Source organism: Kitasatospora sp. NPDC034023 (assembly GCF_055575795.1).
Genome location: NZ_JBVIRY010000022.1, coordinates 113,417 through 158,973, shown reverse-complemented (window position 1 = coordinate 158,973; position 45,557 = coordinate 113,417). Strand labels below are relative to the sequence as shown.

The window sequence follows — 45,557 nt, the reverse complement described above, 5'->3', positions numbered from 1 at the left end:
CGGCAGACCACTCGCCAAAACCCGCATCTCACCCTTCGCAGCACTCCGCCCCGTTGGATGAGATCCAACGGGGCGGAGTTAACCAACAGCATCCGCTGAGCGGTCGGGGCTTTCTTCGGTGCGCCGGCCGCTCGGGCGAGCAGCTCTGCCAGGGGCTCAGGCCGTCAGCACGATCTTGCCGGTGACGGTGCCGGACTCCGCCAGCCGCAGGGCCTCGGCGGCGCTGGTGAGCGGCAGTCGGGCGGCGATGCGGGCGGTGACCTCGCCACGGCCCACGGCGGCGAGCACCTCGGTGAGGTCGTTCCGAAGCTGTGCCCGGAAGCGGTCCTTACCGAGCGCGCGGCCGGCCCAGATGTTGTAGAAGTACGCGTGCCGGCCGTTGGGCAGGGCGTTCCACAGTGCGGTACGGGCAAGGATCTTGAGGACCGGCCACTGCTTGGAACCGGTGTCGTCGCGGGTGGAGGCACTGCCGTACGCGACGAGGGTGCCGCCGGGCGCGAGCAGCTGCCAGGAATCGATCACGCTACGGCCGCCGACGTGGTCGAAGACGGCGTCCACCCCGCCGGGCGCCAGTTCCCGGACCAGCGCGGGGACGTCTCCCGCCCGGTAGTCGACGGGGACGACGCCCAAGTCCCGCAGCGCCTCGTGGTGCCGGGCGGAGGCCGTACCGATCACCCGCGCCCCGGCGGCGCGGGCGAGTTGGGCCAGCACGGACCCCACACCGCCGCTCGCGCCGTGGACCAGGACGGTCTGCCCGGCGCACACCCGGGCCTTGCGGTGCAGCATCTGCCAGGCGGTGATGCCGTTGACCACGACCGTCTCGGCCTGCGCCGCGGTGAGGCCCTCGGGGACGTCGACCGCGTCCGCGGCGTCGACGACCACGTGGCTGGCCCAGCCGCCGACCTTCACCAGCGCGGCTACCCGTCGCCCGGCCAGCGCCGGGTCGACGCCCGGCCCGGTCGACAGGACCCGGCCCACCAGGTCGTATCCGGGCACGAACGGGAACGGCGGCTGGTCGTAGTACCGGCCGCGGCGCATCTGCTGCTCGGCGAAGGAGACGCCGGTGGCCTCCATGGCGATCACGATCTGCCCCGGGCCGGGCTCCGGCACGGAGGCGTAGCGGATCTGCAGGCCCTCCGGGTCGACGATGCCCGGCAGAACGACCTCGACAAGGCGCTCGTTGGTCACGGCCGCCTCCTTTCGTAGAAGCTGTTGTGTTCGCTATAAGTTCTAACGCACATCCGGGGTGACAGTCAACAACAAACGTGAGACCTTCTAACGCAGACGCAGGCGCAGGCGGCGCGCGGGACGCGACATGCCAATGCCGGCCACACCCTGGCGGGCGCGGTCGGCATTGGCGGGTCGGGGCTGTCGGGCCGAGCCGGCTGCGGATCAGGCCGGTCAGGCTGCGGGTCCGGCCGGAGCGGCCGCCTCCACGACCGTCTCGACGAGTCCCGTTTCGAGCCGGAGCACATGGCCGGACACCGAGGCGAGGGTGTCGCCGGACAGCAGCGGGTGGCCGAGCAGTTTCGCGACGTCCTGGCGCACGGTCTCGGTCGGGTCGGTCACGGCCTTCGCCGCGAGGGCGTCGCCGTCGAGCCCGGTGCGGCCGGCGAAGGCGTGGCGGAAGGCGGGCTCGGACAGCTTGCCGGTCCCGCATTGCGTGTGATGGATGACGGCGACGTCCATCCGCACCCCCAGGCGCAGGGCGAGGTAGGCGATGTCCTCCGCGACCCGGTCGTCGACGCGGCCTCCCGCGTTGCGCAGCACGCCCGCATCCCCGGTCCTGAGGCCGAGGAATCCGGCCGGCTCGACCCTCGGGTCGACGCAGGTCAGCACGAGGAGAAGCCGGTCTGGCAGGCCCTCCCCGCTCGGCATTGCCAGCCTTGCGGGATCGACGGACGCGGCGAACTCGCGGTTCCGGTCGAGCAGTTCGGTGAACCGTGACATGGCCCCTCCATTTGTTGTATATGCAACACATACTGCGGGGGTACTCTACAGACCGGAGGTGTAGATGCAACAGGAGAGTGTGGCCGAGTCGCGTCGGCAGGCGACGCTGATGTCGGAGGAGTGCCTGGGCAGGCGGATCGCGCGCCTGCAGCGCCTGGTCGGTCGCCGGGTCGACGCGGAGTTGCGCCAGTTCGGGCTGACCCTTCCGCAAGTCGAGGTGCTCTCCGAGCTGGCGTCGGCCGGCGCCCCGGCACGCCCCTCGGAGATCGCGGGCTGGCTCGGCATCGAACGCTCGACCGTCAGCCGCAACCTCGACGGACTGGTGCAGCGCGGGTTCGTGGAGGTGGCCGCGACGTCGACGACGGGACGAACCACCCGGGTGACCGTCACCGAAGCCGGGTACCGGGTGCTCGCCGACGCCGAACCGGCCTGGCACCGCAGCCAGGCATGGATCATCGAAGCCATCGGCGCGGACGCCCGCGAGACCCTCGACCAGTGGCTCGCCGCACTGGACCCCGACCAGTCGCCACGGTGAGGCCGCGACACCCGGGGCGCGATCAGGAGATCTTCACGCAGAGCGGCTCGGCGGAGCCGTGCTCGACGGTCAGCGCCCGGTAGCCGGTGGCGCTGATGTCGACGGTGTAGACGCCGTCGACGAGGCAGCGGTCGCGGGGCAGGGCGCCGGCGTCAGTGCCGAAGCCGAAGCCGAAGCCGAGCAGGATCGGGCCGCGGGCATGCCAGGTCTGCGACTTGTCGAGGCGGTAGCCGACGACGGACCGGCCGCCCGACCCGGCCGCCCCCCATGCCCGGCTTCCGCCCCCAGTCGCCCCTGGCCGATGCGTTCCGCCCGGCCCGCGTCTTTCCAACCTCTTGACGAACTCATGACATTGACGGACCATCATGCTGGCGCGCGCCTCACCTCCTCCACCGTTCCGCCCCCACGGACCCCCACAGGAGGACAGTCATGCGACTGCCCCGCCGAGGGAAGCCCGCCGCGGCCACCGCCGTTCTGCTGGCCCTCGCCCTCGCCACCCCGATCACCGCCCAGGCCGCCTCCCCCTACCGCCTGTCGGCGCCCACATCCGCCGGTGCGGACACCGCTGCCGACACCGCCCGGCAGTACCGGCTCGACGGCCCCCGTACCGTCGCCGAACGCACCACCATCGCCGCCACCGGCGCCTCCGTCGACGCCGTCCTGCCCGACGCGGTGGTGGTCACCGCCACCCCCGCCGAGGCCGACCGGCTGCGCACGCTCGGGTGGTCCCCCACCGCGCTGCCCGGCCCCGACCACGGCACCGAGTCGGGCTCCGGCCCCGGCGGCGAGGGCCTGGACGAGAGCCTGGCCGGCCCGGTGTACGACTTCCCGCAGGCCGACTCCGGTTACCACAACTACGCCGAGGCCACCGCCGACATCGACGCCGTGGTCGCCGCGCACCCGGACATCATGAGCAAGCGCGTCATCGGCACCTCCTACGAGGGCCGGCCGATCGTCGCGGTGAAGATCAGCGACAACGTCGGCACCGACGAGGACGAGCCCGAGGTGCTGTTCACCGCCCACCAGCACGCCCGCGAGCACCTCACCGTCGAGATGGCCCTCTACCTGCTGCACGAGTTCGGCGACAAGTACGCCACCGACAGCCGCATCGCCAACGCCGTCAACAGCCGCGAGATCTGGGTGATCCCCGACCTCAACCCGGACGGCGGCGAGTACGACATCGCCACCGGCCGCTACCGCAGCTGGCGCAAGGACCGCCAGCCCAACCCCGCCAGCAAAAGCGTCGGCACCGACCTCAACCGCAACTGGAACTACAAGTGGGGCTGCTGCGGCGGCTCCTCCGGCTCCACCTCCAACGAGACCTACCGGGGCAGCGCCCCGGAGTCCGCCAAGGAGACCAAGGTGGTCGCCGACTTCGTCCGCAGCCGGGTCGTCGGCGGCAAGCAGCAGATCACCGCCGCCATCGACTTCCACACCTACAGCGAACTGGTGCTCTGGCCGTTCGGCTGGACCACCGCCGACACCGCCACCGGCATGACCGCCGACGAGTACAACACCTTCGCCACCCTCGGCCGCACCATGGCCGCCACCAACGGCTACACGCCCGAGCAGTCGAGCGACCTCTACATCACCGACGGCGCGATCGACGACTGGCTGTGGGGCGCCCAACGGGTCTTCGCCTACACCTTCGAGATGTACCCCGGCCCGAACGGCAGCAGCGGCTTCTACCCGCCCGACGAGGTGATCGGCCGCGAGACCAGCCGCAACCGCGAAGCGGTCCTGCGCCTGGTGGAAACGGCCGACTGCGTCTACCGCGCGATCGGCAAACAGCAGCAGTACTGCGGCATCCCCGCCTGACCGGTCGCATCGCCGGCCGTCGAACCGGGCTGCGAGAGCCGGTCGACGGCCGGTCGACGGCAGGTTGACGGTCGGTCGGCAGCGGGTCGACGGCCGGTGCCGGCCGGCCGTGCGGCGCGCTGCGCACCAGCCTTCGTCCAGCCCTTACCGGGCGGCGCGCAGCTTGAGGACGTAGGTCGCGGTGAGCGCCACCGCACGGTCTTCGTCCTGGGCCAGATCCCCGAGGGCGCGTGACGCCGTCGTCCCCGGGATGTCCGCGAGCGCCTGGGTCAGCCGTCGACGGGCGGGCGTTCCGGTGGTGCCGGGGGCGAGGCGGTCGACGAGTCCGGTGGCGATCCGGTCCGCCAACGCGGGATCACCCGCGGGGTCGCCGGCCAGCGCGCTCAGTGCGTCGGCCGCGTCGGCGTCGTTCCTCGCCTCGACGATCATGTCGATGAGCGTCGGGACCGCGTCGGCCACTCCGCGTGTCCCGAGTGCCAGGGCCGCGTACCCGCGGACGACGATGTCGGTGTTCGTGAGGGCGTCCCGCAGCAGGGCGGTCGCCTCGCCGTCCGGAATCTCGGCGATGGACCGGACGGCACGTTCCCGCACCTCGACCGCGGGTGAGCCGAGGCCCTTCGCCAGCGCTTCCAACGCGTCCTCGCCGGATTGCGCCAGAGCCCAGCGGAGGGCTCCGGCGACGTTCGGGTCCGACTCGCCGAGCACGGCCTCGGCCAGGGCTTCCACCGGTACGGAGACCTCCTCGGCGGCGGACAGGGCCGCGCGCTGGCGAGCGCCCGCGTTCTTCGACTCCAGCGCCTGGAGGAGCGAGACGATCTGGAGGACCTCCTCCCAGCCGGCGGGTTCCGCGGCACCGATCCGACGGAGCCGGGTGAGCAGCTCCGTCTCCGCCGCGATGCGGTCCAGCGTCCGGCGGATGAGGTCGTCGACGAGTTCCGAGGGCGCGAAGCCGGGGTCATCGAGCGCGCGCCCGACGTCGCTCAGCGACAGCCCCAGTGACCGCAGGCTCTCGATGTGGAAGATCCGCCGGATGTTCTCCTCGGAGTACTCCCGGTAGCCGGAGTCGGTGCGACCCGACGGCCGTACCAGGCCGAGCGATTCGTAGTGCCTGAGCATGCGGGCGCTGACCCCGGACCGCTGCGCGACGTCACCGATCAACACTGCCTACCGCCCGTCCTGGTCGCGCCCGCCGAGGGCGACGACGCGCTTCGCCTCCTCGATCGCGAACTCGAATCCGGCGTCCGGGTCGCGCGACAGGCGTTCCGTGGCGATCGCGTGTGCGCGCACGCGGGGGTCGGGGTCCGCCGTCGCGGCGCCCAGTGCCGGCGCCATCGCCTCCCCGAGCGCGATCAGCGCCCGGCTGAGGCTCAGCTGCGTCTCGCGTTCGCCGCGCCCGAGCTGCGTCGCCAACCCTACGGCCAACGCCTGCTCCGCACCGTCGGGCACGAGAACGACGGCGGCCCGCCAGGCACTGCGGGCCACCTCCTCGTCGGTGTCGGACAGCAGCGCCGGTGTGATCGCCGGCCACGCCCGCCGGTCCCCGATCTTGGACAGCGTGTGCAGTGCCTGGCTCCGCGCCTGCGCACGCTCCGAGCGGACTTCGTCGACAAGCGCCGGGACCGTCATCGATGCCGCGTGCCGGGTGAGTGCCCACGTGAGCATTTCGCGCACGGAGAACTCGGGCTCGATCGCGCACCGCTCGATGAGCTTGCCGACGAACGCCGGCTCCGGGTTCGTGCCCACGGCCAACGCCGCCTGCAGTCGGACCGACGAGTTGTCGCTCTCCAGTCCCCGGAGGGCTCGCGCCTCGTTCGCGTTCGCCTTCGCCTTCGTGTTCGCCTTCGCGCTCGTGTTCGTGCTCGGGTTCGTGCTCTCTGTCGACATGGTCATCAGCACCACCTCCTCGGCCACAGTGAAGGCCTTGTCACTGTGTCAAGGTCAAGCAGAGCCGGACCGAGGGCCGAGGGAGGCACGCCCTCGGCCCGAGGAAGGCGGGCCCTATCCCAGCCGCAGGTCCCCCGCTGCCACGACCTCCCCGAGACGCGGGAAGTCGAGTTCCACCGACGCCCGGTGTTCCTCCGCCGTGAGCGCGGTCATCGCGTCCTCGACGAACACCAGCTCGTACCCGTGGTCGGAGGCCGCGCGGGCGCTCGACTCCACCCCGAGGTTGGTGGCGATCCCGGCGAACACCAGGGTCTCCACGCCCCGTTCCCGGAGCAGTTCGTGCAGGCCGGTGCCCTGGAAGGCACCGAGGGTGCGCTTCACCACGACCTCGTCGGCCACCGCCTCGACCTCCGCGAGCAGTTCGCTCCCGGGCGGCTGCTCGGCGACGTTCGGCCGGTCGACCCGTACGGCGACGACCGGGGCGCCGGCGGCGCGGAAGGCCCGGGCGAGCTCCAGCGAGGTCGTCACCACCTCCGAACCGGCGTGCGGCGCGAGCGGGTTGGCGACGATCCGGCTCATCAGGTCGATCAGGACCAGGGCCGTGCTGCGGGGATCAAGGGTGGGCATGGCGCCAACCTAGCCCATCCCCCGGCCCGGCCGACTCCGCCGCCTCCCGGGCGATCTCCGCCCGGAACCCCTCGATCATCACGCGCAGCCCGTACTCGAAGTCGGCGTCGTGGTCCGTCATCCGCAGCACGTCGGCGGCCTCGCGTAGCAGCGGGAGTTCGCGCAGCGCGTCGTCCGGGAACGGCGGCCGATCGCGGTCTGCGGCGTCCTGCCGCCAGGCCTGTTCCTCGGTGACCCAGCCCATGATGTACCGGTCGACGGTCAGCAGCAGCCGCAGCGCCGTGCGCGGGCGCAGCCCAGCCCGGCTGAGGGCACGCAACTGGGCCTCGACGGCCGGGAGTTCGTCGTCGGCGGGCAGGGTGCCGGCGTGCACCCGGGCGCCGTCGCGGTAGGCGAGCAGGGCGTGGCGCTTGGCGCGGGCGTCGGCGGCGATCCACGCCGGCCAGTGTTCCGGGTCCGGTTCGCGGTCGGGCGGGAGGGCCTCGGCGAGCATGGCCTCGGCCATCAGGTCGAGCAGTTCCCGCTTGTTCTTGAAGTGCCAGTACAGGGCCGGCGACTGGACACCGAGTTCGCGGGCGAGCCGGCGGGTGGTCAGCCCTTCGATGCCCTCCTCGTTGAGCAGGCGCAGCGCGGTGCGCACCACGTCGTCGCGTTGCAGCGCCATCCGTTCGACCTCCCGGGTTTAATCGCTTGCCGGACTCACCTTATCGCCGATAAGTTCCCGAGCTGGAACTTATCGGCGATAAGGACCGCCATCACTGCCAGCTGCCCACCTGCCCACCTGCCAGCACCGCGACGACGCCGGCCACGAAGGGACCAACCCCGTATGACCTCCACCCCCGACCGCTTCCGGTCCCGGCTGCTCCCGAACACCGCGCCCTGGCGGTCTTCCCGGGACTTCCGTCTGATCTGGACCTCCGGCACGGTCACCCTGCTCGGCTCGGTCTTCACCATGACGGCGATCCCCCTGCAGCTCGCCGACCTCACCGGCTCGCCGTGGGCCGTGGGCGCGGTCGGGGCGGTCGAACTCGTGCCCGTCATCGTGTTCGGCCTGTACGGCGGTGTCCTCGCCGATCGCGCCGACCGCCGCACGGTGGCCCTGGTCACCGAGTTCGCGCTGGCCGCGCTCAGTGCCCTGCTGCTGGCCAACGCGCTGCTCGGCGCGCCCGCCGCCTGGCCGCTCTACGTGGCCGCCGGGGTGGCCGCCGCCCTGCAGGGCATCCAGCAGCCCTCGGTCGAGGCGATGATTCCGCGCCTGGTGCCACCCGATCACCTGGTGGCGGCCGGCTCCCTGCTCTCGCTGCGCTGGAGCGTCGGCGGGGTGGTGGGCCCGGCCGCCGCCGGGCTGCTGATCGCGACCGCCGGCGCCCCTGCGGCCTACCTGGTCGACCTCGGCACCTTCCTGCTCTCGCTCGCCCTGCTCGCCCGGGTTCGTCCCGTCCCATCCGAGCGGGACGCCGTGAAGCCGCAGCTGGGCGAGTTCGTCGACGGCGCCCGGTACGCCGCGCGGCGGCCTGACCTGATCGGCACCTATCTGGCCGACCTCGCGGCCACCGTCTTCGCCCTGCCCACCGCCCTGTTCCCGTTCCTGGCCGCGGAGCTGGACGCGACGTGGGCGCTCGGCCTGCTCTACTCGGCCGGAGCGGTGGGCAGCCTGATCGCCGCGGCGACCGGCGGCTGGACCGAGCGCGTACGCCGACACGGCCGACTGGTGGTGCTCTCCGCCGCCCTGGTCGGCGCGGCGACGGCCGCGGCCGCCTTCGCCCCGGGCCTGTGGGTCGTCCTGTTCTGCCTGGCCGTCGCCGGCGGGGCGCACTGGATCGGTGACACCTTCCGCAGTGCGATCTGGAACCAGTCCATTCCGGACGAACTCCGGGGCCGCGCCGCCGGGTTGGAGATGCTGATCGGCTCCGCCGGGCCGGCCCTGGGCGATCTGCGGGCCGGCGGCCTCGCCGCCCGGCAGGGCATCCGGGCCGCCCTGCGCACCGGCGGCCTACTCTGCTTCGGCAGCGCCGCCATCCTGCCCGCCGCGATCCCCGCGCTCTGGCGCTACGACCGGGGCGCCCACCCCACCGCGCCAACCACCGCGCCGGCCGCCCAACCAACCACCGCGCCAACCCTCCAACCGACCACCGGACCGGCGGCGGAGCCCACCCCATGAGGCACGCCCAGTGGCCCGGCCGGACGCGGGCACTTCAGACCTCCAGGCCGGGCGAGGGCCCTTCGGGATCACAGGGTGAGTGCCCGCGCCGAGGCCCGGATCGGCATCGGGAGTTCGGTCCGCCCCCGCAGGTAGCGGTCCACCGCCGCGGCCGCCGCCCGTCCCTCGGCGATCGCCCAGACGATCAGCGACTGTCCGCGTCCGGCGTCACCCGCGACGAAGACGCCCTCCGCTGCGGTGCCGAAGCCGTCGTCCCTGACCAGGGTGCCCTCGGACCCGGTGGCGAGGCCGAGTTGGGCGAAGAGCCGCTGGTCCGGCTCCGGCCCGGTGAAGCCCAGGGCGAGCAATGCGAGCTGCGCCGGCAGGCTCTGTTCGGTGCCGGCCCGCGGGCTGCGGTCGGCGGGCTCGGTCTCGGCGAGGCGGACGGCGGCGAGCCGGCCGTCCGGACCGGGTTCGAAGCCCACGGTGACCGCCGCGAACTTCCGGGGCCCGGCCGCCGTGGCGCCGGACTCCTCGTGCGAGGTGGTTTCGCGGTACACCTTGGGGTGGACCGGCCAGGGCTGCCCTGGCGCCCGGCGCTCCGGTGGGCGCGGGTTGATGTCCAGCTGGGTGACCGAGGCGGCGCGTTGGCGCAGTGCCGTGCCCAGGCAGTCGGCCGCGGTGTCCCCGCCGCCGACGATCACCACGTGGCGGCCTTCGGCGGAGACCGGCGAGTCCGGGCAATCGCCCTCGTCCACCCGGTTCGCCCAGGTCAGGTAGTCCATCGCCTGGTGCACCCCGGGCAGTTGGCGTCCGGGCACCGGCAGTTCCCGGCAGGCCGTCGCGCCCACGGCGACGACCAGCGCGTCGTACCCGGCCCGCAGTTCTTCGCCCGGCAGGTCGCGGCCGACCCACACGCCGGTGCGGAACGCGGTGCCTTCGGCCCGCAGTTGGTCGAGCCGCCGTTCCAGCCGGTGCTTCTCGAGCCGGAACGGCGGGATGCCGTACCGCAGCAGCCCGCCGGGGCGGTCGGCCCGCTCGTACACCGTGGTGGCGTGCCCGGCGCGGGTCAGCTGCTGGGCGGCGGCCAGCCCGGCCGGGCCCGACCCGATCACGGCGACCCGCCGCCCGCCGCCCCGCCCGTCCCCCCGCCTGTCACCCCATCCGCCGGTCTGTTCGGGCGGCAACGGTTCGTCCCAGCCTTCCTCCCAGGCCCGGTCGGCGATCGCCAGCTCCACGTTCTTGATGGTCACCGCGGCACCGTCGATCGCCAGCACGCAGGCGCTCTCGCAGGGCGCCGGGCAGAGCCTCCCGGTGAACTCCGGGAAGTTGTTCGTCGCCAGCAGCCGGGCCGCCGCCGCCCGCCAGTCGGCGGCCGCCACCAGCCGGTTCCAGTCCGGCACCAGGTTCCCGAGCGGGCAGGCGCTGTGGCAGAACGGCAGCCCGCAGTCCATGCAGCGCTCCGCCTGTCCGCTCACGATCGGCAGCAGCGCCCCCGGCCGGTACACCTCCCGCCGGTCGTCGAGCCGTTCCCGCGCGTCCCGCCGCGCCCGCTCCGCGCGCGGGGTGGTGAAGAAGGCCATCCGGTCTGCCATCGCGGCCTCCGGCAGGGCGTGCCGACACTGACCCGGCGGCCCACCCGGCGGCACACCACCGTGTGGCCACCGTACGCCCACGAAGCAGCAGGCGAAAGCGGTACCCGGAGATGCCCGCCAGGCCGTCTACCCGACCCGCCCGGAACGGTCGTGAGCACGCCAGGGAGAATCTTCGCCATGACCCACACCGTGCTGATCGCCGAGGACGACCGGGCCATCCGCGACTCGCTCACCCGCGCGCTGATGCTGGAGGGCTACCGGGTGCGGATCGCCGCGAACGGCACCCAGACCCTGGCAGTCCTCGCCGAACAGCGCCCGGACGTCCTGCTGCTCGACGTGATGATGCCCGAGCCGGACGGCCTGGAGGTCTGCCGCCGGCTGCGCGCCGCCGGCGACCGGACCCCGGTGCTGATGCTCACCGCCCGGGTCGAGGTCCCGGACCGGATCGCCGGCCTCGACGCCGGGGCCGACGACTACCTTGTCAAACCCTTCGACGTGGACGAGCTGTTCGCCCGCCTGCGCGCCCTGCTGCGCCGCAACCACACCGCCCCGGCCACCGAGGTCCTGACCGTCGCCGACCTGCGGATCGATCCGCCCGCCCGGCGGGCCTGGCGCGCCGGCGAGGAGCTGGAACTGTCCCGCACCGAGTTCGACCTGCTGGAGCTGCTGGCCCGGCACTGCGGGGCCGTCCTCGACCAGGCCACCCTGTACGAGCAGATCTGGGGCTACGACTTCGGTCCCGGTTCGAAGAACCTCGCCGTCTTCATCGGCTACCTGCGCCGCAAGCTCGACCGCTCCGGCCTGGCCCCGCTGATCCACACCGTCCGCGGCGTCGGCTACACGCTGCGCGAGCCGTGACCGGCCCGGCGCGCCGCCGCCCGCGCCTGCCGCGCCCGGGCCTGCGCACCACCCTCTCGCTCGCCTTCGCCGCGATCGCCGCCCTGGTGGCGGTCCTGATCGGCGCGCTCGGCTATCACGCCGCCGCCCGGCTGATCCGGGACGACGAGACCGCCGACTTCACGGCGGCCGTCCGGTCCGTCGACCGGCAAGTCGAACAGCAGGTCCTCTTCCCGGGCGACTTCGCCGGCCCCAGCGGCCTGAGCGACGACCTGCTGCGCCCGATCCGGGTGACCTCGCAGGCGCTCTCCCCCGACGCCCGGGTGCTCCCCGGCACGGCCCGGCTCGACCTGCCGTCGACCCCGGCCGACCGCGAACTCGCCCGGGCCGACGAGCCCGGCCGCACCGTGACCGGGCTGCGCCGACTGCACGGAGACACCCTCCGGGTGGGCGTGGTCTCGCTCGGCGGCCGTCGCGGCGCGGTCCAGATCATCCAGCAGGTCGGCCCCACCGAGCACCTGCTGTCCGCCCTGCGGATCCGGACCGCCTCCCTGGTGGCGGTCGTCGCGGTGCTCGCGGGCGGGGCCGGCTGGCTGCTCGCCCGGTGGATCTCCGGACGGCTGGTCCGGCTCACCGAAGCGGCCGAACTGGTCGCCACCAGCGGGCGGTTGGACGTCCCGGTGCCCGCCGCCGGGACGGACGAGGTGGGCCGGCTCGGCCGGGCCTTCGACCGGATGCTGGTCCGGCTCGCCACCGCCAAGGAGAACCAGCGCCGCCTCGTCCAGGACGCCGGGCACGAGCTGCGCACCCCGCTGACCAGTCTGCGCACCAACCTCGCCGTGCTCCCGGCCATGGACCGGCTGCCGCCCGCCGAGCGCGCCGCCCTGATGACCGATCTGACCGAGGAGGCACGGGAGTTGACCCAGCTGGTGGAGGAGCTGGTGGCACTCGCCGCGGATCGCAGGGCGGACGAGCAGCCGGCCGAGGTGGTCCTGGCCGAGGTGGTCCGCGGGGCGGCCGCCCAGGCCCGGCGGCGCAGCGACCGGGAGATCCTGGTGGACGCCGACGACACCGTGGTCACCGCCCGCCCGGACGCGCTGGCCCGGGCGGTGGGCAATCTGCTGGACAACGCCGCCAAGTTCGACCCGGCCGGCGCGGGCCCGATCGAGGTGGTGGTGCGCGGCCCACGGGTGGAGGTGCGCGACCGCGGCCCGGGCATCGACGTGGCCGACCTCGACCGGGTCTTCGACCGCTTCTACCGGGCCACCGCAGCCCGTAGCCTGCCCGGTTCGGGGCTGGGCCTGGCGATCGTGGACGAGGTGGCCCGCTCGCACGGCGGCACGGCCTTCGCGACCAACCGGGCGGGCGGCGGCGCGGTGATCGGCTTCACGCTCGGCAGGTGACGCCTGACGGCTCGAGGCTGACCACTGACAGCATCCGGCTGACGGCACGAACGGGCCCGGTGTGACCGGGCCGGCACGAACGGGCCCGGTGCCAACGGGCCCGGTGTGACCGGGCCCGCCGTGGAGTTCACCCTCAGACGGCGGCCAGCAGCCCCCGCCCGAGCCAGTCGGCGTTGTCCTTCACACCCGGCAGGACGAAGAAGTACCCGCCGCCGGTCGGCGAGATGTAGTCCACCAGCGGCTCCCCGATGAGCCGGGTCTGGGTGGCCTCGAACTGCCGCACCACGTCCTGCTGGTAGCAGCAGAACGCCAGGCCCATGTCCAGGTTGCCCGCCTTGTCTATGCCCCGGTCGTAGTTGTAGCCGCGGCGCAGGATGCGGGAGTCGTCGGTGTCGGCGGTGCGCGGGTTGGCGAGGCGGATGTGCGCGTCGAGGGGGATCGCCTTGCCGTCCGGGTCCTTGGCGTAGTCCGGCGCGTCGGTCTCCTGGTGGCCGTCGAGCGGCGCGCCGGTGTCGCGGCGGCGGCCGAACATCTTCTCCTGCTCGGTCAGGGTGACGCGGTCCCAGAACTCGATCAGCATCCGGATGATCCGGATCACCTGGTAGCTGCCGCCGACGGCCCAGGCCGGCTCGCCCGTCCCGCCGTTCACCCAGATCAGCCGGTCCATCTCCCGGGACGAGCCGGTGTCCGGGTTGACGATGCCGTCCTTGAAGCCGAGCAGGTTGCGCTGGGCGCCGTCCGGGCGGGACTGGTTCTGGAAGCCGTCGATCCGCCAGAGGATCTGCAGCGCGCCGCGGGTGTGCCGGGTGAGGTCGCGCAGCGCGTGCAGCACGGTGTCCTGGCGGTCGGCGCAGATCTGCAGCGAGAGGTCGCCGTGCAGTTCGGCGGCCTGCAGGTTGTCGTTGGGGAAGGTCTTCATCGGCGTCAGCTTGAGCGGCTTGGCCTTGGCCAGCCCGTAGCGGTCGTCGAAGAGCGAGGCGCCGACGCCGACCGTGACGGTCAGGTTGTCGGTGGGGACGGTCGGGCCGAGGATGCCGCTGTCCGAGGGCGGCGCGCCGACGCCGAGGTCGGGCGGGGTGCCGCCGGCGGTGAGGAAGCGGATCCGCTCGGTCAGGGTCTTGAGGAGGTCTTCGAGGCCCTTGCGGTCCTGGGCGATCACCTGGCACGACACGAAGGCCGCGTAGCCGGGGGCCGGGGTGGTGATCCCGGCCTGGTGGTCGCCGTGGAACGGGACCGCCCCGCTCTTGGCCTGCCGGCCGTCCCCGGCGGCGGCCGGGCCGGCGCCGAGGGTGAGGGCGCCGCCGCCGAGCACGGCCGCTCCGGCACCCGCGCCGAGCGCGGCCCGGACGAAGCTGCGCCGGGCCGGACCGGCCGGACAGCCGCTCTCCGCCGCGGCCACGGCGGCGGCCCGGGCGGCCTCCTGGGCGGCGGCGTGCGGGAACGGGCAGGAGCCGGCGGCTGCGGTGTGGTCGGTCATCAGGCGGCCTTCCGGATCTCGAGCAGGGCGGGGATGGGGGCGAGGTCTTCGAGCAGCTGGCCGGTGGCGCCGTTGAGCCGGCGGCGGGCGTCGGCGGACAGCCGGTCGACCGGGGTCCAGCCCTCGGGCGCGTGGGCGGCGGCGACGAGGTCGCCGACCCGCTTCATCCCGGCGTTCACCCGCACCAGCAGCTGCGGGTCGCGCTCGTCGAGCAGCGGCTGGAGCAGGGTCAGCAGCTCCTGGGTGCCGGCCAGGTTGGCCTGGGCGGTGGCCAGGTTGGTGCCGCTGCCCATGTCGGTGTCGCCGGTCAGCTCGAACTGGAGGGTGTTCTCCAGGATCTCGTGGGCGCGCAGCGGCAGGTCGGCCGGGTCGAAGTCCTGCGTCGGGAAGTCGTGGGCCAGCTTGGCGACGTTCTGCGCCAGCTCGTCCGCGACGGGCGTCAGGTCGGCGGCGGACTGGCCGTGCCACAGGCCGTACTCCAGGCGCAGGAAGCCGGTGAAGCCCTGGTCCTGGTACTTGTCGGCGAGGCCGTCCGGGCGCCCGTCGATCTTGCCGTCGAGGTCGGCGAAGGTGCCGTAGGCGGCGCCGAGCGAGGCGTACTGCAGGTGCGCAGTGAGCCAGTCGGCCTTGGCGGTGGCGAGGTCGCCGGAGTGCACGTCGGCTTGGAGCTTCTGGGACTGCGTCATGAGGGTCGCGAGGCCCTGGTCGACGTAGTCCTTGTAGCTGTCGAGCGGACCCTTGAGGTCGTCCTCGGAGACCGGCTTGACGGCCTTGACCTCGCTGCCGCCGGTGAGGTGCACGGCGGCGGAGGTGACGGCGTTTCCGCCGGTGGGCACGCAGCGCCAGGCGTAGTCGCCCGAGCCGATGGTGGCGGTCAGGGCCCGGGTGGTGCCGGGGGCCAGGCCCTCGACCTCGCCGTAGACCGCGCCGGTGCCCGGGTTGACCAGGTACACCTCGGAGACCTTGTCGCCGGTGTTGTGCATCTGGAACACCTGCTGGCCGGGCTGCGGGGTGCCGAAGCCCTTGCCGCAGTCGTGCTCGGAGACGGTGACGGTGGCGGAGCTGTCCTGCTTGCCGTCGCTGACCGCGACGACGGCGCCGGCCACCACGACCGGGACGGCGACCAGCGCGACCGGCAGCACCCAGCGCGGACGCCCGGGGCGCACCGGTCCGGCCTTCTGCTCGGCGGGCGCGGCCTTCTCGGCCGCAGCCGGCCCGGAACCCGCGGCGGGAGTCGCGGCCGACGCACCCGCGCCGCCCCGGACGTCCTCGATGAAACTCGTCATCACGATGCCCAGGTACGCGACGTAGCCGACGACCTGCAGGACCGTCATGGTGACGGTCAGGTTGAGCGTGCCCTGGACGAGCGTGGCGTACCAGGACGAGGCGTCCAGGTGCCCGCTCAGGTCGAAGGCGTACGTGCTTCCGCCGCCGACCAGGCCGGACTCCTGCAGGTCGCGCAGGCCGTAGCCGAGCACGCCCGCCGCGACGACGATCAGCCCGGCGCCGGTGATGGTGAAGAACCGGGTGAGGTTCATCTTCAGCGCCCGCCGGTACAGGCCCCAGCACAGCCCGGTGGAGAGCACCAGGCCGACGGCCGCGCCGAGCAGCGGGCCGGTGGACTCCCCGGCGGTGCGCACGTTGGTCCACAGGAAGAGCGAGGTCTCCAGGCCTTCGCGGGCGACCGCGAGGAAGCTGGTGAGGACCAGCGCGCCGGCGCCCATCGCCAGCGAGGCCTGGACCTTCTCCTTCAGCTCGGCGGAGAGGGTGCGGGCCGAGCGGCGCATCCAGAACACCATCGCGGTGACGAAGCCGACCGCGATCAGGCTGAGCACCCCGCCGAACGCCTCCTGGGCGTGACCGGAGAGGGTGGCGGAGGTGAAGGTCAGCACCGCGCCGAAGCTGAGACTGAGCGCGATGGCCGCCGCGACGCCGCTCCACACCTGGGGCAGTCGGGCCTTCTGGCCCGCCCGGACCATCGTGGCGACCAGGATCGACACGACCAGTCCGGCTTCCAGGCCTTCGCGCAACCCGATCAGGAAGCTGGGAAACGCCTCATCCCACATGCAGCGGGCTCCTCCCCCGGGCCACCCCGGGCCGTCACCTGTTCTCGCCCCGCCGCGGTGGCGGTGGAGCGGCACAGCCGAACGCCCCGGACGTCGTGGTCCAGGGCGCTTCGGCTTAGCTTAGGCAAACCTTAGAGCCGCGCTGGTCAACTGCACCCCCGCTTCAGGTAAGGGTTCGGTATGGAACCCCCCGCGCGTTCCCCAAACCGGCACGTCGCTGCGGTCGGCGGGAGAAGGGCAGTCGGCGGGAGACGGACGGCCGGCGGAAGGCGCGCGCCGCCGCTCGGCCCGTCACCCCCACCACTGCTCGGGTACCGGCTCCGGCTCGGCCGGGACCGTCACCGGTTCGGCGGTGCGCACCAGCAGGTCGCCCGCCTCCGTCTCGGCGACCAGGTAGCCGCACTCGCGCAGCACGAGCGCGGCCGCGCCGCTCAGCGCCGCGCGCGCCTCCCGGGTGAGCGGCCCGTCCGGCTCCGCGTCCGGCGTCCAGCCGACCACCACGCCCTCGGGGTGGTGGCCGATCCACAGCGGTGAGGGGCCCGGCGCGGTGTCGAACCCGGCGCGGGTCAGGGCTTCGGTGACGTCCTCGAAGAGTTCACGGTGATCCACCATTGGCGCAGCGTAGGCCGTGGACCGCGCGAGCCCCGGGCGCGGCGCGCGCCGAATCGGTTCAGCGGCACCCGACCGCAGCATCGGCACCCGTTGGGCCGACCGGCGGCCAGCCGATCGGGCGTCAGGGACCCCCGTCCGGCCCGACACGAGCGGCCGGACGGGCCGATGGACGTGCACAGTCGGCCCCCTGCCGACAGCATGTCAGAGTAAGCGCTCCATCACCCTGAGCAACGGGTCCAGCGGACCACCCCGGTCCGCGCGCCGGTCCGACCGGCGGGCCCGTATCGAGAGGTCCCATGATCACAACACTTCGCCGGCCGGCGTTCCCGCCGACGGGGATCCAGCACGGCACGCCGAGGACGCCGGGGAGCCCGTCGTGAGAACCGACCAGCAGTCGCAGCCGGGACCGGTGACCACCACGCGCGCCAAGCCCGCGAACAAGGCCGAGGCTCTCGCCGACTGGACCGACGGCCGGCTCGGCATCTACTCCCTGGCCAAGGCCAATCTGCGCAAGATCTTCCCGGACCACTGGTCCTTCATGCTGGGCGAGATCGCGCTCTACACCTTCGTCATCATCATCCTGACCGGCGTCTGGCTGACCCTGTTCTTCAAGCCGAGCATGGGCGAGGTCGTCTACGAGGGCTCGTACGTGCCGCTCAAGGGCGTCCCGATGTCCGAGGCCTACGCCTCGACAATCGACATCAGCTTCGAGGTCCGGGGCGGCCTGCTGATGCGGCAGATCCACCACTGGGCGGCGATCGTCTTCGTCGCCTCGATGCTGACGCACATGATGCGCGTCTTCTTCACCGGCGCCTTCCGCAAGCCGCGCGAGGTCAACTGGGTCTTCGGCGCGCTGCTGCTGTTCCTCGGCATGTTCGACGGCTTCATGGGCTACTCGCTGCCGGACGACCTGCTCTCCGGCACCGGCATCCGGTTCATGGAGGGCGCGATCCTCGCCGTCCCGATCGTCGGCACGTACCTGCAGTTCTTCATGTTCGGCGGTGAGTTCCCGGGCACCGACATCATCCCGCGGCTGTTCACCGTCCACATCCTGCTGATCCCGGGGATCATGGTGGGCCTGCTCGCGGCGCACCTGATCCTGGTCTTCTACCACAAGCACACCCAGTTCGCCGGGCCCGGCCGGACCAACGAGAACGTGGTCGGCATGCCGCTGCTGCCGGTCTACACGGCGAAGGCGGGCGGCTTCTTCTTCCTGGTCTTCGGCGTGGTCGCGGTGATGTCGGCCATCGCCACGGTCAACCCGATCTGGGCGTACGGCCCCTACCGGCCCGACCAGGTGTCCACGGACGCCCAGCCGGACTGGTACATGGGCTTCTCCGAGGGCCTGGTCCGTGTGATGCCCGGCTGGGAGATCAGCGTCTGGGGCGGCCACACCCTGAATCTCGGGGTGTTCATCCCGCTGATGATCTTCCCTACCGTCCTGATGATCATCTGGGGCTACCCGTTCCTGGAGGCGTGGGTCACCGGGGACCGCGGCGAGCACCACATCGCCGACCGGCCGCGCAACGCCCCGGTCCGTACGGCCTTCGGCGCGGCCTGGATGGGCCTGTACCTGGTCCTGCTGGCGGGCGGCGGCAACGACCTGCTGGCCACCCACTTCCACCTCTCGATCAACGCGATCACGTACGCGGTGCGGGCCGGCTTCTTCGCCGTGCCGGTGGTCGTCTTCGTGATCACCAAGCGGTGGTGCCTGGGCCTGCAGCGGCGGGACAAGGAGAAGGTGCTGCACGGCCGGGAGACCGGCGTCATCAAGCGGCTCCAGCACGGCGAGTTCATCGAGATCCACGCCCCCCTGCCGCAGGGCCGGCTCTTCACCCTCACGGCGCACGACCAGCCGCGCCCGACGGTCCTGCCGCCGGAGGTGGACGAGAACGGGGTGGTCCGCAAGGCCGGCATGTGGACCCGCGCCCGGGTGAAGCTGTCCCGCGGCTTCTACGGCCAGGACAGCCAGATCGCCAAGCCCACCGCCGAGGAGCACGCGGAGGTCACGAGCGGCCACGGCCACCACTGATCCCCGGTCCGGGCAGGGCGAGGGCCCGCTGCGCCGTTGCCGGCGCAGCGGGCCCTCGCCCTTCCTTCGGACGCAGTGGTCCTGCGAGACTCAGCCCCGCAGGACCGCCGGGACGACGGCGAACAGCGCCGCCGCCAGGGTGACGGAGAGGCAGAGCGCCGCCCAGCGGGTGCAGATCCGGCGGCATTCGCCGCGGTAGCGGGCGGCCAGCCGACGGCAGCGCTCCACGGCGCGGTCCACGACCTCCTCGGCGTAGCGCAGCCGGTCGGCGGTGTAGGCCTGTTCGAGGTTCTCCCGCTCCGCGGCGGGGAGCCAGGGGAACTGTCCGGCGAAGGCGCGGGCGTCCCGCTCGGCCGCCGCGACCTCCGCCTCCCAGGCCAGGAAGCCCTCGATGCGGGCGAACTCCACCCGGGATTTCGCCCGGCCGCCGTCGCCGGCGGGCCTGCCCTGGCGAGGGTTCCGTGCTCTCGGCGGACGCTGTCTGCCACCCATGACCGCTCCTCAGGTCCTGTCGAGTCGTCCCGCCGGAATTCCTGCGGGTTGGGCTCTTGGCGCGAATCGCTCCGCAACCAGGCAACTACTACCAGCGACGAACCGCAGGTGGCGGGCGGCTCGCCACAGCCCCGCAGGGCCGGAAAAACTTGCGTGGCCCGCACTATTGCGCGGCACGCACTTTCTGCGGAACAGTGGTGCCATGACGAACGGGCAGCCCGGCCTGCGGGAACGGAAGAAGGCCGCGACACGTGAGGCACTGAGCTGGGCGGCACTTCGCCTGGCGGTGGAGCGGGGGCTGGAGAACGTCCGGGTGGAGGACATCGCGGCCGAGGCCGGGGTGTCGCCGCGCACCTACAACAACTACTTCTCCAGCAAGGCCGAGGCGATCGTCTCCCGACACCAGGACCGGGTCCGGCAGGCCGCCGAGGCACTGCGGGAGCGACCGGCCGCCGAGCCGCTGTGGGAGGCGCTCACCCAGGCCATGCTCCTGCCGTTCGGGGTCGCGACCGAGCAGCCGGACCCGCGGTGGACCGCGGCCGTACGGCTGCTGCTGCGCGAACCGGTACTCCAGGCTGAGCTGTGGCGCGGCGGGGCGGACGCGGAGGCCGGGCTCGCGGCCGCGGTGGCCGCCCGGACCGGGACCGACCCGGACCGGGACCTCTACCCGAAACTGGTCGCCGCGACCGCGCTGGCCGCGGTCAAGGTCGCCAACGACCAGTACCTGAACGCCGACCCGCCGGTGCCGTTCCGGCCACTGCTCGAACAGGCGCTGCACCTGCTGGCAGCCGGGCTGCCCAGGCCGTCGTCCCGCTGAACTCACCGTCCCAGAGGGGGGACCCATCATGCATGACGTCGTCATCGTCGGCGCCGGCCCGGTCGGGCTGTTCCTGGCCTGCGAACTGGCCCTGGCCGGAGTCCGGCCGGTAGTGCTGGACCGGCTGCCCGAGCGCTCGGGCGAGCAGAAGGCCAACGGGCTGGTCGGCCAGGTCATCCGACTGCTCGACCACCGGGGTTTGTACGAGCAGCTCGGCACCACGCCGGGCGCGCCGCAGCCCGTACCCCGCTTCGTGTTCGGCGCCTTCCCGCTGGACCTGCAGCGGCTCGACCGGAACCCGCTGCACGCCCTGCTCGTACCCCAGCACCGGATCGAGGAGGTACTGGAGGAACACGCCCGCGAACTCGGCATCACCGTACGCCGAAACTGCGAGGTCACCGGCTTCGTCCAGGATGCGACCGGTGTGACCGTGGACGTCCACGGCCCGGACGGCGCCGGGCAGGCGCGCGCCCGCTACCTGGTCGGGGCCGACGGCGGCCGCAGCACCGTCCGCAAACTCGCCGGGATCGGCTTCCCCGGGGTCACCTCGCCCGACCCGGTCTCCCGCATCGCCCACGTGCTGCCGCCCGAGGGGGCCCGGCTCACCGACGACGGCGAGGTCCTCCTGCCCGGCTGCCCGACCCCGATCCGCCCGTTCACCCACACCCGCACCGAGGACGGCGTCTTCGTCCTCTCGCCCTTCGACCAGGACGCCGTCATGGTCGCCACCATGGAGTGGGGAGGCCCGCCGGTGGACCAGCAGGCCCCGCTCACCCTGGACGAACTGAGCGCCAGCATCCGCCGGGTCACCGGCGCCGATCTGGCGCTCTCCCCGGCCCGCACGCCCGGCCCGTACACGCCGCGCCGCACCGTCGGCCACAACACCCGGCTCGCCGAGCGCTACCGCGACGGCCGTGTGCTGCTGGTCGGCGACGCCGCCCACGTACACGCCGCGACCGGCGGCCCCGGCCTCAACCTCGGCCTGCAGGACGCCGCCAACCTCGGCTGGAAGCTGGCCGCCGAACTCCACGGCCGGGCCCCGACCGGCCTGCTGGACAGCTACCACCGCGAGCGCCACCCGATCGGCGAGCGGGTCTTCATGCACTCCCAGGCCCAGATGGCCCTGATGGCTCCCGGCCCCGGAACCACCGCACTGCGCGCCCTGGTCGGCGAACTGCTCTCCTACCAGGACAACCTCGCCCGGATCGCCGCGCTGCTGGCAGGCAGCGACATCCACTACGACACCGACTGCCCGCACCCGCTCGCCGGACGCTTCGCACCCGACCTCGCGCTGACCACCGCCGCGGGCCCGGTCCGGCTCGCCGAACTCGCCCGTGGCGGGCGCCCGTTGCTGCTGGACCTCACGGGCGGGAAACTCGCGCTCGCGGACCGCGCAGCGGGGTGGCAGGACCGGGTGGACCTCGTGGCCGCCGACTGCGCCGAACCGCCCGCCGGTGCGCTGCTGCTGCGCCCGGACGGGTACGTGGCCTGGGCGTCCGGGGTCGACGAGACCGAACCGGAGGGCCTGACACGGGCGCTGCGCGGCTGCTTCGGTGACGCCCGCGCCTGAGGATGTCCACCCTCGAGGCAAAGACGTGATCCGGTCGTTCCGACGCGACTGACGCCCGGTCAACTAGGGTCGTCGCCGGCGCGTTCGGCAGGGACGGGCCTCCTCCTGACGAAACGGGGAAACGGTGCGCATCGGAATCATCGGCACGGGCATGGTCGGGCAGACCCTGGGGAGCAAGCTGGTCTCGCTCGGCCACCAGGTGACGCTGGGCTCCCGCCGCAAGGACAACGAGAAGGGGCTGGCCTGGGCAGCGCAGGCCGGCCCCGCCGCCCAGTGCGGGACCTTCGCCGAGGCCGCGGCCTTCGGCGAGGTGGTGCTGAACGCCACCGGCGGGACGGTCTCGCTGGCGGCGCTGCAGGCCGCCGGGGCGGAGCACCTCGCGGGGAAGCTGCTGATCGACGTCTCCAACCCGCTGGTGTTCGACCCCGAAGGCCAGGTGACCCTCGACCCGGTGAACACCGACAGCGTCGGCGAGCGGATCCAGCGCGAGTTCCCCGAGGCCCGGGTGGTGAAGGCGCTCAACACCATCAACTGCGAGCTGATGGTGGAGCCGGGCCGGCTGACCGGCGAGCACAACCTCTTCATCGCCGGCAACGACGCGGCGGCCAAGGCCGAGGCCGTCGCACTGCTCGGCAGCTTCGGCTGGCCGGCCGAGTGGATCATCGACCTCGGGGACATCGTGGCCGCCCGGGCGACGGAGATGCTGATGCCCTTCTGGCTCCGGATGATGGGGCACTTCGGCAACGCCGAGTTCAACTACTCCTTCCGGCGCCCCGCGTAACGCGGACGGGCCCGCCTCCCCGGTGCACCGAGGGGGCGGGCCCCACGCCCGCCGGGTCCCGGGCGGCGGGAGCCACACGGCGGTGGGGGAGAATGGGCGCATGTCCCGACCTCGCCCCGCGCCCCGCACCGCCGCTCCCCGGCTGCTGCCCTCCTCCCCCTGCCCGTGCGGCCCGCCCGCCGCCTACGGCGACTGCTGCGGCCGACTGCACCGCGGCCAGGCGGCGGCCACCACCGCGGAGTCGCTGATGCGCTCCCGGTTCAGCGCCTTCGCCGCGCAGGACGAGGCGTACCTGCTGCGGACCTGGCACCCGGACACCCGGCCCGCCGAGGTCGACTTCGACCCGGCGCTGCGCTGGACCCGGCTGGAGGTGGTCTCCACCTCCGAGGGCGGCGCGTTCCACGCGGAGGGCACGGTCGCCTTCCGGGCGCACTGGACCGAGGGCGACGAGGAGGGCGTGCTCACCGAGCACAGCCGCTTCGTGCGGTACGAGGGCGCCTGGGTGTACCTCGACGCCCTCTCGCTCGGCTGAGCCGCCCTCCGGGTGGCCGTCCCTCCGGGTGGGTCGCCCCGCCGCGTGGTCGTCCCCACAGGTAGTCGTCGCTACAGACAGTCGCTACAGGTAGTCGTCCAGGCGGCCCAGGGAGAAGCCGGCCGCGGTGACGTCGTTGACGACCTTGCGCAGCAGGTCCGGCATGGACGCCTTCCAGATGTCGGTGCCCCGGAAGTGGGTGAGGATGATGTCACCCGGATGGAGCTTCCGGTCGTCGTAGCGCCACTCCATGTGGTCCGGGAAGGCCTCCTCGTTCCACATCGGCACCCCCTGCACCCCGCAGGAGGCCGCCGCGCGCAGCGTGTCGTCGTTGTACTCGCCGTACGGCGGCCGGAACAGCCGGGGACGGACGCCGATCTGCTGCTCCAGCTGGTCCTGCTGGTTGCAGATCTCCTGGCGCTGGGTCTCGTAGTCCAGGACCTTCAGGTTGCGGTGGTTGATCGTGTGGTTGTTGATCTCCACGCCCTGGGCGTGCAGGTCGCGGAAGTAGCCGTAGTTCTCGCGGGCGAGGTAGTCGGACACGTAGGTGCTGAGCGGGATCCCCAGCTCCTCGGCCATCCGGGAGAACGCGGGGTCCTTCTCCGCGCCGTCGTCGACGGTCAGGAAGACCACCTTGTCGTCGGTCGGCACCCGGTAGACCACCGGCGGGCGGCCCTCCGCGAGCTTGACGCCCTGGACGGGGGTGAGCTGGACCCTGGTCGCCGGGCGCGGCGGCGCCTTCAACGGCGGGCTCTCCAGACCCCAGCGCTGCGCGGTCTCCAGCGCGGTCCGGACCGCCGCCTCCTGGCGCGCGACCGCCTCGCTGCTGGTCTCCTCCTCCTGGCGGGCCAGGCCGGGCAGAAACGGCGGCGCCGCAGGCGGGCGGGCCGCGCCGCGGCCGGCCACCTCGGGGGCTGCGGCGGCAGCGGCTTCGGCGGGTGCCGCAGCCTCGACGGCGGGTACCGCGTCTTTCGTCGCCGGGGCCGCCTTCGGCCCGGCGGGGCCCGCCGGACCGGCGCAGCCGGTGATGACGGCGGAGAGGCAGACGGTGGCCAGCAGGCCGGTCCGCGCACCGCTCCGGCTCTTCTGACTCCCCCTCAAACCCCCATTAATCTGACAATCTGATGGTCTGTGCATAGCTGCACTGCTCCCCCGCCGCGCACCCCTGCCAATCCCCTCATCACCCGTGCGGGGCAACGGCGCGCCGGAGGCCTTGCCGTTCCTTTGCCGTCCGCCCGCCCCGCCCGGGCCCGCGCCGCCCCCGAAAACCGATTGCGACGACGGCGACAGGGAGTGGATCATGCGCGCATGACGAGCACCGCGCCCCGCCGCCCCGACCTCTGGGCCGTCGCCACGGCCGACGTGACCACCCCCGAGGCCCTGGAACTGCTGCGCGAGTACTACTACGACGTGGCCAACCGCTACTACCGCCTGCACCTCGGGCGGGAAGGCACCCCGGAGCAGCTGGAGTCCGGTCTGGCCGACTCCCCCAGCGACGACCTCGTCGCCCCGGACGGCCTGTTCCTGCTCGGCCGGTACGACGGCGTCGCCCACGCGTGCGCCGGCCTGCGGCGACTCGACGCCACCACCGTCGAGCTGACCCGCGTCTACGTCCGCCCCGACCTGCGCGGCACCCGCGGTGGCGCCCGCCTGCTCGCCGCCGTCGACGAGGCGGCACGCTCCCTCGGCGCCGACCGGATCGTCCTCGACACCCGCCTCGACCTGGTCGAGGCCCGCGCGCTCTACGCCCGGCACGGCTACCAGGAGATCCCCGCCTACAGCAACGGCCCGTACGCCCAGATCTGGTACGGCAAGGAGCTCACCGTGCCGGAGCCGCAAGGGCGTTGAACAGCAGCGGCGACGACCCGGCGGGCCGGGACCTCGCCCGGTCCCCGCGTGGAGGCCCGCCGGCTACACCACGCCGGGGTCGGAGCAGCACCCCCGGCCGTCCGCCAGGGCGGCCTCCAGCTCGGCTGCCGAGGGCGGGTCGGCGCCCGGGCGGGAGACGGTCAGGGCGGCGGCCGTCACCGCGTGGGTGAGGCAGGTCGGGAGGTCGGCGCCGCTCGCGCGGGAGTGCAGGAAGGCCGCCATGAAGGAGTCCCCGGCGCCGACGGTGTCCGCGACCGGGACCGGGACGGCCGCCGCCTCGACCCGGGTGCCCCCGGCGGTGCGGGCGAACGCGCCCTCGGCGCCGAGGGTCACCGCGACCACGGACGGGCCGAGGGCCAGCCAGCGCTCGGCGACCGCCTCGGGCCGCTCGCCCGGGTAGAGCCAGGCCACGTCCTCGTCGCTCGCCTTGACCAGGTCGCTCAGCGCCACACAGCGCTCGACGCGCCGGACGGCCTCGGCCCGCTCCCCCATCAGCGCGGGGCGCACGTTGGGGTCGTAGCTGATCGGTGTCCGCCCGCGCCACCGCTCCACCAGCGCCAGCACCGCCGCCGCGCCCGGCTCGGTGACCGCGCCGATCGAGCCGACGTGGATCGCGGCGGGCGCCTGCGCCAGGTCGGTCGGCGCCGCCCCGGCCGACGGCAGCGACCAGCCGATGTCGAAGGTGTAGCGGGCCCGCCCCTGCCCGTCCAGCCGCACCACGGCCGAGGGAGTCCGCGCGACTTCGGCGGCCCGCACCCGCACGCCCGCCGACTCCAGGTGTGCCCGGATCAGCCGGCCGTTGGCGTCCGGCCCGAGCTCGGTGAGCAGCGTGGCCGGGCGGCCCAGCCGCGCCAGACCGTACGCGACGTTCGCGGGGCTGCCGCCGGGGTGCACCCGGTCCGGGGCGCCGTCCGTACGGACGATGTCAGCGACGCACTCGCCGATCACCAGAACGTGCGAAGCGGGGCTGGTCACGGCGGCTCCTGGCATCCGGGGCGGGGCTCGTCTCGGCCGCCAGCCTACGGGGTGCGTGCACGGGGAGTGCGTCCGCGGGGAGTGCCAGGGCATGAAAGTACGGCCGCCGGACCTGGCCAGGTTTTCCGACGGCCGTGGCCTCGTCCGTCAGGGGACGAAGCACTCCCGACGTTAGACCGCGCCCGGGGGCCGCGCCATCACCGTGGGCCGTCCGGGGGATGGCGGTGTGTCGCCGGCCCCCGGATCCCGCGGATCGTGCCTGCCACGGGCCGGCGGTCCACTAGCATCCGTGCGCGGTCTACCTGTCCCGGCGGCTTCCGCGTCCGCTCCCACTCGTGAAGTGCGGTGATCATTCCTGTCCAGGCCCCGTGCCGGTCTCGCCCTGTCGCTCGTGCTCAGCGCGGTGCTGCTGTCCGCGAGCGTTCCGTCGGCCGGTGCCGTCGACGGGTTGGGCGATCCGGTCTTCCCTTCGCTCGGGAACACCGGGTACCGGGCGCTCGCCTACGACCTGGCCTTCGACTACCGGGCCGACACCCGCACCGTGGACGGCACCGCCGTGATCACCGCCCGGCCCGACCGCACACTCGCCCACCTGGAGTTGGACGCGCTCGGGCTGGCCGTGCGCGCCGTCCGGGTCGACGGGCGCCCGGCGGCCTTCGCGACGCACGACGAGAAGCTGACCGTCACCCCGGCCGAGCCGTTCCGTCCGGGCGCCACCACCGAGTTGACGGTCGAGTACACGGCCGATCCGCGGGCCGCGCAGCCGCACACGGGCTGGGTCCCGACGCCGGACGGCTTCGCGGTGGCCGGCCAGCCGGAGAGCGCGCACACCGTGTTCCCGTGCAACGACCATCCGAGCGACAAGGCCCGGTTCACCATCGCGGTGACCGCACCGGACGGCCTCCTGGGCGTCGCCAACGGCCGGCTGGCGCAGACCGAGCGGCACGGCGACGGCCGCACCACCCGCCGGTACGTCTCCCGCGAGCCGATGGCCACCGAGCTGGTCCAGGTCTCGGTCGGCGACTACACCGTCCGCGAGCGCACCGGCCCGCACGGCCTGCCGCTGCGCGACGTCGTCCCGACCGCCCGGGCCGCCGAGCTGGAGCCCGCGCTGGCCCTCACCGCCGACCAACTCGCCTGGGCGGAGCAGCACCTGGGGCCGTTCCCGTTCGAGACCTACGGCCTCCTGCCGGCCAACACCGACGACCCGGAGGCGTTCGCCTTCACCGGCCTGGAGACCCAGACCCTGACCCTCTACAAGCCGAACTTCCTGCGCCGACCGGAGTCGGAGATCGGCTCGCACATGATGCACGAGCTGGTGCACTCCTGGTTCGGCGACAGCGTCTCCCCGGCCAGGTGGTCCGACCTCTGGCTCAACGAGGGCCACGCCGACTTCTACGGTCTGCTGTACCGCTACGAGCGCGGCTGGCCCGACGCCTGGGACCACCTCACCCTGGTCGACCGGATGCGGGACGTCTACGGGCTCGGCGACCAGTGGCGCCACGACTCCGGGCCGGTCGCCCTCCCGAACGCCGCCGACCTCTTCGACAGCCAGCGCTACGCGGGCGGCGCGCTGGTGCTGTTCGCGCTGCGCGAGAAGGTCGGCGCGGACACCTTCGACCGGATCGAACACGCCTTCCTGCGTGAACACCGCTACGGGAACGCGACCACCGAGGACTACGTGCGCACCGCCTCCGAGGCGTCCGGGGAGGACCTGAGCGGGTTCCTCCACGACTGGCTGTACGGACTGCGCACGCCGCCGATGCCGGGGCATCCGGACTGGACGGTGCGGCCGGTGGGGGCGGCGGCACCGCAGGACGGGGCCCGGGCGGTGGGCGGGACGGGGGTGGCCCGGGGCTCCGGGACGCTCTGACGGCGCCGCTGGGGCTCCTGTTGCACGCCCCGGCGCGCCGGTGTGCGTCCGGTCGCCGCGTGCGCGCCCTGACCGGCAGGGGCTGGTGAGGCCATGGTGGTTCCCACGGCCCGCCCGCCGCCCGGCCTGAGTCCCGGTCGGCGCGCGGGCCGTCCAATGTCTCCGCGCGGGCCCTCGCCGCGCTCCCCGGCCGGATTGTCAGTGGCCGGTGCTAGCGTCCCCAGCACGATCGACGAACGGTCGGGGAACGAACGGGGGGCCTTCTCATGGGTGTTGAGCTGCGGGAGTTCGGGGTCGAGGTCTACGACCGCTGGACGGCGCTGTGGAACGGCGAGTTCGGGCTGGCCGAGAAGATCATGGCGCCCGACTTCACCCTGCGGTACACGCAGGCGGGCTCGGAGGTGTTCGACGAGGTGCGGACGCCGGCGGCGCTGGCCGAGGTGATCCGGCAGTGGCACGCCAAGCGGTCGGAGCTGCGGTTCCAGGCCGAGGGCGTCGCCGTGGTGGACTTGGAGTCGGTCGACGGGGTGGTGTCCGGCCTGGTGGCCCGGCCGTACCTGGCAAGCTTCTCGGACGGCGAGGGCGGCATCGTGGCGCGCAGCGGGACGGACGTCCTGCGACTCAGCGGCGGGCTGATAACCGAGGTGTGGTCGGTCTCCTCCGGTTCCGCCGGGCGGACGTTCTACCGGGTCTGACGCGCTGTCGGCACGGCGGCGACGGAGAGCACGGGGTGGTTCGTGCGGGCCGCCCCCGTAACCCTTCCGGCGCAGTGTCGTTGGACGGGCCATGAAGAAGCGCAGCATGCTCGCCGTCGCCTCGCTCGCCGTGGGTGTCGTGGCCTCCCTCACCGCGCCGAGTGCGCACGCCAGCGCCGTGGGCGGCCAGGAGGGACTGCCCGGGCCGCTGAGCAGCGCGCCCGACGTGGTGCCCGGCCACGTCGGCGACGCGGGCGGTGTCGTCGGGCACGCCACGGGCTTCGTGACCGGATCGGCGGACGGGCTGGTCGGGGTCACCCCCGCCTAGTCCGGGCCACGGTGTCGGGGCCGGGCCGCCGCGTCAGGGGCGACCCGGGCTCCCGTCTGCTCAGGACATCGGTGCCCCGAGGTCCTGGGTCCAGTAGGGCGTGCCGGCCTGGTTGGTGGCGACGCCGACGCCGATGTCCTTGAAGCCGCAGTCGAGCATGTTCGACTGGTGGATGCCGCCGTCCATCCAGCGGGCGAAGACCGCGGCCGGGGTGGTCGGGCCCCGGTCGATGTTCTCGCCCCACTGGGACCAGCGGTAGCCGGCGGCGGTGATCCGGGCGTCGGTGCGGACGCCGTCCGGGTTGACGTGGTCGAAGAAACCGCGGGTGGCCATGTCGTCCGTGTGCTTCTGCGCGGCGGAGTGCAGCCGGGGGTCGATCCGCAGCGGGGCGCAACCCACCTTGGCGCGTTCGGCGTTGACCAGGTCCACCAGCTGGCGTTCCGGGTTGGGCACCGGTGCGGCGGTGACCATACGGGTCGGTGTGGGCGTGGTTGTGGGTGTGGGGGTTTCCGTGGGCGTCTCCGTGGGCGTCGGCATCGACACAGGTGTCGGGACGACCGCCACGGGTGCGGCGGCGACGCTCGGGGTGTCCTGGGCGGCGGCCGGGGCGGTCGGCTCCGGCGCGGCCGCCAGCGGAGGCTCGCTGTGCTGCGGCCAGACCAGAGCGAGGGTCGTCACGGCCACCGCGGCGGCCGCGCCGCTCACCAGGACGGCCTTGCGCGCGGCGGTGCCGGCCCAGCCGCCGTGTCCTCCGGCAGCGGCGTGCGCGCCGCCTCCCGTACCGGACCCGGCGCCCGAGCCCGCCCCCAGGCCGGCGCCCGAGCCCGCTCCGGTGGCGGCGGACTGGGCGGCGACGGCGGCCGCGGTGTGCTGGAAGTGGAGCAGGACGGGTGAACCGAGCGGGATCGGCACCAGGGCGAGACCGGCCAGCAGTCCCTCGGCGGGGAAGAGGTCGCGGCCGAGGCCGTCGCAGTCGGCGCAGCCGCGGATGTGACGGGCGATGCGCTTGCGCCAGACCGAGTTCGGGGTGCCGTCGAAGCCGGCGGTGAGCTCGGTCAGTTCGGGGCAGCGGGGGTAGGCGCTGAGGGCGCGGACGACCACGCGGCCTGCCTCGAGCTGCTTCTTCATCCGCTGGACGCGGACCGCGGTGTGCTGCGGGCTCAGGTCGAGGGCCTCGGCGAGCTCGCCGCGGGTCAGGTCGCCCGCGGCCTCCAGCCACCACAGGGCGAGCAGTTCGCGGTCGTCGGGGTCGAGCCAGCGGGTCGCTTCGGCGACCTCGCGGCGCTGGCCGGAGAGGCCGAGCCGCAGGATGGTGAGGTCGGTGAAGTCGGCCGTGGGGTCGGCGACCTCCCAGGTCTCGTCCAGTCCGCCGACGGCCTGCTGCTGACCGGCGGCGTAGCGGCGGCGCACCTGGTTCATGGTGATGGCGACCAGCCAGGAGCGGAACGAGTCCGGGTCGCGGAGCCCGTCCAGGCCGTCCAGCGCACGGATCATGGTTTCCTGCGCGACGTCGTCCACGTCGGCGTGGCCGCCGAGGGCGCGGCCGGCCACGTTGTAGACGAGCGGCAGCCAGGTGGCGACCAGCGCCTCCTGGGCCTGCCGGTCGCCGGCCTGCGCCGCGAGCACCAGGGTGCTCCCGGTCCTGTTCTGCACATCAGCGTTCATGGTCCGCACTCCGCATTGCCGTGTTTCCGTCCGCCGCTGCCTCCTCGGAGACCTGTGGGGAGTGATCAGATAACAACAATGTGCGCGGAATCGGAAAATCGGCCCGGATCGGCGGCCGTATCAGGCCGGGGCGGAGGCTGGATCGGCGACCGGATCGAGTCGGGAAGGGCGTGCCCGAACGGCTCGGGCCGAGGGCCGGTCAGGCCGGGGCGGCGAACACCTGGGTCCACCACGGGCCGCCGGAGCCGGTCCGCACACCCACGCCGAGCTGCTTGAACGCGCAGTTCAGGATGTTGGCGCGGTGGCCGGGGCTGTTCATCCAGGCGTCCATCACGGCGGCCGGGTCCTTCTGGCCCCGGGCGATGTTCTCGCCCCAGGTGCTCCAGCGGTAGCCGGTGGCCTCGATCCGGTGGTCGGCGTGGTAACCCTCGGGGCTCGCGTGGTCGAAGTAGTTGCGGTCGGCCATGTCGTCGCTGTGCGACTGGGCCGCGGTGGCCAGCCGGGGGTCGGAGGTGACCGGCCCACAGCCGGCCTTGGCGCGCTCGGCGTTGACCAGGTCCACGACCGCTTGGGCATCCGAGGGGGCCGCGCCGCCGCCGACCGGGGCTGCCGGCGCGGTGGCGGTCCGCTTGGCGGCGGTCGGCGCGGCGGTGGTCCGGGTCGCGCTCGCGGTCGCCTTGGCGGCGGAGGCGGAGGCGGTGGGGGTCGGGGTGGCGGTGGCCGAAGCCGTCGGGGTGGCCGGGGCGGTGGCGGGCGGCGTGTCCGGGGCGCTCGGGGTGGCCGCCGGGTCGGTCGCGGCCGGGCCGGCCGGCGGCACCGGGGCGGCCGGGTCCGCTCCCCCGGCGCCGGGGACCTGGATGCCCTCGTGCGTGCCGATCTCGGCGGCGATCAGCGCGTCGGCGGCCATCGCCTGGCCGACGGCGTCCCGATCGGTCTGCTTGCCGCCGTACGCGGCATACCCCGCACCGGCCAGCGCGGCGATCAGCCCGGTACCGGCCACGGCCGCGACCACAGCGGTGACCGGCACGAACCCGCCGCGCCGCCGGCGACGGCCCTGACCGGCCTGCCGTTCGGCGGCCCGCCGCGCGGCCCGGCCACCGGACCGGCCGTGGGCGCCGCCCGCGCCGCCGTCGCCACCGGTCGCCGGGCGAATGGTCGTCCTGTCGTCGCTGTTCACGTGGTCACGCTTTCTGTTCCGGGTCGGCCGGTCGGGTGCCGACACCTGGGAGACCTCCCGGCAGCGCGCCGATAACAGAAAGTCCGAACGAATGTCCGGCGGCCCGGTCGCGGCCTCAGCGCATCAGAGCTCGGCGCATCAGAGCTCGGCGCATCAGGCCTCAGCGGGGCGGGCCCCAGCGCAGCCCGGGGCGGGCCCCAGCGCAGCGGGGCTCAGCGCATCCTCAGCGCAGTGCGGCGTCCGGGGCCATGTCGTAGGTGAGGAACGGGGTCCGAGTGGCGACCTGGTCGTACTTGCTGCGGGCCCGGTAGTTGGTCTCGGCGGTGATCCAGCGGACGGTGTTCCAGCCGCGCTCGGCGGCGATCTCCCGCAACCGGGCCAGCAGCAGGTCCACCGCCCCGCCGCCCCGCACGTCCGGAGCGACGAAGAGGTCGTCCAGGAAGCAGCCGACAGCCCCGTGCAGCGGCCGCGCGAACGGCCGGTAGTGGGCGAGCCCGACCGGCGTCCCGTCCCCGTCCCGCACCAGCAGCCCCTCCACCTCGTGGTCCTTGTCGGTGAGCCAGGACCACACCAGCTCGGCCTTCTCCTCCGGGCACGGCACGCGGTAGAACTCGCAGTACCCGCGGAAGAGCTCACGCCAGGCGGCGAACTCGCCGGGCTCGGGTGCGCCCACGCTCCAGCGGGCGGTGGGGGTGTCGCTCATCTCGGTCTCCTCGGGGTCACGGCGCGGTGCGGGCCCCCAGCATGACGCCCCGTCGCCCCGCCACCGATCTCCATCCCGGCCAAGATCGGCAACCTCACACTCCACTCCGTCACTTGGGAAACCGGACAGCGCCGATCCGGCCCCGGGGGGGTGCCGCCACCCGCCGGGGGCCGCGATGGCGGGTGCACCGAGGAGGGTGCTCAGTGAATGGTCAGTGCCTGGCCGACCTGCCGGAACCCCGCGCCGATGCGGTCGGCGAATCCGGGCGAGGCGGCGCTGACGCTGCCGTTCGCCTCCCCCGAGGAGAGGTTGTGCGTTCCCTGGAGGGTCAGGTTCTCCGTCGGCGCCCCGGCCAGGTCGACGAAGAAGAGGGACAGCGTCAGCATGGCGACGTGCAGCGTGTCGGTCCCACCGGTCACGACCCGCTTGCTGCTCGCGTAGTCCGCGACCCGGCTCCCCGCCCGGAGGACCTCACCCCCTTCGAACTGCCACTGCCCGGCGGCGTCGTCCACGGTCACCAGGCTGCGCTGGTCCAGTGTCAGGTCGAGGGCCGGTGCCGGCTGCGAGGTGCTGCCGTCAGACGTGCTGCCCTCAGAGGTGCTGCCGACGGCGGCGGGGTCCGCCACCCAGCCGGTCACCGTGCGGACGTACCGCTTCGGTGGGTCAGCGGCCAGGTCCCAGGCGAAGTCGTGCGGAGGGGTGGGCGGCTGGGTGTCCTCGAGCGCTCCCTGGCTGGCGTTGGGCACGCCGCTGCACAGGAGGATCCGGCGGCCACGGGGGGCCTGGATCCAGAGGCCGTCGTAGGCCACCACCTGGTCGGCGCCGAGCGAGTCCTGGGGCATGGTGAACCCGAGCGAGATCAGGCTCGGGAGGGACGCACGGGTGAACGCCCAGCGCCGCACGCCCTTTCCGACGTCCCGGAGGATGCCGAATTCGTGGGCGTCACCGGTGTCGCCCCTGGCCTGCCAGAACATCGGCCGGATGCCGTCGTACGCCATGACGACTTCGAGCTGCTCCTCGAAGCCGGGCTCGTTGATTCCCGGGATCCCGTCCGATTTCAGGCCCGAATGGGCGCGGAAGGTGACGTGCGCGGTCTCCGGTGCCGACAGCAGCTGACCGTAGTTCAGGCCGTTCGTGGGGCTCGGGGCCGGGAAGCCGATCTTCGCGAGGGTCGCGGGATCTCCCGTGACGGTGACCGTCCCCGTCACGTGCCCCCGCCAGCCCTCGACGGTCAGGGAGTTGTCGAACCCGTACCCGGTGGCGACCCGGGGCAGCGCGAGGTCCGCGAACGCGGCGTTGATCCGCTCGGCCACCTGGCGGGGCGTGAACGCACCGGCGGCGAAGGCGACGGTCCGTGCGACCCCGTCGACCGTCACCACGATCTGCTCCCCGGCCGCGAAGTTCGCCGTCCCGCCGGGGAACGGGGCTCCCTCATGCCGGGCGGGGACGCCGTTGATCTGCCGGAAGGGGGCACCGGTGACGCCCAGCGCCTTCGCCACCTGCGCCGGGAGCCCGGCGACGTTGAACCCGCCGCCCACCACCGTGACGCCCGGTCCGAGCTGGGGCGGGAGGTGGGATTCGCACCGGCAGTTCAGCAGGACGGACTGGTTGGTGTCCATGTAGTAGGGCGGCTCGGAGAACCCGCCGTCGACGTAGCAGTCGACGTAGCCGTTGCCGGCCAGACTGGAGTCGTAGATGCCCGCTTCGCAGCTCAGCGTCACGATGTGTTCGAAGTGGCTCGCCTGCGCGTCCTGGCCGTGGGCGTACGTCGCCCAGAAGCAGTCCTCGGCGAAGATCCGGGAGACGTAGGAGTCGTTCGTGGCGAAGGCGGTGATGTGGTCCGGCTCCGCGGGGTGGTTCGTGCGCCCGTCGAGGTCGATGCCGCGTTCCCAGTTCAGCAGGTACAGGCTCTCGGCCCAGATCCGGTTCTCCGCGTGGATGCCGCGCCGCGCGAAGCGCTCCGAAGCCGGGCCGCTCGCGCGGGTACGGATCAGGGCCAGGCCCTCGAAGTGGGCGTTGGCCGAGGAGGGCGCCACCACGACGAATCCGTCCTGGTCGGGCGGGAACAGCAGGGTCGTGACGCTGCCCGGCACATTGACGCCGCCCTCGTCGACGGCGGTGCGCACCATCCCGCCGTCCCCCCGGAAGTGGACCGGGGTGGTGACCTCGATGGGAGCCTGGTCGATCCGGTACCGGCCGACCGGGATCTCGACGATTCCGCCGCGTTTGCCGAGTGCGTCGATCGCCTTCCGGAAGGCGGTCGTGGAGTCCGTCGTGCCGGTCGCGTCGGCTCCGTGGGCAAGGACGTTCTCACTCATGTCGATCCGACCAATCCGACCGCTCTTCGGGAAGTCGTCCTCTCTTCATCGTCACACCGGAGTACCGCACCTGCAGCTCTGCTGAGGCGCGGGCCCCCGGGGGCGCGGATGCTGGGGTGGAGGAGGTGGTGTGGTGGCGGGGTTGCGGCGGTTGGCGTCGGTGTCGCGGGCGGTGGCGGCGGAGCCGGGGCGGCGGGCGAAGACGGGGCTGTTGGCCGGGTGCCTGCGGGAGTTGGGGCCGGTGGAGGCGCCGACGGCGGTGGCCTTGCTGTCCGGGGAGTCGCAGCGGCTGCGCACGGGGGTCGGGCCGGCGGCTCTCCGGGGGCTGCCGGAGCCGGCCGGGGAGGCCTCGCTCGGGGTGCGGGAGGTGGAGCGGGAGCTGGAGCGGATCGCCGGGGTGCACGGGGCCGGGGCGCAGGCGGAGCGGCGGCGGTTGTTGCACGGGCTGTTCGCGCGGGCGACCGAGGTGGAGCAGGGGTTCCTGCGGGCGGTGCTGGTCGGGGACCTGCGGCAGGGGGCGCTGGACGCGGTGGTCGGGGACGCCGTGGCGCAGGCGGCGGGGGTCCCGGCGGCGGCGGTGCGGCGGGCGCTGATGTTCCGGGGTTCGGCCCGCGCGGTGGCGGAGGCGGCGCTGACCGGCGGGGAAGCCGCGCTGGCGGCGTTCCGGCTGGAGGTGGGACGGGCGGTGCGGCCGATGCTGGCCGCCTCCGCGCCGGACGTGGCATCGGCGCTGGAGCGCACCGGTGCGGCCGCGCTGGAGTGGAAGCTGGACGGGATCCGGGTGCAGGTGCACCGGGACGGCGACGAGGTCGCGGTGTTCACCCGGAGCCTGGACGACATCACCGCGCGCGTCCCCGAGGTGGCGGAGGCCGCGCTCGCGCTGCCGCTGCGCTCGGCGGTGCTGGACGGCGAGGCGATCGCGCTCGGTCCGGACGGGCGGCCGCGTCCGTTCCAGGAGACCGCCGCGCGTACCGCGGCTCGGCGGGATCCGGAGCGGCTGCGCGCCGAGGTCCCGCTCAGCGTCTACTTCTTCGACCTGCTGCACCGGGACGGTGAGGACCTGGTGGACCGGCCGGGCCGGGAGCGCTGGGCGGCGCTGGCCGGAGCGGCGCCGCCGGACCTGCGGGTGGCGCGTACCGAGACCGGGGACCGCGACCGGGCGCTGGCCTTCTTCCGGGACACGTTGGCCCTCGGCCACGAGGGCGTGCTGGTCAAGGATCCGGCGGCCCCGTACGCGGCCGGGCGGCGCGGAATCGGCTGGATCAAGGTGAAGCCTCGACACACCCTCGATCTGGTCGTGCTGGCCGCCGAGTGGGGCAGCGGGCGGCGGCGCGGGTTCCTCAGCAACCTGCACCTGGGCGCCCGGGCGGCGGGCGAGCCGGGGCTCGGCCCGTGGGTGATGCTCGGCAAGACCTTCAAGGGCCTCACCGACGAGACGCTCGCCTGGCAGACCGAGGAACTGCTCGCCCGGGAGACCGAGCGGGACGCCTGGACGGTGCGGGTCCGTCCGGAGCTGGTGGTCGAGATCGCCTTCGACGGCCTGCAGCGCAGCCCCCGCTACCCGGCCGGCCTCGCCCTGCGGTTCGCCCGGGTGGTGCGCTACCGGCCGGACAAGGGCGCCGCCGAGGCCGACACCGTCGCGACCGTGCGGGAGATCGCCGCAGCCGAGGGCCTGTCGTCCTGAGCTCGCCGTCGGGGCGGCGGGACCCGCCGCCTGTCGGGGTCGCGTCCATTCAAACCTGCCGCACCGCGCCGGCCCTCCGGCGGAAGCCGAATCGGCCATTCTCGACGATCCCGCACCGCACCCTCCGTGGACGGAGCAGCGGCGGTTAGGTTGGCAATGACAACGAGAGGCGGCCGTCGGCAGCCGGCGGCGTACTGGCGAAAGGTGCCCGACCATGCAGGTGAACGTCGACCGGGACCGCTGCTGCAGCTCCGGGATGTGCGTCACGACCGTGCCCGCGGTGTTCGACCAGGACGACCAGGACAGCCTGGTGAGACTCCGTCAGACCACCTTCCGGCCCGATCAGTTCGCCGATCTGCGACTGGCCGCCCAGCTCTGCCCGGGCGGGGCGATCACCGTCACCGAGGACGAGCCCGCCGAGCTCGACGGCTGACAACTTCCTTGGCAACAACGGCTCCTGACGTAACGCCAGTCATCACCATCCCCCACCGGAGAACACCGCGACGCAAGGAGACCCCACCTTGACGAGCACACCACCCACCACCGCCGTCCCGATGCCGGCACCGCACTCCGCCGGCTGCCCGTTCGGCCCGCCGCCCGCGTACACCGAGGCCGCCGCCACCGCCGCCGTCACCCGCGCCGACCTGCCCGAGGGCGAGTCCTGCTGGCTGGCCACCGGCTACGCGGAAGTCCGCACCATCCTGTCCGACCGCCGGTTCAGCGCGGACGTGCGTCACCCGAACTTCCCGCTGCTGCTGCCCGGCCGCCGGGAGATCATCGCCGAGAACCCGAACTTCCTGCGGCTGGACGACCCCGAGCACGCCCGGCTGCGCCGGATGGTCACCGGGGACTTCCTGGTCAAGCGGGTCGAGGCGATGCGCCCCGCCGTCCAGCAGATCGTCGACGAGGCGCTGGACCGGATGACCCAGGGGCGCACCGAGGCCGACCTGGTCACCGGCTTCGCCCTGCCGGTCCCCTCGCTGGTGATCTGCCTGCTGCTCGGAGTCCCGTACGAGGACCGCGAGTTCTTCCAGAGCGTCAGCCGGACACTGCTCAGCAACACCAGCACGCTGGAAAAGCTCTCCGAGGCCCGGGACGAGCTGCTGGACTACCTGAGCGGGCTGGCGGCCCGCAAGCGGGAGCAGCCGGAGGACGACATCCTCAGCCGGCTCGCCGTCCGGGACGACCTGACCCCGCGCGACGTCGCCGGCACCGGCATCCTGCTGCTGATCGCCGGGCACGAGACCACCGCGAACATGATCTCGCTCTCCACCGCCCTGCTCCTGGACCGGCCCGACCACGTCGCCAGGCTGGCCGACCCGGCGGCGGTGCCCGGCGCGGTGGAGGAACTGCTGCGCCACCTCACCATCGTGCACACCGGGTTGCCCCGGGTGGCCCTGGAGGACGTGGAGCTCGGCGGTGCGACGATCAAGGCCGGGGACGGCGTGATCGCGATGCTCTCCACTGCCAACCGGGACGAGACGGTGTTCGGCGGCGCCGACGGCACGCCCGCCGACGAGCTGGACCTGGACCGGGACGCCCGACGGCACCTGGCCTTCGGCTTCGGCGTGCACCAGTGCCTCGGCCAGCCGCTGGCCCGCGCCGAGCTGCAGATCGCCCTGGCCACCCTGTTCCGGCGGCTGCCCGGGCTGCGGCTGGCCATCCCCCGCGACGAGCTGGCCTTCCGTACCGACTCGTTCATCTACGGCATGCGGTCACTGCCCGTGACCTGGTGACCTCACGGTGACGCCGCCCGGTCGGGGCCCGGAGGCCGGAAACGTCGGGTCCGGGATCGGAAACGTCGGGCCGGGCCGGAAATGTCGGGATCCGGTCGCGGAATCACGGATCGCCGGTCACCCGGCTGGCCCCTGCGCCGGGGCGGAGGCAGGCTGGAAGGGCGAAAGAGACACCCGGCCCAGCCGCGCCTCCGGCCCGGCGCCCCCGGACCGGCCGAGGAGACGGAGCCCGCGATGACCGACATGAGCGAACGGTCCGAGGTGAGCACCGACCGCGACGAGGACGTCCGCGCCGCCGACCCCGAGGAGGGCATCACCTCGATGCAGAACCTGCACGCGCAGGACACCTCGCAGGCGGAAGGCGACGCCATGCTGGACGAATCCGGCCGGCTCGACTGACCGTCCGCCGTACCGACTCGACCGCCCGGTGGAACCGGGCGGTCGCCACGACCGCAGGTGTCGCTGCCCGGGCGGCGACCCACCGGCAGGGGAGGATAGGCGCATGACCGAACACGACCAAGGCAATCGGCAGGCCCGGCCGCCCGCGGACCCGCGCGCGTCGTGGGCGACCTGGACCACCCAATCGATCATCAGCGGCCCCGGCGGGGTCACCACCACCGAGGTCGGACCGATCTCCGGCGACCTCACCGTGCACACCACCTGGGTGGACGGCGAGGCGCGGCTGACCGTCCAGTACACCGGCGCGCTGGACTGGTACACGGTGTCCGGCAGTCCGGTGCCGGCGGCCGACGAGATCACCGCGCGGGCGATCCACCAGGCGATGGTGAACGGCGTCAAGGCGGGCCGGGGCGCGGGTGCCCCGCCGCCGCCGACCCCGTAGCGGAGCCCCGAGGTGCCGGGGCGCCGGAGCCCTACGGGGCCTCCTCGCCCTCCGGCACCGTCGTACCCCGCACCGCCGGCGCGGCCGCGGCCCAGTAGGCGCGGCCCGCCGACGGGCGGGCGCGCAGGTCCGCCCGCACCTCGTCGGCCAGCCGGCGGGTGTCGCTCCGGTTCATCGTCGCGCCGATGCCCGCGCCGACCAGCAGCGGGATCAGCGAGGGCAGGTGGCGCAGCGAACTGCGGGTGAGCCGGCGGCGCACCTGCTGGCGCACCTCCGCGCCGATCGCCAGCGCGGCGAAGCCGGCCGGCCGGACCAGCAGCGTCGCGTCGATCCCGCGGCGGTTGGCCCAGGCGCCGAGGTACGCCCCGGCCCGCTGGCCGGCACTGCCCTGCGCCGGGGCGCCGTAGACCTCGTGCAGTTCGGCGATCAGCTTGATCTCCACGGCCGCGACCGCGAGCGTCTCGGCCGCGATCTCCACCGGCATCGCGGGCGGCACCGGCATCATCGCCGCCGCGCCGACCCCCGCGCCGAGCGCGCCGGAGGCCCGGACGGCGCCGGTGACCAGCAGATCGGCCAACTGCTCGGGGAAGGCCGCGCCCGGGTGCTGCGCCCGCAGGGTGGCGAGGTCGCGCACCGGGATCCGGGGGGCGGCCCGCAGCAGCTGCTCGGTGAGCGCCTTGCCGCCGTACACCGCCCCCCGCGCCACTCCCTGAGCGGCCCGCCCACCGCTGCCGAGCAGCCGGGAGGCGTGCACCACCACGGCCCGGCCGCGGCTGCGCTGCTTCGCCGCGTACGCGGCCTCCGGACCTTTGCCGACGGGCTGCTCGGCCTCCTCGACCAGTTCGGCGAGCTGCTCGGCCAGGTCCGGCTCGGGGGTGGACCGGGAGCGGCCCGGTCTGCGGAAGACTGCCATGGGGATCCACTACCCCCACGGGTCGGGGGCTACGCGGTGACCGCCGCCGACTCGGTGACCTCCACCCCGCGCCAGAACGCCACCCGGCCGCGCACGTGCTCGGCCTCGGGCTTCGGGTCGGCGTAGAACCAGGCGGCGTCGGGGTTGGTCCGCCCCTCCACGTCCAGGGTGTAGTAGCCGGCGGTGCCCTTCCAGCCGCACACCGTGGTGGTCCCGGAGGGCCGCAGGTACTCGGTGCGGACCGACTCGGCCGGGAAGTAGTGGTTGCCCTCGACGAGGACGGTGTCCTCGCTCTCGGCGATGACGATGCCCTGCCAACTCGCTGTGGTCATGCGGTGATTGTGCCCGAGCGGCGATCGCCTCCGCCAGCGGTCCGGCGGGACCGGGCGGACCGCCGGCCGAGGCGGACGGCCAAGGCGGCTGTCAGGGCGGCGGTCAAGGCGGACCGGGTGGTCAGGGCAGCGGGTGCGCGTGGACCGGCAGGTGCGGGGACTGGTGGCCGCCGCTGGCGAGCATCCGGACCTCGCCGGAGTCGCTGATCTCGGCCCGCACGATGCCGCTCTCGTCCTCGTACACCGGATGGCCGCCCGGGCCGGTCGCGCTGGTGCGGGTGACCACGACGACGTCCTGCGGGGCCTGGGTACCGGGGGTGCCGGGGAAGGTGAGGGCGTAACGCTTGGCGGGGTTCATCACCGGTTCCTGCTCCTACTCCCTGTACGCGGATACTCCCTGCCCGAGGGCGCCGGAACTACCCGACGACCTCGGCGGCCGGGGCGTGCGAGCCACGGACCTCCAGCTCGCCGAGGAGCCGGGCAGTGGCCTCCGCGACCGCGTCCACGGCCCGGTCGAAGGCCTCCCGGTTGTGCGCCGCCGGGGCGCGGAAACCGGAGACCTTCCGGACGTACTGCAGTGCGGCGGCGCGGAAGTCGTCCTCGTCGGCGTCGGGCGTCACTGGCGGTCGCAGCGTCTTGATGTTGCGGCACATGCCCCCAGTCTCGCGCGCGCACGCCCTACTGGCGACCCCCATTCGTCATATACGCCTCACGAGGGCGTCATCCGACCGGATTAGGATGCCGGACGAACGAATTCATCCGCCGCGTGCTCCCCCGGTCCTCGGCATCACCCCGGAGTCACCCCCTTGCCTCTCGCGCTGCTCGCGCTGGCCGTCACCGCGTTCGCCATCGGCACCACCGAATTCGCCGCCATGGGGCTGCTCCCCCAGGTCGCCGACAGCCTCCACGTCTCCATCCCGCAGGCGGGCTGGCTGATCTCGGCGTACGCACTGGGGGTGGTGATCGGCGCACCACTGCTCACCGCGCTGGCCGCCGGACGGCCGCGCAAGGCGGTGCTGGTGGCACTGGCCGGGCTCTTCGCCACCGGCAACCCGCTGTGCGCGCTCGCACCGGACTTCTGGACCCTGGCCGCCGCACGGCTGGTCACCGGACTGCCGCACGGGGCCTTCTTCGGGGCGGGCGCGGTGGCCGCGGCCGAGCTGGTGGCGCCCGACCGGCGGGCCCGAGCGGTGGCCGTGATGTTCTCCGGGCTGACCGTCGCCAACATCGTCGGCGTGCCCGCCGCGACCCTCCTCGGGCAGCACCTGGGCTGGCGGGCGACCATGATCGTGGTCGTGCTGATCGCCGCAGCCGGGACGCTCGCCATCGCCAAGCTGGTGCCCGCGCTGCCCTCCCCCGGCCAGTCCGGGCTCCGGCACGAGCTGCGGGCCTTCCGCAGCGGGCAGCTGTGGCTGGCGCTGGCCACCGTCGTGTTCGGCTGCGGCGGCTTCTTCGCGTGCTACAGCTACATCGCGCCGCTGCTCACCGAGGTCTCCGGGTACGCCACCGGCTCGGTGACCCTGGTGCTGGCGCTGTTCGGCGTCGGGATGACGATCGGCAACGTGCTCGGCGGGTTCGCCGCCGACCGGGCCCTGCGGCCGACCGTCTGCGCGGCCTTCGTCCTGCTCTCCGCGACCCTGGCCCTGTTCGCGGTGACCGCGCACGCCCGGTGGTCGGCGGCCGTGACGGTGGTGCTGATCGGGCTGTTCGGCTTCGCGATCGTGCCGGCGGTGCAGACCCTGGTGCTGCAGAAGGCGCGCACCGCGCCGACGCTCGCCTCGGCGACCGTGCAGGGCGCCTTCAACCTGGCCAACGCGCAAGGCGCCTGGCTCGGCGGGCTGGCGCTGGACGCCGGGCTCGGCTGGACCTCGCCGACCCTGGTCGGCGCGGGCCTGGCCGCCTCGGGCGCGCTGGTCGCGGTACTCGCCTGGGCGGCCGACCGGCCTCGGCCGGCGCCCGTCGTCGCGGAACCGGCCGCCGCCGCCACCGCCCCTGCCGCTGGTGCCGGTGCCGGTGCCGGTGCTGCTACCGCGATGACCGGCGCCTGACGGACCTCTACAGGACCTCGATCTCCCGGTGGGCCCCGGCGAGCAGCCGGTAGCCCTCGCCGTTGGCCTTGATGCCCGTCCGCTCCTCCTCGCTCAGCTCCCGGCGGACCTTCGCCGGGACGCCCGCGACCAGCGAGCCCGGCGGGACGACCATGCCCTGCGGCACGACCGCGCCGGCCGCGACCAGCGAACCGGCCCCGATCCGGGCGCCGTTCAGCACGGTGGCGTTCATGCCCACCAGGACGTCGTCCTCGACCGTGCAGCCGTGCAGCACCGCGTTGTGGCCGACCGAGATCCGCTCGCCGACCACCAACGGGAAGCCGGGGTCGGCGTGCAGCGTGCAGTTGTCCTGGATGTTGCTGCCCGCGCCGACACGGATCGACTCGGCGTCGCCGCGCAGCACCGCGCCGTACCAGACGCTCGCGCCGGCGGCGACGGTCACGTCCCCGACCACGACGGCGTTCGGCGCGACGAAGGCGCCCGGGTCGACGGCGGGCACCTTGCCCCCGACTGCGGCGATCAGCGGCTCTGCCATGTCTCGTCCTCCTGGTGGCGGTGGGCCGTGGTGTCGCCGGTCAGCCTAGGAGGTCGGTCACGGTGCCATGCGGGCGAGCCCGGGTGCGGGAACGGCCGTGCCGGGCCGGGGGCCGCACAGGGCGGTCGTGATCACCCTGTTCCAGGCGGCGTTGGCGGTGTCCTGGTCCGGGATGTCGTAGATGGTGGTGCTCCCGGCGAACTGGCGCTTCCCGTCCGCAGAGCCGAGCATCATCGTGACGTAGCTGGGGAAGCCGCCGGCGTGGCCCCAGAAGGTGCCACAGGGGGTGTCCAGCCTCTGCAGGCCGAGACCGTAGGACCGGCCCTCGCCGTGGGCGGTGGTCTGCTGCATGGCGGCGAGTTCGGCCGGGTGCAGCAGGCGGCCGCCGAGCAGGGCCGCGAGGAAGGTGGTCAGGTCGGCGGTGGTGGAGATGCCGGCGCCGGACGATCCCGCCATCGTCGGGTTGAGCAGGGTGACGTCGACCGGGCCGGTGTCCGCCTTGTGGTAGCCGTGGGCGTGGGGAGCGGGGATGACGGGCGAGTCGCCTGGCATCAGGGTGCCGGTGAGGCCGAGCGGGCGGATGATCCTGCGGGTCACCTCCTCGTTCCAGCTGCGGCCGGTGAGCTTCTCGATGATCATGCCGATCAGGACGTAGTTGGTGTTGGAGTACTGCCAGTCCGCGCCGGGCGGGAAGGCGGGCGGGTACCGGCCGGCGATGTCGACGAGGTCCCGGAGGGCGTAGTGCGTGAAGCGTCCGCCGTCGAGCCACTCCGGCCGCCGGTAGTCGAAGGCCGGGTCCTGGGTGTAGTCGGCGACGCCGCTGGTGTGGTTGAGCAGCTGCCGGACGGTGATCGCGGTGCTGTTCGGGACGATGCCCGGCAGGAGGCACTCCAGCCGGTCGTCGAGGTCCAGCCGGTGCTCGCCGACGAGTTGCAGCAGCGTGGTGGCGACGAAGGTCTTGGTGGCGCTGCCGATCCGGAAGGCGCCGCGGGGGTCGGCGGGTTCGCCGGTGGCGAGTTCGGCGACGCCGGTGGCGTTGCGCCAGACCAGCCGGCCGTCCTCGCGGACGGCGGCGAGGGCGGAGGTCGAGTAGCCGGTGTCGGTCATCCCGGCGAGGGCGGCGTCGGCGGCCGCCCAGTCGGCGTGTCGCCCGGGGGTGTCCACGGCGCCGGGGCGGGTGGCGGCGGTGTGCCGGCCGCCGCACCCGGCGGCGACCGGACCGGTGGCGGGCCGGGCGACGGCGGCCGGGGCGAGCGCGGCGAGCAGGCCCGCGCCGACGGCCGCGACGACGACGGTGCGCAGGGCCGGACGGTGGCGGCCCGTCGTCGGAGCGGTCTGGGCGACTGTCGGGGCGGCGGTCATGCCGGCCTCCCTGGTCTGGGTCGTGGAGGTGTTCAACCGGGCTTCTGCCCGGGGCTCCTGACACCCTGCCAGGCATCCGGTCGGCCGTCGTCGCGCCGCAGGACGGAGTCCGACCCGGAACGAACCCGGAACGGACCCGGAGCCGTACCCCGAGACGGCTCGGGGTACGGCTCCGGGGTTGAGTCAGGTAGGGCCGGTCAGGCGGGGCCGCTCAGGCGACCGGGGCGTGCTTGCGCAGGACCTCGATGAAGGCCCGCAGCCAGGCCGGGTGGTCGGGCCAGGCGCGGGCCGAGACGACCAGGCCGTCCACCACGGCCTCGCCCTCGACGAACTCGGCGCCCGCGGCCTTGATGTCCGGGGCCAGCGCCGGGTAGGCCGAGGTGCGGCGGCCCTCCAGGACCCCGGCGGCGGCACTGATCAGCGGGCCGTGGCAGATCTGCGCGACGGGCTTGTCCCCGGTGAAGAAGTGCCGGGCGATCCGCTGCACGTCGGGGTCGTTGCGCAGGTATTCGGGGGCGCGGCCGCCCGGGATGACCAGAGCCACGTAGTCGGCCGGGTCGACGTCGGCGAGGGCGATGTCGGCGGGCCAGCTGTAGCCGGGCTTCTCGGTGTAGGTGTCGTAGCCCTCGACGAAGTCGTGCACCACGAACTGCAGGCGCTTCTTGGTCGGGGCCGCGATGTCGACCTGGTAGCCCTCCTCGCGCAGCCGCTGGTACGGGTAGAACACCTCCAGCGATTCGGCGGCGTCCCCGGTGACGAGCAGGATCTTCGATGTCATCGCCGACATCCCTTCATGTGATCGGTCGTCAGGTCTCGTGCGGGCTCCGATCGGTGGCGGCCGGCCGGGCCCGGTCCAACGTGCCGCACCCGTCACGTCGTTGGCAACAGGACGCACCGGGCGTACGACGGCGCATCCGGAGGTGCGCGCGCCGATTGCGGAGACTGCGCGCCGGGCGACCGCCCGGCTGCGGCGCCCGGCGATGCGCGGCCTAGAATCCTGCTGCCCACGACCGACCTTCGCCGGAGGAACCCATGCCGGAACGCACCACCTACCTCGTCCTCGCCGGCTACCAGAATTCGGGCCCCGAGCACTGGCAGACCCACTGGGAGGCCGCCGAGCCGGAGTCCTTCCGCCGGGTCGAGCAGGCGGACTGGGAACAGCCGGAGCGGGCGGACTGGGTGGCCCGGGTGGACGCGGCGGTGGCGGCGGCAGCCGCCGAGGGCCCGGTGGTGCTGGTCGCCCACAGCCTGGGCTGCGTCACCGCGGCCCGCTGGGTGGCCACCGCGCCCGCCGAGCGGACCGCGGCCGTCCGGGGCGCGCTGCTGGTCGCCCCG

General features: G+C 73.7%; 46 protein-coding genes (1 of these 46 cut by a window edge). 21 read left to right on the top strand and 25 right to left on the bottom strand.

Going from position 1 to position 45,557, the window contains the following annotated elements; genetic code table 11:
• Positions 1-156: 156 nt before the first annotated feature.
• Positions 157-1,188 carry a medium chain dehydrogenase/reductase family protein gene (locus ACZ52R_RS27225; protein ID WP_465754334.1) on the bottom strand — a complete coding sequence of 344 codons (1,032 nt, stop codon included), beginning with the start codon at positions 1,186-1,188 and terminating at the stop codon, positions 157-159.
• Between the two features lie 213 nt (positions 1,189-1,401).
• Positions 1,402-1,950 (bottom strand): carbonic anhydrase, encoded by a 549-nt coding sequence (locus ACZ52R_RS27220; protein ID WP_465754333.1) that lies wholly within the window; start codon positions 1,948-1,950, stop codon positions 1,402-1,404.
• A gap of 64 nt (positions 1,951-2,014) precedes the next feature.
• Here ACZ52R_RS27220 and ACZ52R_RS27215 point away from each other — a divergent pair, with 64 nt between their 5' ends.
• Entirely contained in the window at positions 2,015-2,485 is a 471-nt protein-coding gene (locus tag ACZ52R_RS27215) for a MarR family winged helix-turn-helix transcriptional regulator (protein ID WP_465754332.1), read from the top strand.
• Positions 2,486-2,507: 22 nt separating this feature from the next.
• Here the strand turns inward: ACZ52R_RS27215 and ACZ52R_RS27210 are convergent, their stop codons facing one another.
• A complete protein-coding gene (locus ACZ52R_RS27210) occupies positions 2,508-2,816 on the bottom strand; it encodes a hypothetical protein (protein WP_465754331.1) in 309 nt (102 codons plus the stop codon).
• A gap of 98 nt (positions 2,817-2,914) precedes the next feature.
• On the opposite strand from ACZ52R_RS27210, the gene ACZ52R_RS27205 reads away from it, so the two are divergent.
• Positions 2,915-4,303: a M14 family metallopeptidase gene (locus ACZ52R_RS27205; protein ID WP_465619214.1), complete on the top strand. Its 1,389-nt coding sequence runs from the start codon at positions 2,915-2,917 to the stop codon at positions 4,301-4,303.
• A gap of 144 nt (positions 4,304-4,447) precedes the next feature.
• Here ACZ52R_RS27205 and ACZ52R_RS27200 read toward each other — a convergent pair whose 3' ends face one another.
• The 4 genes from ACZ52R_RS27200 to ACZ52R_RS27185 form a co-directional block, all read right to left on the bottom strand.
• Positions 4,448-5,464, bottom strand: coding sequence for a HEAT repeat domain-containing protein (locus ACZ52R_RS27200; protein ID WP_465754330.1), 1,017 nt, complete (start codon positions 5,462-5,464; stop codon positions 4,448-4,450).
• Between the two features lie 3 nt (positions 5,465-5,467).
• A complete protein-coding gene (locus ACZ52R_RS27195; RefSeq protein WP_465754329.1) occupies positions 5,468-6,214 on the bottom strand; it encodes a HEAT repeat domain-containing protein in 747 nt (248 codons plus the stop codon).
• A gap of 87 nt (positions 6,215-6,301) precedes the next feature.
• On the bottom strand, positions 6,302-6,814 hold the full coding sequence (locus ACZ52R_RS27190) for an isochorismatase family protein (protein WP_360491332.1): 513 nt from the start codon (positions 6,812-6,814) through the stop codon (positions 6,302-6,304).
• Positions 6,801-7,478: a TetR/AcrR family transcriptional regulator C-terminal domain-containing protein gene (locus tag ACZ52R_RS27185; protein WP_465754328.1), complete on the bottom strand. Its 678-nt coding sequence runs from the start codon at positions 7,476-7,478 to the stop codon at positions 6,801-6,803. Before ACZ52R_RS27185 ends, ACZ52R_RS27190 begins: the two co-directional genes overlap by 14 nt.
• Positions 7,479-7,640: 162 nt before the next feature.
• On the opposite strand from ACZ52R_RS27185, the gene ACZ52R_RS27180 reads away from it, so the two are divergent.
• Positions 7,641-8,975: an MFS transporter gene (locus ACZ52R_RS27180; RefSeq protein WP_465754327.1), complete on the top strand. Its 1,335-nt coding sequence runs from the start codon at positions 7,641-7,643 to the stop codon at positions 8,973-8,975.
• A gap of 68 nt (positions 8,976-9,043) precedes the next feature.
• On the opposite strand, the gene ACZ52R_RS27175 is transcribed toward ACZ52R_RS27180, so the two are convergent.
• The gene (locus tag ACZ52R_RS27175; protein WP_465754326.1) at positions 9,044-10,549 is read right to left on the bottom strand and encodes a glutamate synthase subunit beta; all 1,506 of its coding nucleotides are present in this window, start codon (positions 10,547-10,549) and stop codon (positions 9,044-9,046) included.
• Positions 10,550-10,726: 177 nt separating this feature from the next.
• Between ACZ52R_RS27175 and ACZ52R_RS27170 the strand changes: the two genes are divergently transcribed.
• Positions 10,727-11,407 (top strand): response regulator transcription factor, encoded by a 681-nt coding sequence (locus ACZ52R_RS27170; protein ID WP_360491344.1) that lies wholly within the window; start codon positions 10,727-10,729, stop codon positions 11,405-11,407.
• Complete coding sequence (locus ACZ52R_RS27165) at positions 11,404-12,789, top strand: HAMP domain-containing sensor histidine kinase (protein WP_465754325.1); 1,386 nt, start codon at positions 11,404-11,406, stop codon at positions 12,787-12,789. Before ACZ52R_RS27170 ends, ACZ52R_RS27165 begins: the two co-directional genes overlap by 4 nt.
• A gap of 133 nt (positions 12,790-12,922) precedes the next feature.
• On the opposite strand, the gene efeB is transcribed toward ACZ52R_RS27165, so the two are convergent.
• From efeB to ACZ52R_RS27150, 3 genes are all read right to left on the bottom strand, one after another.
• Positions 12,923-14,266, bottom strand: a complete 1,344-nt coding sequence (efeB, locus tag ACZ52R_RS27160; RefSeq protein ID WP_465619198.1) for an iron uptake transporter deferrochelatase/peroxidase subunit — start codon at positions 14,264-14,266, stop codon at positions 12,923-12,925.
• Positions 14,266-16,332 (bottom strand): iron uptake transporter permease EfeU, encoded by a 2,067-nt coding sequence (gene efeU, locus ACZ52R_RS27155; protein ID WP_465754324.1) that lies wholly within the window; start codon positions 16,330-16,332, stop codon positions 14,266-14,268. The genes efeB and efeU overlap by 1 nt, the downstream gene beginning before the upstream one ends.
• A gap of 291 nt (positions 16,333-16,623) precedes the next feature.
• Positions 16,624-16,944: a hypothetical protein gene (locus ACZ52R_RS27150; protein ID WP_465619194.1), complete on the bottom strand. Its 321-nt coding sequence runs from the start codon at positions 16,942-16,944 to the stop codon at positions 16,624-16,626.
• Between the two features lie 409 nt (positions 16,945-17,353).
• On the opposite strand from ACZ52R_RS27150, the gene qcrB reads away from it, so the two are divergent.
• Positions 17,354-18,976, top strand: a complete 1,623-nt coding sequence (gene qcrB / locus ACZ52R_RS27145) for a cytochrome bc1 complex cytochrome b subunit (RefSeq protein WP_465619246.1) — start codon at positions 17,354-17,356, stop codon at positions 18,974-18,976.
• Positions 18,977-19,066: 90 nt separating this feature from the next.
• Here the strand turns inward: qcrB and ACZ52R_RS27140 are convergent, their stop codons facing one another.
• The gene (locus ACZ52R_RS27140; RefSeq protein WP_465663274.1) at positions 19,067-19,468 is read right to left on the bottom strand and encodes a cytochrome C oxidase subunit I; all 402 of its coding nucleotides are present in this window, start codon (positions 19,466-19,468) and stop codon (positions 19,067-19,069) included.
• 202 nt (positions 19,469-19,670) lie between these two features.
• Between ACZ52R_RS27140 and ACZ52R_RS27135 the strand changes: the two genes are divergently transcribed.
• The 4 genes from ACZ52R_RS27135 to ACZ52R_RS27120 all read left to right on the top strand — a co-directional run bounded on the left by ACZ52R_RS27135 (position 19,671) and on the right by ACZ52R_RS27120 (position 23,168).
• Positions 19,671-20,285 (top strand): TetR/AcrR family transcriptional regulator, encoded by a 615-nt coding sequence (locus ACZ52R_RS27135; protein ID WP_465619190.1) that lies wholly within the window; start codon positions 19,671-19,673, stop codon positions 20,283-20,285.
• 28 nt (positions 20,286-20,313) lie between these two features.
• Positions 20,314-21,855 (top strand): FAD-dependent monooxygenase, encoded by a 1,542-nt coding sequence (locus ACZ52R_RS27130; protein WP_465754323.1) that lies wholly within the window; start codon positions 20,314-20,316, stop codon positions 21,853-21,855.
• A gap of 124 nt (positions 21,856-21,979) precedes the next feature.
• A complete protein-coding gene (locus ACZ52R_RS27125) occupies positions 21,980-22,636 on the top strand; it encodes an NADPH-dependent F420 reductase (RefSeq protein ID WP_465619186.1) in 657 nt (218 codons plus the stop codon).
• A 100-nt stretch (positions 22,637-22,736) separates the two neighbouring features.
• Complete coding sequence (locus ACZ52R_RS27120; RefSeq protein WP_465619184.1) at positions 22,737-23,168, top strand: YchJ family protein; 432 nt, start codon at positions 22,737-22,739, stop codon at positions 23,166-23,168.
• An 84-nt stretch (positions 23,169-23,252) separates the two neighbouring features.
• Here the strand turns inward: ACZ52R_RS27120 and ACZ52R_RS27115 are convergent, their stop codons facing one another.
• Positions 23,253-24,269, bottom strand: coding sequence for a polysaccharide deacetylase family protein (locus ACZ52R_RS27115; RefSeq protein WP_465619182.1), 1,017 nt, complete (start codon positions 24,267-24,269; stop codon positions 23,253-23,255).
• Between the two features lie 207 nt (positions 24,270-24,476).
• Here ACZ52R_RS27115 and ACZ52R_RS27110 point away from each other — a divergent pair, with 207 nt between their 5' ends.
• Positions 24,477-25,016 (top strand): GNAT family N-acetyltransferase, encoded by a 540-nt coding sequence (locus ACZ52R_RS27110; protein WP_465619181.1) that lies wholly within the window; start codon positions 24,477-24,479, stop codon positions 25,014-25,016.
• 63 nt (positions 25,017-25,079) lie between these two features.
• On the opposite strand, the gene ACZ52R_RS27105 is transcribed toward ACZ52R_RS27110, so the two are convergent.
• Positions 25,080-26,012, bottom strand: a complete 933-nt coding sequence (locus ACZ52R_RS27105) for a carbohydrate kinase family protein (RefSeq protein WP_465754322.1) — start codon at positions 26,010-26,012, stop codon at positions 25,080-25,082.
• A 391-nt stretch (positions 26,013-26,403) separates the two neighbouring features.
• On the opposite strand from ACZ52R_RS27105, the gene ACZ52R_RS27100 reads away from it, so the two are divergent.
• The 3 genes from ACZ52R_RS27100 to ACZ52R_RS27090 all read left to right on the top strand — a co-directional run bounded on the left by ACZ52R_RS27100 (position 26,404) and on the right by ACZ52R_RS27090 (position 28,908).
• A complete protein-coding gene (locus ACZ52R_RS27100; protein WP_465754321.1) occupies positions 26,404-27,885 on the top strand; it encodes a M1 family metallopeptidase in 1,482 nt (493 codons plus the stop codon).
• 266 nt (positions 27,886-28,151) lie between these two features.
• The gene (locus tag ACZ52R_RS27095) at positions 28,152-28,580 is read left to right on the top strand and encodes a nuclear transport factor 2 family protein (protein WP_465754320.1); all 429 of its coding nucleotides are present in this window, start codon (positions 28,152-28,154) and stop codon (positions 28,578-28,580) included.
• 91 nt (positions 28,581-28,671) lie between these two features.
• Entirely contained in the window at positions 28,672-28,908 is a 237-nt protein-coding gene (locus tag ACZ52R_RS27090) for a hypothetical protein (RefSeq protein WP_360491389.1), read from the top strand.
• Between the two features lie 60 nt (positions 28,909-28,968).
• Here ACZ52R_RS27090 and ACZ52R_RS27085 read toward each other — a convergent pair whose 3' ends face one another.
• From ACZ52R_RS27085 to ACZ52R_RS27070, 4 genes are all read right to left on the bottom strand, one after another.
• A complete protein-coding gene (locus ACZ52R_RS27085) occupies positions 28,969-30,573 on the bottom strand; it encodes a sigma-70 family RNA polymerase sigma factor (protein WP_465754319.1) in 1,605 nt (534 codons plus the stop codon).
• A gap of 199 nt (positions 30,574-30,772) precedes the next feature.
• Positions 30,773-31,750, bottom strand: coding sequence for a CAP domain-containing protein (locus ACZ52R_RS27080; RefSeq protein WP_465619172.1), 978 nt, complete (start codon positions 31,748-31,750; stop codon positions 30,773-30,775).
• A 223-nt stretch (positions 31,751-31,973) separates the two neighbouring features.
• A complete protein-coding gene (locus ACZ52R_RS27075) occupies positions 31,974-32,453 on the bottom strand; it encodes a GNAT family N-acetyltransferase (protein ID WP_465663269.1) in 480 nt (159 codons plus the stop codon).
• A gap of 200 nt (positions 32,454-32,653) precedes the next feature.
• A complete protein-coding gene (locus ACZ52R_RS27070; protein ID WP_465754318.1) occupies positions 32,654-34,771 on the bottom strand; it encodes a hypothetical protein in 2,118 nt (705 codons plus the stop codon).
• A gap of 133 nt (positions 34,772-34,904) precedes the next feature.
• Between ACZ52R_RS27070 and ACZ52R_RS27065 the strand changes: the two genes are divergently transcribed.
• The 5 genes from ACZ52R_RS27065 to ACZ52R_RS27045 all read left to right on the top strand — a co-directional run bounded on the left by ACZ52R_RS27065 (position 34,905) and on the right by ACZ52R_RS27045 (position 39,032).
• Positions 34,905-36,455: an ATP-dependent DNA ligase gene (locus tag ACZ52R_RS27065; protein WP_465754317.1), complete on the top strand. Its 1,551-nt coding sequence runs from the start codon at positions 34,905-34,907 to the stop codon at positions 36,453-36,455.
• A gap of 214 nt (positions 36,456-36,669) precedes the next feature.
• Entirely contained in the window at positions 36,670-36,888 is a 219-nt protein-coding gene (locus tag ACZ52R_RS27060; protein WP_465619164.1) for a ferredoxin, read from the top strand.
• Positions 36,889-36,976: 88 nt separating this feature from the next.
• A complete protein-coding gene (locus tag ACZ52R_RS27055) occupies positions 36,977-38,191 on the top strand; it encodes a cytochrome P450 (protein WP_465663268.1) in 1,215 nt (404 codons plus the stop codon).
• Between the two features lie 234 nt (positions 38,192-38,425).
• On the top strand, positions 38,426-38,590 hold the full coding sequence (locus ACZ52R_RS27050; RefSeq protein WP_360491410.1) for a hypothetical protein: 165 nt from the start codon (positions 38,426-38,428) through the stop codon (positions 38,588-38,590).
• A gap of 103 nt (positions 38,591-38,693) precedes the next feature.
• Positions 38,694-39,032 (top strand): hypothetical protein, encoded by a 339-nt coding sequence (locus ACZ52R_RS27045; RefSeq protein ID WP_465619158.1) that lies wholly within the window; start codon positions 38,694-38,696, stop codon positions 39,030-39,032.
• 31 nt (positions 39,033-39,063) lie between these two features.
• Here the strand turns inward: ACZ52R_RS27045 and ACZ52R_RS27040 are convergent, their stop codons facing one another.
• The 4 genes from ACZ52R_RS27040 to ACZ52R_RS27025 all read right to left on the bottom strand — a co-directional run bounded on the left by ACZ52R_RS27040 (position 39,064) and on the right by ACZ52R_RS27025 (position 40,930).
• Complete coding sequence (locus ACZ52R_RS27040) at positions 39,064-39,945, bottom strand: hypothetical protein (protein WP_465619156.1); 882 nt, start codon at positions 39,943-39,945, stop codon at positions 39,064-39,066.
• A 29-nt stretch (positions 39,946-39,974) separates the two neighbouring features.
• On the bottom strand, positions 39,975-40,277 hold the full coding sequence (locus ACZ52R_RS27035) for a DUF427 domain-containing protein (protein ID WP_465663267.1): 303 nt from the start codon (positions 40,275-40,277) through the stop codon (positions 39,975-39,977).
• A gap of 121 nt (positions 40,278-40,398) precedes the next feature.
• Positions 40,399-40,635, bottom strand: coding sequence for a DUF6296 family protein (locus tag ACZ52R_RS27030; protein ID WP_360491422.1), 237 nt, complete (start codon positions 40,633-40,635; stop codon positions 40,399-40,401).
• A 58-nt stretch (positions 40,636-40,693) separates the two neighbouring features.
• Positions 40,694-40,930 (bottom strand): DUF2277 domain-containing protein, encoded by a 237-nt coding sequence (locus ACZ52R_RS27025; RefSeq protein ID WP_465619153.1) that lies wholly within the window; start codon positions 40,928-40,930, stop codon positions 40,694-40,696.
• Positions 40,931-41,083: 153 nt separating this feature from the next.
• On the opposite strand from ACZ52R_RS27025, the gene ACZ52R_RS27020 reads away from it, so the two are divergent.
• Positions 41,084-42,325 (top strand): MFS transporter, encoded by a 1,242-nt coding sequence (locus ACZ52R_RS27020; protein WP_465754316.1) that lies wholly within the window; start codon positions 41,084-41,086, stop codon positions 42,323-42,325.
• Positions 42,326-42,332: 7 nt separating this feature from the next.
• Here the strand turns inward: ACZ52R_RS27020 and ACZ52R_RS27015 are convergent, their stop codons facing one another.
• The 3 genes from ACZ52R_RS27015 to ACZ52R_RS27005 all read right to left on the bottom strand — a co-directional run bounded on the left by ACZ52R_RS27015 (position 42,333) and on the right by ACZ52R_RS27005 (position 45,000).
• Positions 42,333-42,860: a gamma carbonic anhydrase family protein gene (locus ACZ52R_RS27015; protein ID WP_360491431.1), complete on the bottom strand. Its 528-nt coding sequence runs from the start codon at positions 42,858-42,860 to the stop codon at positions 42,333-42,335.
• 57 nt (positions 42,861-42,917) lie between these two features.
• Positions 42,918-44,222: a serine hydrolase domain-containing protein gene (locus ACZ52R_RS27010; RefSeq protein WP_465754315.1), complete on the bottom strand. Its 1,305-nt coding sequence runs from the start codon at positions 44,220-44,222 to the stop codon at positions 42,918-42,920.
• A 211-nt stretch (positions 44,223-44,433) separates the two neighbouring features.
• Positions 44,434-45,000, bottom strand: a complete 567-nt coding sequence (locus ACZ52R_RS27005; protein ID WP_465619146.1) for a DJ-1/PfpI family protein — start codon at positions 44,998-45,000, stop codon at positions 44,434-44,436.
• A 254-nt stretch (positions 45,001-45,254) separates the two neighbouring features.
• Here ACZ52R_RS27005 and ACZ52R_RS27000 point away from each other — a divergent pair, with 254 nt between their 5' ends.
• Positions 45,255-45,557, top strand: the 5' portion of a protein-coding gene (locus tag ACZ52R_RS27000; RefSeq protein ID WP_465663254.1) for an RBBP9/YdeN family alpha/beta hydrolase. 246 nt of this gene lie beyond the right edge of the window; 303 of the gene's 549 nt are visible here — the first part of the coding sequence; its start codon is at positions 45,255-45,257; its stop codon lies off the right edge, out of view.

What these genes read in the sequence shown, in the direction of transcription:
- ACZ52R_RS27220 (WP_465754333.1), bottom strand. Translation starts at nt 1,950, where the DNA reads ATGTCACGGTTCACCGAACTGCTCGACCGGAACCGCGAGTTCGCCGCG.
- ACZ52R_RS27215 (WP_465754332.1), top strand. Translation starts at nt 2,015, where the DNA reads ATGCAACAGGAGAGTGTGGCCGAGTCGCGTCGGCAGGCGACGCTGATG.
- ACZ52R_RS27205 (WP_465619214.1), top strand. Translation starts at nt 2,915, where the DNA reads ATGCGACTGCCCCGCCGAGGGAAGCCCGCCGCGGCCACCGCCGTTCTG.
- ACZ52R_RS27190 (WP_360491332.1), bottom strand. Translation starts at nt 6,814, where the DNA reads ATGCCCACCCTTGATCCCCGCAGCACGGCCCTGGTCCTGATCGACCTG.
- ACZ52R_RS27185 (WP_465754328.1), bottom strand. Translation starts at nt 7,478, where the DNA reads ATGGCGCTGCAACGCGACGACGTGGTGCGCACCGCGCTGCGCCTGCTC.
- ACZ52R_RS27180 (WP_465754327.1), top strand. Translation starts at nt 7,641, where the DNA reads ATGACCTCCACCCCCGACCGCTTCCGGTCCCGGCTGCTCCCGAACACC.
- ACZ52R_RS27175 (WP_465754326.1), bottom strand. Translation starts at nt 10,549, where the DNA reads ATGGCAGACCGGATGGCCTTCTTCACCACCCCGCGCGCGGAGCGGGCG.
- ACZ52R_RS27170 (WP_360491344.1), top strand. Translation starts at nt 10,727, where the DNA reads ATGACCCACACCGTGCTGATCGCCGAGGACGACCGGGCCATCCGCGAC.
- efeB (WP_465619198.1), bottom strand. Translation starts at nt 14,266, where the DNA reads ATGACCGACCACACCGCAGCCGCCGGCTCCTGCCCGTTCCCGCACGCC.
- efeU (WP_465754324.1), bottom strand. Translation starts at nt 16,332, where the DNA reads ATGTGGGATGAGGCGTTTCCCAGCTTCCTGATCGGGTTGCGCGAAGGC.
- ACZ52R_RS27150 (WP_465619194.1), bottom strand. Translation starts at nt 16,944, where the DNA reads ATGGTGGATCACCGTGAACTCTTCGAGGACGTCACCGAAGCCCTGACC.
- ACZ52R_RS27140 (WP_465663274.1), bottom strand. Translation starts at nt 19,468, where the DNA reads ATGGGTGGCAGACAGCGTCCGCCGAGAGCACGGAACCCTCGCCAGGGC.
- ACZ52R_RS27135 (WP_465619190.1), top strand. Translation starts at nt 19,671, where the DNA reads ATGACGAACGGGCAGCCCGGCCTGCGGGAACGGAAGAAGGCCGCGACA.
- ACZ52R_RS27130 (WP_465754323.1), top strand. Translation starts at nt 20,314, where the DNA reads ATGCATGACGTCGTCATCGTCGGCGCCGGCCCGGTCGGGCTGTTCCTG.
- ACZ52R_RS27120 (WP_465619184.1), top strand. Translation starts at nt 22,737, where the DNA reads ATGTCCCGACCTCGCCCCGCGCCCCGCACCGCCGCTCCCCGGCTGCTG.
- ACZ52R_RS27110 (WP_465619181.1), top strand. Translation starts at nt 24,477, where the DNA reads ATGACGAGCACCGCGCCCCGCCGCCCCGACCTCTGGGCCGTCGCCACG.
- ACZ52R_RS27095 (WP_465754320.1), top strand. Translation starts at nt 28,152, where the DNA reads ATGGGTGTTGAGCTGCGGGAGTTCGGGGTCGAGGTCTACGACCGCTGG.
- ACZ52R_RS27090 (WP_360491389.1), top strand. Translation starts at nt 28,672, where the DNA reads ATGAAGAAGCGCAGCATGCTCGCCGTCGCCTCGCTCGCCGTGGGTGTC.
- ACZ52R_RS27085 (WP_465754319.1), bottom strand. Translation starts at nt 30,573, where the DNA reads ATGAACGCTGATGTGCAGAACAGGACCGGGAGCACCCTGGTGCTCGCG.
- ACZ52R_RS27075 (WP_465663269.1), bottom strand. Translation starts at nt 32,453, where the DNA reads ATGAGCGACACCCCCACCGCCCGCTGGAGCGTGGGCGCACCCGAGCCC.
- ACZ52R_RS27070 (WP_465754318.1), bottom strand. Translation starts at nt 34,771, where the DNA reads ATGAGTGAGAACGTCCTTGCCCACGGAGCCGACGCGACCGGCACGACG.
- ACZ52R_RS27060 (WP_465619164.1), top strand. Translation starts at nt 36,670, where the DNA reads ATGCAGGTGAACGTCGACCGGGACCGCTGCTGCAGCTCCGGGATGTGC.
- ACZ52R_RS27050 (WP_360491410.1), top strand. Translation starts at nt 38,426, where the DNA reads ATGACCGACATGAGCGAACGGTCCGAGGTGAGCACCGACCGCGACGAG.
- ACZ52R_RS27045 (WP_465619158.1), top strand. Translation starts at nt 38,694, where the DNA reads ATGACCGAACACGACCAAGGCAATCGGCAGGCCCGGCCGCCCGCGGAC.
- ACZ52R_RS27040 (WP_465619156.1), bottom strand. Translation starts at nt 39,945, where the DNA reads ATGGCAGTCTTCCGCAGACCGGGCCGCTCCCGGTCCACCCCCGAGCCG.
- ACZ52R_RS27035 (WP_465663267.1), bottom strand. Translation starts at nt 40,277, where the DNA reads ATGACCACAGCGAGTTGGCAGGGCATCGTCATCGCCGAGAGCGAGGAC.
- ACZ52R_RS27030 (WP_360491422.1), bottom strand. Translation starts at nt 40,635, where the DNA reads ATGAACCCCGCCAAGCGTTACGCCCTCACCTTCCCCGGCACCCCCGGT.
- ACZ52R_RS27025 (WP_465619153.1), bottom strand. Translation starts at nt 40,930, where the DNA reads ATGTGCCGCAACATCAAGACGCTGCGACCGCCAGTGACGCCCGACGCC.
- ACZ52R_RS27015 (WP_360491431.1), bottom strand. Translation starts at nt 42,860, where the DNA reads ATGGCAGAGCCGCTGATCGCCGCAGTCGGGGGCAAGGTGCCCGCCGTC.
- ACZ52R_RS27010 (WP_465754315.1), bottom strand. Translation starts at nt 44,222, where the DNA reads ATGACCGCCGCCCCGACAGTCGCCCAGACCGCTCCGACGACGGGCCGC.
- ACZ52R_RS27005 (WP_465619146.1), bottom strand. Translation starts at nt 45,000, where the DNA reads ATGACATCGAAGATCCTGCTCGTCACCGGGGACGCCGCCGAATCGCTG.